The sequence below is a fragment of the Ponticoccus sp. (in: a-proteobacteria) genome, from assembly GCF_048381735.1.
Map to the genome: position 1 here is coordinate 1 of NZ_JBLXGL010000012.1, position 57,671 is coordinate 57,671.

At 66.7% G+C, this 57,671-nt stretch carries 47 protein-coding genes (1 of these 47 running past the window's edge); 17 read left to right on the forward strand and 30 right to left on the reverse strand.

The window, feature by feature from the left end:
* The 5 genes from ACN5KJ_RS17350 to ACN5KJ_RS17370 all read left to right on the forward strand — a co-directional run.
* Window positions 1-9,013, forward strand: a 9,013-nt coding sequence (locus tag ACN5KJ_RS17350; protein WP_418595188.1) for a VCBS domain-containing protein, incomplete at its 5' end; no start/stop codon positions are given.
* A gap of 4 nt (window positions 9,014-9,017) precedes the next feature.
* On the forward strand, window positions 9,018-11,156 hold the full coding sequence (locus tag ACN5KJ_RS17355) for a type I secretion system permease/ATPase (protein WP_418595189.1): 2,139 nt from the start codon (window positions 9,018-9,020) through the stop codon (window positions 11,154-11,156).
* On the forward strand, window positions 11,153-12,328 hold the full coding sequence (locus ACN5KJ_RS17360; RefSeq protein WP_418595190.1) for an HlyD family efflux transporter periplasmic adaptor subunit: 1,176 nt from the start codon (window positions 11,153-11,155) through the stop codon (window positions 12,326-12,328). Before ACN5KJ_RS17355 ends, ACN5KJ_RS17360 begins: the two co-directional genes overlap by 4 nt.
* Window positions 12,329-12,388: 60 nt before the next feature.
* On the forward strand, window positions 12,389-12,814 hold the full coding sequence (bamE, locus tag ACN5KJ_RS17365; RefSeq protein WP_418595191.1) for an outer membrane protein assembly factor BamE domain-containing protein: 426 nt from the start codon (window positions 12,389-12,391) through the stop codon (window positions 12,812-12,814).
* A 13-nt stretch (window positions 12,815-12,827) separates the two neighbouring features.
* Entirely contained in the window at window positions 12,828-14,180 is a 1,353-nt protein-coding gene (locus ACN5KJ_RS17370; protein WP_418595192.1) for a TolC family protein, read from the forward strand.
* A gap of 84 nt (window positions 14,181-14,264) precedes the next feature.
* Here the strand turns inward: ACN5KJ_RS17370 and ACN5KJ_RS17375 are convergent, their stop codons facing one another.
* Window positions 14,265-15,080, reverse strand: coding sequence for an IclR family transcriptional regulator (locus tag ACN5KJ_RS17375; protein ID WP_418595193.1), 816 nt, complete (start codon window positions 15,078-15,080; stop codon window positions 14,265-14,267).
* Window positions 15,081-15,234: 154 nt separating this feature from the next.
* Between ACN5KJ_RS17375 and ACN5KJ_RS17380 the strand changes: the two genes are divergently transcribed.
* Window positions 15,235-16,374 carry a carbohydrate ABC transporter substrate-binding protein gene (locus ACN5KJ_RS17380; RefSeq protein ID WP_418595194.1) on the forward strand — a complete coding sequence of 380 codons (1,140 nt, stop codon included), beginning with the start codon at window positions 15,235-15,237 and terminating at the stop codon, window positions 16,372-16,374.
* Entirely contained in the window at window positions 16,371-17,504 is a 1,134-nt protein-coding gene (locus tag ACN5KJ_RS17385) for a CaiB/BaiF CoA transferase family protein (protein ID WP_418595195.1), read from the forward strand. Before ACN5KJ_RS17380 ends, ACN5KJ_RS17385 begins: the two co-directional genes overlap by 4 nt.
* Before the next feature lie 557 nt (window positions 17,505-18,061).
* On the opposite strand, the gene ACN5KJ_RS17390 is transcribed toward ACN5KJ_RS17385, so the two are convergent.
* Window positions 18,062-19,039 (reverse strand): nucleoside recognition domain-containing protein, encoded by a 978-nt coding sequence (locus tag ACN5KJ_RS17390; RefSeq protein WP_418595196.1) that lies wholly within the window; start codon window positions 19,037-19,039, stop codon window positions 18,062-18,064.
* Between the two features lie 118 nt (window positions 19,040-19,157).
* Between ACN5KJ_RS17390 and ACN5KJ_RS17395 the strand changes: the two genes are divergently transcribed.
* Complete coding sequence (locus tag ACN5KJ_RS17395) at window positions 19,158-19,610, forward strand: Lrp/AsnC family transcriptional regulator (protein ID WP_347168335.1); 453 nt, start codon at window positions 19,158-19,160, stop codon at window positions 19,608-19,610.
* A gap of 150 nt (window positions 19,611-19,760) precedes the next feature.
* Here the strand turns inward: ACN5KJ_RS17395 and ACN5KJ_RS17400 are convergent, their stop codons facing one another.
* Genes ACN5KJ_RS17400 through ACN5KJ_RS17455 form a run of 12 tightly spaced genes read right to left on the reverse strand, consistent with a single transcriptional unit; the run spans window position 19,761 to window position 30,024 of the window.
* Entirely contained in the window at window positions 19,761-20,600 is an 840-nt protein-coding gene (locus ACN5KJ_RS17400) for a fumarylacetoacetate hydrolase family protein (RefSeq protein ID WP_418595197.1), read from the reverse strand.
* Window positions 20,601-20,617: 17 nt separating this feature from the next.
* Complete coding sequence (locus tag ACN5KJ_RS17405; protein ID WP_418595198.1) at window positions 20,618-21,355, reverse strand: SDR family oxidoreductase; 738 nt, start codon at window positions 21,353-21,355, stop codon at window positions 20,618-20,620.
* 14 nt (window positions 21,356-21,369) lie between these two features.
* Window positions 21,370-22,566, reverse strand: a complete 1,197-nt coding sequence (locus ACN5KJ_RS17410) for a UxaA family hydrolase (protein WP_418595199.1) — start codon at window positions 22,564-22,566, stop codon at window positions 21,370-21,372.
* Window positions 22,563-22,877 (reverse strand): UxaA family hydrolase, encoded by a 315-nt coding sequence (locus ACN5KJ_RS17415; protein WP_418595200.1) that lies wholly within the window; start codon window positions 22,875-22,877, stop codon window positions 22,563-22,565. The genes ACN5KJ_RS17410 and ACN5KJ_RS17415 overlap by 4 nt, the downstream gene beginning before the upstream one ends.
* The gene (locus tag ACN5KJ_RS17420; protein ID WP_418595201.1) at window positions 22,874-23,320 is read right to left on the reverse strand and encodes a MaoC family dehydratase; all 447 of its coding nucleotides are present in this window, start codon (window positions 23,318-23,320) and stop codon (window positions 22,874-22,876) included. Before ACN5KJ_RS17420 ends, ACN5KJ_RS17415 begins: the two co-directional genes overlap by 4 nt.
* On the reverse strand, window positions 23,313-24,371 hold the full coding sequence (locus ACN5KJ_RS17425; protein WP_418595202.1) for a Gfo/Idh/MocA family protein: 1,059 nt from the start codon (window positions 24,369-24,371) through the stop codon (window positions 23,313-23,315). Before ACN5KJ_RS17425 ends, ACN5KJ_RS17420 begins: the two co-directional genes overlap by 8 nt.
* The gene (locus tag ACN5KJ_RS17430) at window positions 24,364-24,693 is read right to left on the reverse strand and encodes an L-rhamnose mutarotase (protein WP_347168342.1); all 330 of its coding nucleotides are present in this window, start codon (window positions 24,691-24,693) and stop codon (window positions 24,364-24,366) included. Before ACN5KJ_RS17430 ends, ACN5KJ_RS17425 begins: the two co-directional genes overlap by 8 nt.
* A complete protein-coding gene (locus ACN5KJ_RS17435; protein WP_418595203.1) occupies window positions 24,694-25,806 on the reverse strand; it encodes a mandelate racemase/muconate lactonizing enzyme family protein in 1,113 nt (370 codons plus the stop codon).
* Window positions 25,807-25,809: 3 nt separating this feature from the next.
* Window positions 25,810-26,895: an ABC transporter ATP-binding protein gene (locus ACN5KJ_RS17440; RefSeq protein ID WP_418595204.1), complete on the reverse strand. Its 1,086-nt coding sequence runs from the start codon at window positions 26,893-26,895 to the stop codon at window positions 25,810-25,812.
* Window positions 26,896-26,898: 3 nt separating this feature from the next.
* Window positions 26,899-27,765, reverse strand: coding sequence for a carbohydrate ABC transporter permease (locus ACN5KJ_RS17445; protein WP_418595205.1), 867 nt, complete (start codon window positions 27,763-27,765; stop codon window positions 26,899-26,901).
* A 4-nt stretch (window positions 27,766-27,769) separates the two neighbouring features.
* Window positions 27,770-28,666 (reverse strand): carbohydrate ABC transporter permease, encoded by an 897-nt coding sequence (locus ACN5KJ_RS17450; protein ID WP_418595206.1) that lies wholly within the window; start codon window positions 28,664-28,666, stop codon window positions 27,770-27,772.
* Between the two features lie 53 nt (window positions 28,667-28,719).
* Window positions 28,720-30,024 (reverse strand): ABC transporter substrate-binding protein, encoded by a 1,305-nt coding sequence (locus ACN5KJ_RS17455; RefSeq protein WP_418595207.1) that lies wholly within the window; start codon window positions 30,022-30,024, stop codon window positions 28,720-28,722.
* Between the two features lie 201 nt (window positions 30,025-30,225).
* On the opposite strand from ACN5KJ_RS17455, the gene ACN5KJ_RS17460 reads away from it, so the two are divergent.
* Window positions 30,226-31,062, forward strand: a complete 837-nt coding sequence (locus ACN5KJ_RS17460) for an amidohydrolase family protein (protein ID WP_418595208.1) — start codon at window positions 30,226-30,228, stop codon at window positions 31,060-31,062.
* A 101-nt stretch (window positions 31,063-31,163) separates the two neighbouring features.
* On the opposite strand, the gene ACN5KJ_RS17465 is transcribed toward ACN5KJ_RS17460, so the two are convergent.
* The 4 genes from ACN5KJ_RS17465 to ACN5KJ_RS17480 form a co-directional block, all read right to left on the reverse strand.
* Window positions 31,164-31,970 carry a shikimate dehydrogenase family protein gene (locus ACN5KJ_RS17465; RefSeq protein ID WP_418595209.1) on the reverse strand — a complete coding sequence of 269 codons (807 nt, stop codon included), beginning with the start codon at window positions 31,968-31,970 and terminating at the stop codon, window positions 31,164-31,166.
* 213 nt (window positions 31,971-32,183) lie between these two features.
* Window positions 32,184-33,698 (reverse strand): tripartite tricarboxylate transporter permease, encoded by a 1,515-nt coding sequence (locus ACN5KJ_RS17470; RefSeq protein WP_206563496.1) that lies wholly within the window; start codon window positions 33,696-33,698, stop codon window positions 32,184-32,186.
* A gap of 97 nt (window positions 33,699-33,795) precedes the next feature.
* Window positions 33,796-34,227, reverse strand: coding sequence for a tripartite tricarboxylate transporter TctB family protein (locus tag ACN5KJ_RS17475; protein WP_418595210.1), 432 nt, complete (start codon window positions 34,225-34,227; stop codon window positions 33,796-33,798).
* Entirely contained in the window at window positions 34,224-35,195 is a 972-nt protein-coding gene (locus ACN5KJ_RS17480) for a Bug family tripartite tricarboxylate transporter substrate binding protein (protein WP_418595211.1), read from the reverse strand. Before ACN5KJ_RS17480 ends, ACN5KJ_RS17475 begins: the two co-directional genes overlap by 4 nt.
* Before the next feature lie 306 nt (window positions 35,196-35,501).
* Between ACN5KJ_RS17480 and ACN5KJ_RS17485 the strand changes: the two genes are divergently transcribed.
* Together ACN5KJ_RS17485 and ACN5KJ_RS17490 are read left to right on the forward strand one after the other, a co-directional pair.
* Entirely contained in the window at window positions 35,502-36,458 is a 957-nt protein-coding gene (locus tag ACN5KJ_RS17485) for a hydroxymethylglutaryl-CoA lyase (RefSeq protein ID WP_347168351.1), read from the forward strand.
* A complete protein-coding gene (locus ACN5KJ_RS17490) occupies window positions 36,455-37,663 on the forward strand; it encodes a CaiB/BaiF CoA transferase family protein (protein ID WP_418595212.1) in 1,209 nt (402 codons plus the stop codon). Before ACN5KJ_RS17485 ends, ACN5KJ_RS17490 begins: the two co-directional genes overlap by 4 nt.
* Before the next feature lie 28 nt (window positions 37,664-37,691).
* On the opposite strand, the gene htpX is transcribed toward ACN5KJ_RS17490, so the two are convergent.
* A complete protein-coding gene (gene htpX, locus ACN5KJ_RS17495) occupies window positions 37,692-38,612 on the reverse strand; it encodes a zinc metalloprotease HtpX (RefSeq protein ID WP_418595213.1) in 921 nt (306 codons plus the stop codon).
* A 250-nt stretch (window positions 38,613-38,862) separates the two neighbouring features.
* Between htpX and ACN5KJ_RS17500 the strand changes: the two genes are divergently transcribed.
* The 3 genes from ACN5KJ_RS17500 to ACN5KJ_RS17510 all read left to right on the forward strand — a co-directional run bounded on the left by ACN5KJ_RS17500 (window position 38,863) and on the right by ACN5KJ_RS17510 (window position 40,944).
* Complete coding sequence (locus tag ACN5KJ_RS17500; RefSeq protein ID WP_418595214.1) at window positions 38,863-39,243, forward strand: helix-turn-helix domain-containing protein; 381 nt, start codon at window positions 38,863-38,865, stop codon at window positions 39,241-39,243.
* Window positions 39,244-39,283: 40 nt separating this feature from the next.
* Window positions 39,284-39,985, forward strand: coding sequence for an autoinducer binding domain-containing protein (locus ACN5KJ_RS17505; protein ID WP_347168354.1), 702 nt, complete (start codon window positions 39,284-39,286; stop codon window positions 39,983-39,985).
* A 107-nt stretch (window positions 39,986-40,092) separates the two neighbouring features.
* Window positions 40,093-40,944, forward strand: coding sequence for an acyl-homoserine-lactone synthase (locus ACN5KJ_RS17510; protein WP_418595215.1), 852 nt, complete (start codon window positions 40,093-40,095; stop codon window positions 40,942-40,944).
* Between the two features lie 766 nt (window positions 40,945-41,710).
* Here the strand turns inward: ACN5KJ_RS17510 and ACN5KJ_RS17515 are convergent.
* The 6 genes from ACN5KJ_RS17515 to ACN5KJ_RS17540 are packed head-to-tail and all read right to left on the reverse strand — an operon-like array spanning window position 41,711 to window position 48,593.
* Window positions 41,711-43,462, reverse strand: coding sequence for a thiamine pyrophosphate-requiring protein (locus ACN5KJ_RS17515; protein ID WP_418595216.1), 1,752 nt, complete (start codon window positions 43,460-43,462; stop codon window positions 41,711-41,713).
* The gene (locus ACN5KJ_RS17520; RefSeq protein ID WP_206563487.1) at window positions 43,462-44,916 is read right to left on the reverse strand and encodes an aldehyde dehydrogenase; all 1,455 of its coding nucleotides are present in this window, start codon (window positions 44,914-44,916) and stop codon (window positions 43,462-43,464) included. The genes ACN5KJ_RS17515 and ACN5KJ_RS17520 overlap by 1 nt, the downstream gene beginning before the upstream one ends.
* Before the next feature lie 14 nt (window positions 44,917-44,930).
* The gene (locus ACN5KJ_RS17525; RefSeq protein WP_418595217.1) at window positions 44,931-45,653 is read right to left on the reverse strand and encodes an aspartate/glutamate racemase family protein; all 723 of its coding nucleotides are present in this window, start codon (window positions 45,651-45,653) and stop codon (window positions 44,931-44,933) included.
* Entirely contained in the window at window positions 45,650-47,122 is a 1,473-nt protein-coding gene (locus ACN5KJ_RS17530) for a tripartite tricarboxylate transporter permease (RefSeq protein ID WP_418595218.1), read from the reverse strand. The genes ACN5KJ_RS17525 and ACN5KJ_RS17530 overlap by 4 nt, the downstream gene beginning before the upstream one ends.
* 12 nt (window positions 47,123-47,134) lie before the next feature.
* Entirely contained in the window at window positions 47,135-47,599 is a 465-nt protein-coding gene (locus tag ACN5KJ_RS17535; protein WP_418595219.1) for a tripartite tricarboxylate transporter TctB family protein, read from the reverse strand.
* A gap of 37 nt (window positions 47,600-47,636) precedes the next feature.
* Window positions 47,637-48,593, reverse strand: a complete 957-nt coding sequence (locus ACN5KJ_RS17540) for a tripartite tricarboxylate transporter substrate binding protein (protein WP_418595220.1) — start codon at window positions 48,591-48,593, stop codon at window positions 47,637-47,639.
* A 122-nt stretch (window positions 48,594-48,715) separates the two neighbouring features.
* On the opposite strand from ACN5KJ_RS17540, the gene ACN5KJ_RS17545 reads away from it, so the two are divergent.
* The 3 genes from ACN5KJ_RS17545 to ACN5KJ_RS17555 are packed head-to-tail and all read left to right on the forward strand — an operon-like array spanning window position 48,716 to window position 51,545.
* Window positions 48,716-49,873 (forward strand): mandelate racemase/muconate lactonizing enzyme family protein, encoded by a 1,158-nt coding sequence (locus ACN5KJ_RS17545; protein WP_418595221.1) that lies wholly within the window; start codon window positions 48,716-48,718, stop codon window positions 49,871-49,873.
* Window positions 49,873-51,003 (forward strand): alpha-hydroxy acid oxidase, encoded by a 1,131-nt coding sequence (locus tag ACN5KJ_RS17550; protein ID WP_418595222.1) that lies wholly within the window; start codon window positions 49,873-49,875, stop codon window positions 51,001-51,003. Before ACN5KJ_RS17545 ends, ACN5KJ_RS17550 begins: the two co-directional genes overlap by 1 nt.
* A 38-nt stretch (window positions 51,004-51,041) precedes the next feature.
* Window positions 51,042-51,545 (forward strand): MarR family transcriptional regulator, encoded by a 504-nt coding sequence (locus ACN5KJ_RS17555; protein ID WP_347168359.1) that lies wholly within the window; start codon window positions 51,042-51,044, stop codon window positions 51,543-51,545.
* Between the two features lie 347 nt (window positions 51,546-51,892).
* On the opposite strand, the gene ACN5KJ_RS17560 is transcribed toward ACN5KJ_RS17555, so the two are convergent.
* The 5 genes in view from ACN5KJ_RS17560 to ACN5KJ_RS17580 are tightly spaced (at most 28 nt apart) and all read right to left on the reverse strand, a layout consistent with a single transcriptional unit that may run on beyond the window.
* Complete coding sequence (locus ACN5KJ_RS17560) at window positions 51,893-52,903, reverse strand: hypothetical protein (protein ID WP_418595223.1); 1,011 nt, start codon at window positions 52,901-52,903, stop codon at window positions 51,893-51,895.
* Window positions 52,904-52,931: 28 nt separating this feature from the next.
* Entirely contained in the window at window positions 52,932-54,065 is a 1,134-nt protein-coding gene (locus ACN5KJ_RS17565; protein ID WP_418595224.1) for a RuBisCO large subunit C-terminal-like domain-containing protein, read from the reverse strand.
* Entirely contained in the window at window positions 54,065-55,069 is a 1,005-nt protein-coding gene (locus ACN5KJ_RS17570) for a transketolase family protein (protein ID WP_418595225.1), read from the reverse strand. The genes ACN5KJ_RS17565 and ACN5KJ_RS17570 overlap by 1 nt, the downstream gene beginning before the upstream one ends.
* Before the next feature lie 12 nt (window positions 55,070-55,081).
* Window positions 55,082-56,008 carry a transketolase gene (locus ACN5KJ_RS17575; protein ID WP_418595226.1) on the reverse strand — a complete coding sequence of 309 codons (927 nt, stop codon included), beginning with the start codon at window positions 56,006-56,008 and terminating at the stop codon, window positions 55,082-55,084.
* A protein-coding gene (locus ACN5KJ_RS17580; RefSeq protein WP_418595227.1) for a molybdopterin-dependent oxidoreductase crosses the window boundary here: on the reverse strand, window positions 56,005-57,671 show its 3' portion. 610 nt of this gene lie beyond the right edge of the window; the window shows 1,667 of its 2,277 coding nt (coding positions 611-2,277); its start codon lies beyond the right edge, outside the window — the gene reads right to left on this strand; it ends in the stop codon at window positions 56,005-56,007. Before ACN5KJ_RS17580 ends, ACN5KJ_RS17575 begins: the two co-directional genes overlap by 4 nt.

The window sequence follows — 57,671 nt, forward strand, 5'->3', positions numbered from 1 at the left end:
CACCGTAAGGGTCACCGACAACGACGGCGGCTTCGACGAGCAGGTGGTCACGATCACCATCAACGGCACCAACGACGATCCGGTGATCACGGGCGTCGCCACGGGCGCCGTCACCGAGGATCTCGCCCTGTCCGCGACGGGCCAGCTGTCGCAGGATGACATCGACACCGGCAACACCCATGTCTGGACCGTGGAAGGGAGCACCGGCGATTACGGCACCCTGACCGTCGACAGCACCGGCCAGTGGCACTATGCGCTGGACAACACCCACCCCGATGTGCAGGCGCTGCCCCTCGGAGGCACCCTGACCGAAGAGATCACCGTAAGGGTCACCGACAACGACGGCGGCTTCGACGAGCAGGTGGTCACGATCACCATCAACGGCACCAACGACGTGCCCGAGATCTCGGCCGGGTCGGACCTTTCGGCGACGATCACGGAACTGGCCGACGGCGATCCGGCGGAAAACACGCTGGACCACGTCGAGACCGGGACGCTTCAGGTCTCGGGTCTGGACGCGACGGACACCCACACGGTCACCGCCGCGCCGCAGGGCGCGGGCTACCTGGGCACCTTCACACCGGGCGGGCTCGACCCTGTCACCGGAGAGGTCACCTGGACCTTCACGGTGAACGATGCCGATCTCGATACGCTGCCCGCCGGCACGGTCCTGACGCAGGACTACGAGGTCACGGTCGAGGATTCGCTGGGCGCCTCTCACACCGTGACGGTCACCGTCACGATCAACGGCAGCAACGACCGGCCGGATGCGCAGGACGACGCGACGCTGGTCGTCGCGGGCGCCGATGCGGTGCTGGACGTCGTGGCCAATGACAGCGACGTCGACAGCGGCGAAACCGCCACCCTGACCGTGACCGAGGTGGACGGCCAGGCCATCACCGCCGGCGGCAGCATCACCCTCAGCGGTGGCCGCGGGACGGTCTCGATGGCGGCGGACGGCACGCTGACCTTCGTGCCGGGCCCCAATGCGCCAGCCGAACTGATCCTGCCCTACACCGTCGACGATGGCAGCGGCACCGCCAATGCCACCACAACCGCGGACTGGGTGATCAACAGCGCCAGCGTCGACATCACCGACGATGCCAGCCCCGCCGGTGCCACACTTCCCGACAACGTGCTGTCCTCGGTGGACGATCTGACCCAGGTTGCGATCGACGGACAGGCGGCGGTCGGCGGACAGATCACCGGCCTGACCATCTCTGACGGCACGAACAGCGTGACCGTTCCCGTGGGCAGCATCGTGGTGCAGCCCGATGGCTCTTATTCCGTGACCGCCGATCTGAGCGGGCTGGACGACGGCACGCTGACCGTGACCGCCGATGTCGAGGACGCCGCCGGCAATACCGTGACGACGACCGACAGCATCCTGAAGGACACCGTCACGACCGTGACCATCGATCCGGTCCTGGTGGAAGACGGCGTCGCGCCGGTGATCACCGGCACCGGTGAGCCGGGCGCAAGCGTCACGCTGGACGTGGACGGCACGCCGTATTCCGCGACGGTCCAGCCCGACGGCACCTGGAGCGTGCCCCTGCCCGGGCCGCTGGCCACGGGTGAAACGGTGCTGTCCGCCAGCGCGGTCGATGCCTATGGCAACACCGACACGGACGGTCGCACCGTGACCGGGCTGGAGATCTCCGATACGGTCCCCGGACAACCCGAGGATATCCTCGTCGCGGAATCCGGCCTGACCGGCGGCACCGCCGAGGGGACAGGCACCGACACCACCAGCGCGACCTTCGTTCTGGGCACAAGCGCATCGCCGCTTGCCTCGATCGTGATCGGCGGCACGGTTTCGGGCGGCGCCCTGAGCGGCGGCACGACCGTGACGCTGGCCGAGCTGCAGAATGCGGCGACCACGCCGGTCGATGTGGCGACGCAATACGGCACGCTCAGCATCACCGGGTACGATGCGGCAACCGGCGAGATCAGCTACAGCTACACGCTGTCCGGCAACACCGGGGATCACAGCGACAGCGCCGCCAATGACATCCTGCGCGAGACGATCCAGATTGCCGCCGTCGAAAGCGATGGCGACATCCGGGTCGATCGCATTGTCGCCGGTATCGAGGACGATGCCCCCGCTGCACCCCAGGCGGATACAGCGGTCACCGTGGTCGAAGGCGGTTCCCGTGTCGGCTCTGCGAATGGTGGCGACAACCTGCTGGCCAACGACACGCTGGGCGCCGATGGCGGCCGGGTGCACGAGATCACCTATACCGACGCCGGCGGCAATTCCGCGTCGGTCCTGATCCCCCAGGGCGGCACGGAACTCGTCATCACGCAATACGGCTCTCTGACCGTCTCCAGCGATGGCTCCTGGTCCTACGCGCCCGATAGCAGCGCCGATCACGTCAAGCCGACAAACGACACCGAGCTGCGGGACGATTTCAGCTATACCACCATCGATGCCGATGGCGACGTCTCGCCGGGCTCTGCGACCCAGGAGATCACCGTGACCGATACGGTTCCGGTTCTGGGGGTGCCGCAGGACGTAAACATCGACGAAGCCAACCTGGCCAGCGGCAGCGCCCCGGATGCGGCTCTGCGCGAGGTCAGCGGCACGCTTAACCTGACCCCCGGGCAGGACGACGTGACCGTGACTTTCGGCACCGTCGGGCTGCCCGGCGGGCTGAGCTCGGGCGGCGTGCCCCTTGTCTTGATGCTTTCCGCCGACGACCAGACCCTGATCGCGACCAAGGGGAACGGAGGGGAGCCCGTCTTTGTCGTGACCCTGACGGACCCGACTTCGGCAGCAGCAGGATATACCTTCGAACTGCTGCGTCCGCTTGATCACAACGGCGATGCAGAAATCGAGCTGACCTTCGGCGTCCGGGCCCGGGACAGCGATGGCGACACCGCAAACTCCGCTATCACGATCACCGTGGCAGACGATGCACCCGTCGCAACGCTGGTGGTGGACGTTGTCGAGGACAGCCAGGCAGGCGATACCGACAACAGCTTTACCCTGTCGGCGGATATGACAGCGACGAACACGATCGTGACCCACGGCGGCCTCGAGGCCACCCCCGTGACCCATAACGCCGACGGCAGCAGGGACCACCCCTTCGCCAACGGCACGGTGACGGTCAGTGCCACGGGTGTGATCACCTTTGTTCCTGCACCGAACTTCAGCGGCACCCAGGAGTTTGTCTTCGAGACCACCGACGATGGCGTCACGGCCTCGACGACCGTGACGATCAATGTCGCGCCGATATCCGATGCGCCGGCGCTGTCGGTTGACGCCGAGAGCATCAATGTGGCGGAGGACACCGCCGTGCCGCTGGGGCTGAACGCCCCTGTCATCACCGATAACGGCATGGGAGCCGGCAACAACCTGGAAACCGAGGGGATTGGCCTGATCACCCTGTCCGGCTTTCCCGAAGGCACAATCCTGTCTTGGGGGGGCGGCAGCCTGACCGTCGACGCCAGTGGCTCTGTGAGCATCGCTTTGAGCGATGTGTATCCCGTCACCGGGACGTCGGCGGCTGCCGATCAGGTCATGACCAGCGCCGAGTTCGAGGCCTTGACGGTCACACCGCCCGAGCACGCCTCGGAGAACTTCGAGGTATCCTACGAAGTGACCAGCTACGAGCTGGACAGCAGTGGCGGGATTATGCCCGGCGTGCCCGGGGCCACCAGCACGGAAACCGTGACGGTCTATGTCGAGGCGGTGACCGATCCGGTTACCCTTGAATTCAACGCCGCCGATCCCGCGACCGTCGACAAGGCCGACGCCATTGTCTATACTGGCACCGACCAGGCCGAGCTGACCCTGAAAGAGGACACCACGGTCGACATTTCGGCCATCCTCGCCTCCAGCTTCGCCGATCTCGACGGCAGCGAGGTCCGGTCCTTCACCATCACCAACGGCTCGGACAAGGACATCGTCGTCAACGGCACCACGGTCGCGGCGGGCGGCAGCATCGACATTCCCGCCCCGGGTCTGTCGACCGATCCGACCGCCCTGCCGACCATCGAGATCGGCGGAAGCCCCGACTTCAGCGGTGAGATCAACGGGATCACGGTCACCCTGAACGGGCAGGACACCGATGCCGACGGCCACTGGAATGGCAGCGCACCTGAGGATGGCACCACCAGCGGACCGGTAAGCGACAGCGTCACCCTGGACCTGAACGTGACGCCGGTCGCGGGCGACGTGGAGATCCCGGACGCAGAAGGCGACGAGGACAGCCCCATCGCCTTCCTTGCCGGGCTCACCCTGACGGACACAAGCCCCTTGACACAGGCCGGAGGACAGGAGTTCATCCGCGAGGTGTCCTTCGACATTCCCCCGGGTTGGGACCTGGGGCCACTGCCGGCGCTGCCGCCCGGACTTACCTTCGATCAGTCCGGCGCGACGATAACAATCGGCGTGATGCCGGGTCTGCCGAATGTACTCGAAACCTATCTCGATTCCTTCACCCTTGTGGCGCCTGCCCATGACAGCAGCGATGTGACCATTCCTGTCACCGTCACGAGCCAGGACAGAGCCTGGATCGACGGTGCGACGGTCCAGGATGACCAAACCGTCGTTCACAACGTAACCGTCACGGTGAACCCGGTGGCCGAGACCGTCGGCACCGACACCGATGGTGACGGTGTGGATGACCTGACCATGAACGGTGACTTCAACTACACCACCCCGGGCGAAGAGGATGTCTGGTTCGATCTGAACAGCGACGGGTTCGACCTCGGCGCCGATTGGAGCAATCAGGACAGCGGCGAGCAGACCTTCGCCCGGCTGACGCCCGAGCTGATCCATGGCGACGGGTCGCAGGCCGATGCCATCGGCTCTCAGTTCCAGTGGTTCGACGGATCGACGTGGCATCAGGCCGTCTTCGACGGCACGCCGGTCGATGTGCCGATGGAATACCTCGACACCCTGCAGTTCCGCGCCGCCGAGAACTTCTCGGGGCAGTTCCAGATCGGGGTGCAGGCCTATACCGTCGACCCCGACGACGATGGCACCGGCTCGACGGTCGAGGCGACCAGCGGTCAGTCCTACCTGACCAATATCCTGATCTCGCCTGCCGCCGATGAGGTGACGATGTCGCTGACGGCGCGCGCCCAGGGCTACGAGGATACCGATATCCCGCTGGTGATCCGCCCGCGCAGTTCGGATCCCTCCGAGACCTTCAACGTCACAATCGCGGATATCCCCGCAGGGGCGACGCTGACCTATGACGGCCAGCCCGTGACGGTGACCGGAGGCGTCGCGACTTTCGTCGACTTCGATCCCGCGCTGCCGCTCATTCTGACGCCGCCGCCGCACAGCAACGTCGACTTCACGCTCAACATCAGCGCGCAGAGCGTCGACCGGCTGGATGTCGGCGGAACCATTCACGAGGACGTTTCGGCGCCGATCACGCTGCCGATGGAAATCCACATGAAGGGCGTCGCGGACGAAGCCGACGTGACCTTGACCTCGCAGAGCTATGTCGAGGCGGAACTGGACAGCGAGACCGATACCGTCATGCTGGGCGACATGGTTTCCGTCAGCTCGCCGGACACCGACGGATCCGAGAGGCTGACCCTTCAGGTCACCGGGCTGCCCGAAGGTTTCGACCTGAGCCAGGGCACCCTGCTGACCGGCCCGGACAAGACCGGTGCAGACCGGGTTTGGATCCTGCAGGAAAGCCAGATCGGCAGCACCGAGATCACCGTTCCGAAGAACTTCTCGGGACTGGTCGAGTTTGCCGTGGTGCCCGTCACGACAGAAAACGACGGGGATTCCCGAACCGGCTCGCCGACCCCGATCCGCTTCGTGGTAAGCCCCTCGCCCGAGGCGACGATCACCACACAGACCGAGATCGTCGAGGATGTCCGGCAGCCTCTCGACCTTGGGATCGTGCATCAGAACGGCGATACCGATGAGATGATCAGCGGCCTGCGGATCAACATTGACCACGTCGAGAGCGGCGATTTCACGCTGTATCTGGGTGCGCCCGGTTCCGAGGTGCCGCTTTTGATGGCCGGTCTTCCGGTCGTCTCCATTGGCGGCGTCGAGTACTACGAACTGAACGGCACCCAGGTGGGTCAGCTTTCGGTACAGGGTGGCGCGCATCTGGATGGATCGCTTGGCGGTTTCGACCTGCAGTACCAGATCACCGATCCGGGCGACGGAAACGTTCTGCCGGTCACCGGCGACTGGACCGACGGACGGTTCGAGCTGACCGCCACGCCGGTCAGCGACGCGCCTGCGCTGACAATCGACAGCATCGACTCGGTGCCGGGCGACCGCGTGACCGTTGACACCAGCGGCGAGCAGGTGACCGTCACCCTGAACATCGCCAACCCCGATCATGACGGCAGCGAGCACCTCGTGCGCGTGATCCTGGAGGACGTGCCCGAGGGCGTATCCGTCGAGGGCGGCCAACTGCTTGGCGGCGGAACATGGCTGCTGACCTACGAGGGCACCGACGCACTGCCGATCAACGCGGCGGGCGGGCTCGACCTGGATGTCACCTTCACCGTGGGCTATGGCGCAGTCGGGCTGACCGACGCGCCGATCTCGGTCACGGTGCAGACCCAGGATCGCGGCGACCTCGCGGGATCGGCGACCGATGTCCTGTCCGATACGGCGCAGTGGTTCCTGACCACCACCTTCCCGCCGGGCACCGTGGCACCGCCTGCCACGATCGAGACCTGGGAATACACCGGTGCAGAGGCAACCGAGGACGTCAGCTTTGTGCTGTCCGACATGGTCAATGCAGAGGTCACGGCCTGGACCACCAGCCCGAACATCCTGACGGTCACCATCGTCGACCTGCCCGCGGGAACGCAGGTGGAAGGCATGGTGCGCTCGGTGATCGATGGCCAGGAGGTCTGGACCGCATCGGTGACGACCGCATCGGGCGACGACGCTGCCACCGTCCAGGCAAAGCTGGATGCGCTTATGGACAGCATCGAGATCACGACGCCGCAGGATGGCAACGGCAACAACCTTGCCGAGCCCTTCGAACTCAACGCCACGCTGACCACCGCCGTGGCCGGTGGTGGCCGGTCCGAGACCGCGACCATCGTGCCCCCGGTTCCGGTGAACCCGGTGACCGACAAGGCCGTGATCGACATCGTGCTCGACCCGTCGGATCCTGACGGCAAGGTGACCGAAAGCGATACCGAGATCCCGCTGACGATCACCGTCACGAACCCGGCCGATGGCAGTGCGGGATCCACCGTCACCGGCGATCTCTATCTGCAGATCGGCGGGACGAGCGGACTGGAAAACGGCACGCTGACGCAGGGTGGCACGGTTCTGGTTCCGCAAACCGTCACCGGCGTCGATGGCATCCCCGACGGCACCTATTACGTCGTCCCGGGCGTTGCGATGAACGGGCCGCAGGATCTGGTGTTCACGCCCGACAGCATGGTCACCGGGGATCTCACCGTCGACGCCTGGATCAGCAACATCGAGACCGGCAGCGTCCCGACGATCTCGACCGGCACGGCAACCCTGCCTGTCGAGCTGAGCAACGATGGCGTCACGCTTGCCCCGACCGGCCCGCTGGGCGGTGACGAGGCGGCAGAGCCCAGCACCAGTGCGCTGATCGACCTCGACCTGACGCTTGCCCTGAACGACGCGGACGGGTCCGAGCAGATCTTCACGGTTCTGTTGTCGAGCCTGCCCGACGGGTTCCTGCTGTATACCGGCAGCAGCGCGAGCGATGCGAGCCTTGCCGACATGGCGGTCAACGCCGGCGGTTCGGGCGGTGTCAACACCTGGGTTCTGGCCAGCGGCGGCTCCGCTCTTCCGCCCTATGTCGGCATCCTGCCGCCGCAGAACTGGAGTGGCACACTGGAAGACCTCGCACTTGTGGTGAAGTCGGGCGAAACCACGCTGTCCGAGTCCCGCGTGGATATCCTGCCGATCGGCGATATCACGGTCGCCCCGGTGGCCAACGGCCTGACGATGACGGGGACGAATTCCTTCGGTCAGGAAGGGACCATCGTGTCGCTGAACCTCAACGCCTCCATGGTCGATTCCGAGGATGCCTCGGTGACCGCGGCAGCGGATGAAAGCATCGAGACGACGACGCTTGAAATCAAGGGTCTGGGCGAGTTCGCGTCCTTCTACACGGGCACGACACCGCTGGTCTCGGGCATCAGCTACGATGCCGCCAGCGACACCTATACCCTGACCGGGCTGAGCCAGACCGATCTGGACAACCTCGGGTTCGTTCAGGCGCGCGACGCACTGACCGATCAGGACAGCGGCACAGCCGGCGTTCAGATCGACGTGACCGCGCATACGGTGGAAAGCGGCGATGCAGGTGCGGTTTCGGCCGACACAGGCACCACCCTTACGGTGAACCTGGGTCAGCAGTTGCCGACCACGGGCGACAACAGCCTGATCTGGACCGGCTCTGCCATCAACGGCAAGGCGGGCGAGGACACGGTGCATCTGCGTGGCGGCGAAAGCCTGACCGGGGCGGAGCTCGGCACACAGCTGAGCAATGTCGAAACGCTCGACCTTGGCGTCGCGGGGTCCAACGCGATCACCGATCTGACGCCCGAGCAGGTGCGCGCCATGACCGATGGCGACAACCTGCTGACGGTGCGGGGATCGGCAGAGGACACGCTGTCGCTGTCCGGCGACTGGACCGACAATGGCGACGGGACCTTCACCGGCACCAGCGCGGGCGAACCGGACGTGACGCTCACCGTCGAGGACGTGACGGTCTCGCCGCTGCCCAGCTCCTTCGCCGCGGCGTCGATGATGTCCTTCGGGTTCGGTGGCGGCGCGGAAGGCTTCGGCCTTGCCTCGCTCGACGAGGGCAAGCTGGCCGACCGGCCCGACGAAGAGCCCGAGACGCTGCGCCTTGACGATCTGATGGCACCGGTGCGGGAGGAAGAAGACCTGACCGCCGGTCTGCCCGAAGAGAGATCGGATGACGGCGCGCAGCCGCAAGGCGACGATGTCCTGATCGGACAGCCGGTGCCGGGCCGCGTTCTGGAGGACGAGCTTCAGTCCGGCGCCTACGAGGTGTGACGCCGTGACCGTCGAAAGGCGCATAACCCGCCCGGAAACGGGCGGGTCCACCGCGCACAGGGGGTGGACGGAGGCCGTATTGCGCATCGCCGCGCATTACGGCATTGCCGTCTCTCCCGAACGTGTCCGGCTGGACCTTGCCTGGTCCGCGGATGCGGACCGGCTGCGGGTTCTGGCACGCTCTGCGGGGCTTTCGATCCGCGCACCCGACATTCGGCCCGAGGCGATCTCGACCCTGCGCCTGCCCCTGCTGGTCGAGTTCGACAATGGCGAGATCGGCGTCGTCGAACGGGAAACCGCCGATGGCTTCGGGATTGCGCTCGCAGGCGAGAAAGGACTGGAAACGCCGGTTTCCCGCGCGGAGCTGACAGGGCGACTGCGGCGCCTCTTCGTGCTGCGCCCGCTTTCGGCCCGGCCCGACCGGCGCATCGACGACTATATCGCGCCCTGGCGTCCCGACTGGCTGCGCAGCATCGCCCTGGCCGACCTTGCGCCCTACCGGGCGGTCATGGTCGCCTCGCTGGTCACCAACGTGCTGGCGCTGGCCGGGATCATCTTTTCGATGCAGGTCTACGACCGCGTCATTCCCAGCCAGTCGATGAATACGCTCTGGGTGCTGTTTGCCGGGGTCATGCTGGCCTCGTTCTTCGGCCTGTTGATGCGCCTTGCGCGCGGACGCATCACCGACGAGGCGGGCAAGGCCGCCGACCTGCGCATCTCGGACAGGGTGTTCGGCCATGCGCTGCGGGTGCGCAATTCCGCCCGCCCCCGGTCGACCGGGACGTTCATCTCGCAGGTCCGCGAACTGGAACACGTGCGCGAGATGATGACCTCGACCACCGTATCGGCGGTGGCCGATGTGCCGTTCTTCCTGCTGTTCTGCGCGCTGTTCTATGCCATCGTCGGCGGGCTTGTCTGGATTCCGCTGGCCGCCGTGGTCCTGATGGTGGCGCCCGGGCTTCTGGCCCAGAAGCGCCTGCGCCGCCTGGCCGAGGCCAATACCCGCGAAAGCGCGCTGCGCAGCGCCATGCTGGTCGAGGCGATCCAGGGGATCGACGACATCAAGTCGCTGCAGGCCGAAACCCGGTTCCAGAACCTGTGGAACCACTACAACGAGACCACCGCCGGGTCGTCGATGCAACTGCGCGACCTTGTGAACAGCCTGTCGTCCTGGGCGCAGGCGGTGCAGGGCGCGGTCTTCGCGGTGGTGGTCTTCTTCGGGGCGCCAATGGTCATGGCGGGCGATCTGAGCACCGGCGCGCTGGTCGCGGCCTCGATCCTGTCGTCGCGGATGCTGGCGCCGCTGACCTCTGTCACCCAGATCCTGAACCGCTGGCAACAGGCCCGGGTCGCCCGCCAGGCGCTGGATCAGCTGATGGCCCTGCCGGTCGATACCGCCCCGCAGGAACAGCGCATCCACAAGCCGGTGATCCAGGGCGATTTTGCCCTGAAGGACGCGGTCTTCGGCCATGATCCGCAGACCCCGATCCTGAAGGTCGAGCGGATACGGATCGCACCCGGCGAGCGCATCGCCATTCTGGGGCGCAACGGCGCCGGCAAATCGACGCTGCTGTCGGGGCTCGCCGGGCTGCTCGAACCCATGGCTGGTGAAATCCGCGTCGACGACGTGGTGATGGGATTGATCGATCCCAACGACCTGCGCCGCGACGTTGCGCTGCTGGCTCAGGGCGCGCGGCTGTTCCATGGCACGCTGCGCGAGAACCTGACGCTGGGAGCGCCGGATGCCACCGACGCGGCAATCATGGACATGCTGCGCCGCATGAGCCTTGTCGATTTCGTCGAGCGGCTGCCCGACGGGCTGGACCATCTGGTGCAGGAAGGCGGCCTTGGCCTGTCCGGCGGCCAGAAGCAGGGCCTGCTCATGGCGCGCATCCTGCTGCGCGATCCCAACGTCCTGCTGCTGGACGAACCCACCGCCGCCTTCGACGAGGTGTCCGAGGCCGCGATGATCGACATGCTGGGGCGGCTGGGGCCCGAGAAATCGGTGATCGTCGCCACCCACCGCCCGGCCATCCTGCGGATCGTCGACCGCCTGATCGTGGTCAGCAACGGGCGCATCGCCATGGACGGCCCGAAGGACAAGGTGCTGGCGCAATTGCGCGGCGGCGAGGCCGCGGCATGACGGATCTGTCCTTCATCGAGGAACGCCCCACGGCCCGGGCCGAACGCCGGCTGGTCTGGCTGGTCTTCGTCATGCTGGCGCTGTTCCTGGGCTGGGCCTGGTATTTTCCGCTGGTCGAGGTCTCGCGCGGTCAGGGCACGGTTGTGCCCTCGTCGCGCGAACAGGTGATCCAGTCGCTGGAAGGGGGCATCGTCACGGCGATCTCTGTCAGAGAGGGCGATATGGTCGAGAAGGGCCAGACCATCGCCCGGCTCGACGCCACGCGTTCGGCCTCCAACGTCGAGGAAGCGGCGGCCAAGTACCACGCCGCCATCGCGGCGGCGGCGCGGCTGCGCGCAGAGCTTGACGGTCGCGAGACGGTGGATTTTCCGGTCGAACTCTCGGGGGACGACTTCGACCAGCTGCGCCGCAACGAACTGGCCCTGTTCCGTTCTCGTCGCAACAGCCTGCAAGAGGCGCTGTCGGGCCTGACCGAGGGTCTGGAACTGACCCGGCAAGAGCTTGATATCGCGGAGACCCTGCAAAAGAACGGCGCGGCCAGCCGGGTCGAGGTGATCCGCCTGCGCCGCGAGGCCGCCCAGACCGAGCTGGAGATCGCGCGCCTGCAGGCCGATGCGCGGGTTCAGGCGGGCGAGGAACTGCAGCGCGTCAACGCCGAGGCCGAGGTGCAGGCCTCGGTCATGCGCGGCCGGTCCGACCAGCTTGCACGGCTGGTGTTCCAGGCGCCGATGCGCGGCATCGTCAAGGACATCGCGGTGACGACCATCGGCGGCGTCGTTCCGCCCGGCGGCAACCTGATGACCATCGTTCCGATGGATGACAAATTGCTGATCGAGGCCCGGATTTCCCCCCGCGACATCGCCTTCATCCACCCCGGACAAGAGGCGCAGGTCAAGCTGTCGGCCTATGACTACGCGATCTTCGGCGGGCTCTCGGGCGAGGTGGTGACGATCTCGCCCAACACCGTGCGGGACGAGGTCAATCCCGATCAGGTCTATTACCGCGCCTACATCCGCACCCAAGAGGATTTCCTGACCAACGAGATCGGCACGCGCTTCCCCATCGTGCCGGGCATGATCGCCACGGTCGACATTCGCACCGGGGAAAAGACCGTCTGGCAGTATCTCGTCAAACCGTTCAACCGGGCACAGGAGGCGCTTCGTGAAAGATGAGACCGCGGGTCGCTTCGGCCCATTTCCAACACCTGACATGACCGCGAAGAGGTTCACGACATGACACGATTCGGCGGCGCGCATCGCGCCCTTCTGGCCACGGCCCTCCTGCTTGTTCTGCCCCTGGGCACCGCAACCGCACAGACGGCGAACCCGGCCCATCAGCTCGATCCGAAGGCGGGGTTCTCGTCCGAGTCCCGTCGCTACCCGGATATGAACGCGACCTATGCCCGCGAAGGCCACGAAGAGCGGATCGCGCGGATCCGCAGCGTGCAGCCGGGCATGTCGCGGCTGGACCTGCAACGGACACTTGGGCGTCCGGCGATCGGCTATCGCGACGGCTCGCTGGAGTACCACCTGTCGCTGTCCCTGACCGGGCGCGACAGGCTGATCTGCCAATACCGGGTTTTCTTCGACGATGACGGAGCGGTAGAACGCGCTGCATGGCGCCGCCCGCAATGCGCAAATCTGATCTGGGCAAGGTAAGGATACTCTCTGCATGATCCGCAATCGACGTTCTGGACAGGGAAACGCAGGACGCAGGGGTCTGGCGCTGGCCTTGTTGAGCCTGTCGCTTGCGGGCTGTGCGGCGCTGCCCGCGCCCGATGGCATGGAGGCGGCGCTGATCGAGCGCGCCGAAGGGCTTGCGCCGCTGGCTCCGGCGGAGGGCCGCGATGCCAAGAGCGCGGCGCGCAACGGGCTGTTGCTCAACCCCGCCGTTCGCGAGGCCGCCAGCCGGGTTTCCGCCAGCGCCGACGAGGTGCGGGTGCAGCGCGCGGTGCTCTTTCCGGCGCTTGGCCTGACGGCGGGCGGCGGGATCGGTGCCGCAGGCAAGGGCAAACCCGTTGCCGAGCTGACCGGGTCGCAACTGCTGTTTGACGGCGGCAAGAGCAAACGGGCCGTCAGGATTGCCGATTTCGACATGCAGATCAGCTATGTCGGCTTCCAGAAAGAGGTCGACGAGGCGCTGATCGCGCTTCTTGAAACCTATGACGACGTGCAGACGCAATCCGATCTTCTGGGCGTCTACCGCAAGCAGTTCGAGGCGCTGCAGGCGCTGGAACAGCGTGTCGCCGCCCGCGCGGCCAGCGGCGCCGTCTCTTCGACCGACGTTCTGGAAACCCGGCGGCGCCTGCAATCGGCGGCCTTTCTGGTCAACGACACCGAACTGGCGCTGGCCGAGACGCGCGACCGCCTGACCCTGCTGAGCGGTCAATCGCGCGGCGGCAGCATCGACATCGCCGCGCCCTCCTGCAAGCCGGCCGGGGCAACCGACGACGTCCTTCTGGCCCGGCTTGAACTGGGGCGCGCGCAGCTGGCACAGGAACAGGCGCAGAATGCCATGACCCCGCGTGTCGTTCTCAAACCCGTGGTGCGCGGAGAGATCGGCACCGATACGCTGCCGGTCGGCCTGAACCTCGATGTGCAGTCGGACTTGCTGAAGGGCGGTGCGCTGGGGGCCCGGGTCCGGGCGGCGGGCAATACGCTTGCGGCGGCCCGGGCGCGGGTCGAGGCGGCAGACCTCGAAGGCAGCATCGAGGAGCGCGCGCTGCTGCGGTCGCTGGCTGCCGGAAAACAGAAGCGCGCCCTGCTGCACCGCCAGATCGCGCTTTTGTCCGAAACCCGCGATCTGTACCGCAGCCAGTATCTGGATCTTGGCACGCGGCAGCTGTCCGAGCTTCTGGACAACGAAGAGGAATACTATACCCGCAAGGCGGAACTGGTGCAGTTGCGCTCCGAACTCGCCAGAAGCCAGCTGCAATGCGCGAGGCGCAGCGGGCATCTGCGTAGCACCCTCGGGCTGGAGGGCACGCGCCTCTACGGCTATCCGCTTGGGGATACTCGGTTCTGACCGTGGCCCACCCGGCAAAAGGGGGCAGTCGCCGCTGCGCGTCGGCCCGGTGACCGGGCCGATGATCCCCCGCTCCGCCCCCGGTCAGCCCAACGGCGCGGGATCGTCCAGCGCCGCCCCGGCCCCCAGCCTGCGCGAGATGTCGGCAGCCATCGCCACAAGGCGGGCGCGGCAATCCTCTGCCGAGGCGGCGGAGGTTCCCGTCAGGCGGTGCACGAAGGGGATCGTGACCGCGGCAATCACCCCGCCACGGAAATCGAAGATCGGGGCAGAGATGTTCTGCACCCCCTCGATGGTCAGCGAGGGCTGGGCGCAGTAGCCCGCCGCCCGCACGGCGGGCAGGTCATCGATGAAGGCCTTGTACTTGTCGCGCGGCTCCTGCCCGGCATCCCCGACCAGCCTTGCCAGCCTGTCCTCTTCCATCCAGGCGGCCAGCACCCGGCCCGAGGCGGTCTCGAAGATCGGGATATGCGCCCCCAGACGCACCGAGGTCACATTGTTGTCCTGACAATCCACCTGCGCAATGACCAGCACGCGGCCCGAGTGGATGATGCCGAGATGCATGGACTGGTTGACCTGATCGGCCAGCCTTTGCATGGCCTCGCCGGCGATCGAGGTCAGCCGCCGGGTCGGCGGATGCCGGTGCGCCAGCTCGAACATCCGCGTTGTCAGGTGATAGCGGTCGTCGTCCGCATAGAGATCCACGTAGCCGCGCTGCCGCAGCACCATCAGCATGCGAAAGATCTCTGACGTCGTTCGGCCCAGCTGCTTCGCGATCTCGATCTGGGTCAGCCCCTCGGCGCTGGAGGCCAGCAGTTCGAGAATATCCAGCCCCTTGGACAGGGCGGGCGCGCGGTACTTGTCGTCATCCTGCCGGACATCGGCGGTCTTGGTTTTCATTGTGCTCCTGCCCGCGAAATCGCGGCCTCTGGTCGGCGTATCTTATCTGCCTGCGCGTCGGGCTGACAACTGCCGACCCTGCCTTCTCTAAATATAAAATTTGCTTTTACTTGTGAAGCCGCGGCGCTATCCTGCCGGAAAGAGGAGGACAACCGTGGCCGAAAAACGCACGCTCAGGGGCATGACCTGGTCCGACCCGCGGGGCTACGACCCGCTGGTGGCCGCCAGCGCGGCCTTCCGGGACCGCCATCCGAATGTTCGGATCGACTGGGACAAACGCTCGCTTCAGGGGTTCGAAAGCACGCCGGTGGACGAACTGGCCGCGACCTACGATCTGATGATCATCGACCACCCGCACGTCGGCGAGGTCGTGGCCCAGAACTGCCTGCTGCCTATCGACCGCCACGGCGACCTGGCCCTGCTGGAGCAACTGGCCTCGGAGACCGTGGGCAAGAGCTTCCACAGCTATTTCTACGGCGGCCACCAGTGGGCGCTGCCGGTGGATGCCGCCTGTCAGGTGCAGGCGATCCGCCCGGACCTGTGCGACGCCCCCCTGACAGAGCTCTCCGCCGTGATCGCAGAGGCCCGCGCGGGCCGCGTGCTGCTGCCGCTGCGCCCGCCGCATGTGCTGATGTGCTTCTTCACCCTGATGGCCAACCTCGGCACGCCCTTCCCGGTCAGCCGCGAAATCGCCCTCGACCCCGCGAACGGGCGCCGCACGATGGAGGCCCTGCAGGCGCTGTCCGACGCCGTGGACCCCGCCTGCCACGGCATGGACCCGATCGCCGCGCTGGATGCGCTGGCCGATGGCGCGCGCGCCGCGATGATCCCCTTCACCTACCTCTATGCGCCCTACGCGCAGGAGAGCTATCGCCCGAACCGCCTGTCCTTCCACGACATCCCTGCGGCCGGCCTGTCGGGCCCGCTGGGCTCGGCGCTTGGCGGCACGGGGCTGGCGGTCTCGGCGCGCACGGCGCATCCCGAGCTCTGCACCGAATTCGCGCTGTGGGTCGCCTCTGCCGGGGTGCAATCGGGTCTTTACACCGCCAACAACGGCCAGCCGGGCAACGCGCTGGCCTGGGCCGACGCGGCGGTGAACGCCCGCACCGGCAATGCCTACCACCAGACCCGCATGAGCCACGAGGCCGCCTGGCTGCGGCCCCGCCACGCCGGATACATGGGGTTTCAGGAAGAGGCCTCTCACATCCTGCTCGACGCCCTGACCGGCAAGACCACGCATGACAGCGCGCTGAGCGCCCTGCATGCCCGTTTCCTCGAAAGCTTTCCCGCATGACGCTCGATCTGCCGCTCGCAGGGCTGAAGGTCCTCGATTTCTCGCAATTCCTCGCCGGTCCCTACTGCGCGCTGAAACTGGCCGACCTGGGCGCCGAGGTGGTCAAGGTGGAACGCGCCGGACAGGGCGACCTGTCGCGCTACCTCTATCTGACCGACACGAAGATCGGCGGCGAAAGCACGATCTTCCACGCCATCAACCGCAACAAGCGCTCTGTCGCGGTGGACCTGAAGTCCGGGGCCGACCGCGACCGCCTGAGCGGGCTGGTCGAGGGCGCCGACGTCATCCTGCAGAACTTCCGCCCCGGGGTCATGGACCGGCTGGGCTTTGGTTACGAGGCCGTCAAGGCGATGAACCCAAAGGTGGTCTACGGCACGGTGACCGGCTACGGCGCCACCGGGCCATGGGTCGACCTGCCGGGCCAGGATCTGCTGGCGCAGGCGCGGTCCGGCGTGATGTGGCTGTCGGGCGGGCGCGACGACGGGCCGGTGGCCATGGGCCTGCCCATCGCCGACGTGCTGGCGGGCGCGGCGCTGGCGCAGGGCGTTCTGGCGCTTCTGTACCGGCGGGCGGTGAAGGGCATCGGCGGCTATGTCGAGACCTCGCTGATCGAGGTGCTGGCCGACCTGCAATTCGAGCTTCTGACCACATGGCTGAACGATGGCCGCCGCACGCCGCTGCGCTCTGCCAACAACCCCGCACATGCCTATCTGGCCGCGCCCTACGGCGTCTACCAGACCGCCGACGGTCATGTGGCCATCGCCATGGGCAAGCTGGAGCTGCTGGCGCGGATCACCGGCCTGCCCGAGGAGATCGCCACCAGGGACGCCTTCGCCGCCCGGGACGAGATCAAGGCAGGCCTTGCCGAGCGCCTGCTGACCCGGCCCACCGAGCATTGGATGCGGGCCTTCATAGAGGCCGACATCTGGGCCGCGCCGGTGATGGACTGGGACGGCGTTCTGGACAGCGGCGTCCTGCAGACGCTTGAAATGACGCAGGAAATCGCCCGCGACGCGGTTCGGATGCAGACCACCCGTCTGCCCCTGCGCATCGACGGGCAGCGCCCGTCCTCCAGCACCGCAGCCCCGACGCTTGGCGACGCCAACGCGCTGCTGGATACCGGCTGGTAAGGAAGCCAAGGCGCCCGCAGACAGGCCCCAATAGGGCCGTCTGCGCCCGGCTCGCCTGTTCTTCAATACAGGTCAGAAACCTTGCTGGCCCTGCACAGGACGCACTGCAAGGCACCACGGGCGCAGCCCGCGAAGGCAGGCGGGTTGCTGGGCGTAGATTTGCGCATCCAGAACTCATGTATCGCCACAAGAACGACTCACAACCTATTTTAATTATTATATTTTTCTTATTTTCCGGTAAGTCTCAATGGTCGCTGGATTCCACCAGAACCAGCAAAGAAGATCTCGCCGGAACTGGTTCACACAAGGGCCGAAAAGGCCGTCGGATCGCGCCTCGCGGATCAACAGGCCTCCACCGCAGGACATACCAGGGAACAGGCCGACCACATCCAAGCGACCGACGCCGCTCCTGACAACCGCAAGACACGGAACACCGCGCAACGCACCAAAGGCGCGGTGCGCGAAGGCAGGCCGCTTGCCGGGAAAGGCCCGGATCACCCTCATGTGATGCTGTAGATAAACTCAGCAACCAACTATTATAAAAGTATAATCCCAGATCACCTCTGAGGCGCGACTGTCTCTGCCTTCCAAAAGCACCAGGAAAAGAAGGTCTCGTCGGACATTGCGCGCACAAGGGCCGCAATGGCGGCGGTTGCGGCCAGGGCAAAGGCGATCCGCCCGATGAGAACCCCGCCGATGTCAGCCCCCAGCGCCAGGACAATCATCGTGTCCTCGATGACGCTATGGGCAAACCCCATGAAGACGCAGGACACGAAAACCTGGCGGGGAGACACGGCGCCGGATCGCGCCTCGCGGATCAACAGGCCGCCGCCGTAGGAAATGCCAAGGAACAGGCCGACGGCGGTCAGGTGGCCCGCTTCGCGCCGGACCCCGGCGAGGCGCAGCACCGGCGCCAACACCCACATCATCAAGTCCAGCACCCCTGTGTATTTCAGCAGATCCAGCGCCCAGGTGAGCCCCACAAGAATGACAAGCATGGAGATCATGGTCTCTGTCAGGCCGATGAAGAACGCCGCCCAGTCGTCCGGGGCGCTCATCGGAATCCAGAGCGGCTCTGCAGGTGCCGCAAGCCAGCCCGTGGCCGCCAGAACCCGGTGCAGAAGATAGGCGTAGAGCAGGCCACCGGCAACGCGCAACAGCGTCGTGGCAGCCATGCCGGGACCGGCCTTCTGGACGATCTTCTGCTCGATCGGCAGGGCGTGCGCGAAGAGCAGAAGCGCCGAGAAGACCGTGATATCCGCCGTACTCAGGGACGACACCGGAACAAGCGTAAAAACCAGCGGAACCGCACCCCAGATCCCGACCACCATGCCGGTCAGCCAGGCCAGCCCCAGCTCTGGCGGAAGCCCCACAAGGCTCATGACCGGCGCAAATGCGGGGGCGACGGCCTCGATGACGCCCATGCGCGAAAGCAGCTCTGCCGCGATGGTCACCGGGATCGTGATCCGGGCAAGAACATAGTAAAGTCCAAGCGTTTCCCGCGTCTTATGCAGGACAGTTGAGAGAAACGACATCCGGGCACTCCTTTGCGATGGCTCTGGTCTGATACCTCAGACCACTGGCATTTGCGGTCAAAGATTGCATGAATATGCAATTTTATTGCACAGTGCCGCCAACAGCGGGGATGCACATATGGACCGGATCGACAGAAAGCTTCTGAACCTTCTTCAACGGGATGCCTCGCGAACGAATGTGGAGATTGCCGAAGAGGTCGGCTTGTCGCCGTCCAGCTGCCTGCGCCGGGTGCGGCGGCTGCGCAAGACGGGGATCATTGACCGCGTGGTGGCAATTCTGAACCCCGCCAAGACCGGGCGCGGCCTGAAAGCGCTGGTGACAGTCGAGCTAAAATTGCACGGAGAGCAGCACATGCGGCGCTTTCTTAATCTAGCGGTTGAAGAAGAGGCCGTGTCCCAGGCCTATGCCGTGACCGGCGATACGGATGTGGTCCTGATGCTGGGCCTGCGTGACATGGAAGAGTTCGACGCGCTCTGCGACCGGCTTTTCCGCGATCAGACCAATGTTGCGCGCTTCTTTACCATGATGGTCATTCGCACAGCAAAACTTGAGACGGCAGTTGAACTATGATGCGCAATCATATGAAAATAAACGAATAATCAACATATGCCAGAGGAACTCTATTAAGGCACCGGGCCACCTGCACCCTTGGCGAAGGCGGCCCGACACATCAAAGGCGCGGCCTGCACAGGCCGCGCCTTTCCGATGCCCGCGGGGGGCTCAGGTGTCGTTCTGGCAGACCTGCTTCTGCGTGCCGAGACCTTCGATGCCCAGTTCCACCACGTCGCCCGCCTTCAGGTAGCGCGGCGGGTTGAAGCCCAGTCCGACGCCCGGGGGCGTGCCGGTCGAGACGATATCGCCCGGTTCCAGCGTGAAGAACTGCGACAGGTAGGACAGCAGGAAGGGCACCCGGTAGACCATCGTCGCGGTCGATCCGTCCTGCACCCGCTCGCCGTTCACGTCGAGCCACATGTGCAGCGCGTCGAAGTCGCCGACCTCGTCCGGCGTCACCAGCCAGGGGCCGGTGGGGCCGAAGTTGTCCGAGGACTTGCCCTTGGACCACTGGCCCGAGCGCTCGATCTGGTAGGCGCGTTCGGACACGTCGTTGACCACGCAGAAGCCCGCCACGTGGTCCATGGCATCGGCCTCGGAGACATATTTGGCCTTCTTGCCCACGACGAAGGCCAGCTCGACCTCCCAGTCGGTCTTGTCCGAGCCGCGCGGGATCAGGATCGGGTCGTTCGGCCCGCAGATGGCCGAGGTATACTTGGCGAAGATCACCGGCTCCGGCGGCACTTCCAGCCCGCTTTCGGCGGCGTGGTCGGCGTAGTTCAGGCCGATACAGATGAACTTGCCGGTGCGGCCCACGCAGGCGCCCAGACGGGGCGTGCCCTCGACCACGGGCAGGCTGGCCGGGTCGATGTCGCGCAGGGCATCCAGCCGCGTCAGCACATCGCCCGCGATATCGTCCACATGGTCCGAGAGGTCGCGCAGCGTGCCGTCGGCCTCGACCAGGGCGGGTTTCTCGGCGCCGCGTGCGCCGTAACGTGCGAATTTCATGTCTGTTTTCCTTCCTGTCAGGCGGTCCAGCCGCCGTCGATCACATGCACCTGTCCGGTGGTGAAGCCGCTTTCGTCGGCGGCCAGATAGGCCACCAGCGCGGCGACCTCTTCGGGCTTGCCGATGCGGCCCATGGGCTGGCGCCCGATGAAGGCCTTCAGCGCGCCGTCATAATCGCCCGTGGCGCGCAGGCGCTCGTGCAGCGAGGGGCTGTCGACCGTGCCGGGCGCGATGGCGTTGCAGCGGATGCCCTGCGTCACGTAATCATTGGCCACCGCCAGCGTCATGCCCGCCACCGCCGCCTTGGAGGCTGAATAGACCAGCCGGTTGACCGGCCCGGTCACCGGCCCCGCGACCGAGGACATGTTGATGATCGAGCCAGCCCCCCGCGCCAGCATCCCCGGCAGCAGGGCGCGGATCATGCGAAACTGTGCCTTGGCGTTGAGGTTAAAGGCAAAGTCCCACTCGTCCTCGCTGGCCTCCAGAATGGTGCCGTTGTGCACGACGCCCGCGCAGTTGAAGAGCACGTCCACCGGGCCGACCGCCTCGGCGAAAGCGGTGATCGCCGCGCCGTCCAGCACGTCCAGCCGCTGCGCCTCGATCCCTTCGATGACGTTCAGCTCTGCCAGCGCCGCCTCGTTGATGTCGGTGGCGATGACGCGCGCGCCCTCTGCCGCCAGCCGCTCTGCCGCGGCGCGTCCGATGCCCTGTCCCGCCGCCGTCACGACGCAGGTCTTGCCGTCCAGTCTTTTCACGTCTGTCTCCTTGGTTACGCCGCGGGCAGGCAGGCCGGCCCGATCGGCGCGAAAGTCTTGTAGGTCAGGATGAATTCCCGGTGCCCCATGGCCTCGGACCGGGTCTGCTGCCCGCCCGCCACCGCCAGCACCAGGTCGCGGATCTCTTCGCCGACGGCGTCGATGCTGCGCAGGCCTTCGATGATGTCGCCCGCGTTGACGTCCATGTCGTCGGCCAGCGCGCGGAAGGTGTCGGGATTGGCGCAGATCTTCACGACCGGCGAGATGGCCGAGCCCACAACAGAGCCTCGCCCCGTCACAAACAGCGACAAATGCGCGCCACTGGCGATCATCTCGACGATCTCGGCATTGTCCGAGATATTGGGAAAGCCGAAGCGCACGTCGCCGTCCGGCACCACGTCCATCAGGTAGAGCCCGCCGCGCGGAGGGATGTCGCCGGGCTTGATCAGCCCGCTGATGGGCGACTCGCCGGATTTGACATAGGCGCCGAGGCTTTTCTCCTCGATGGTCGACAGGCCCCCGGCGGCATTGCCCGCCGCGAAGGATCCGTAACCCAGGGTCGCGTAGTAGCGTTCCGCCTTCTGCACCGCCGCGCGCAACGCCTGCCCCAGTTCCGGGGTCACGGCGCGCTCGGCCATGATCTCTTCGCAGCCGATCAGCTCTCCGGTTTCCTCGAAGATGCAGGCCGCGCCCGCGCCCACCAGCAGGTCGAAGGCCCGCCCAGCCGCCGGGTTGCCCGAGATGCCCGAGGTCCCGTCAGAGCCGCCGCAGACCGTGCCGACGATCAATTCGCTGAGATCCATGGGCACGCGGCTCTGCGTGCCGATTTCGGCCAGCGCGCCGCGCACCCAGTCGCGGCCCGCCTCGACGGTGGACATGGTGCCGCCCGCCTTCTGGATCACCAGCGTCTTCACCGGGCGGCCCGATGCGGCAACCGCGTTCGAGGCGCGCACCTTGTCGAAGCTCTCGCAGCCCAGCGAGACAAAGAGCACCGCGCCGACGTTGGGATGGGTGCAGAGCCGCTCCATCATCCGGGCGGCGTATTCGTTGGGAAAGCAGCCGGGAAAGCCGATCAGCTGCACGTCGTCGTCGGGGAAGCCCGCGACGACCTTAGAGGCGACGAAATGCGCGCATTCCACAAGGTAGGCCACGACGACCGTGTTGCGGATGCCCTTGCGCCCGTCCGCGCGGGGATAGCCGGTCAGGGTCATTGCGCCACCCCGGCGCTGACCCCGTCCGCGTCCTGAAGCGCATGGGTCGGCGTGTAGTTCGAGCGGATGTTGTGCACGTGGACGTGATCGCCCGGCGCGATGGCCTCTGTCGCGGTGCCGATGGGCAGGCCGTATTTCAGGATCGTGTCGCCCGGCGCGATGGCGTGCCGCGCGATCTTGTGCGCCAGCGGGACCGGGCGCGTCAGCCGCACCGCACCGCTGTCCAGCGCGACCTCCGTTCCCTCGGGCGCGGCCCGGCGCGCCACGAGCACGTTGTCCGCCGCGTGCAGCAGAAGGAAAGGCCCGGTCATCCGCGCATCTCCACCATGTAGATGTGATCGGCGACCAGCGCCGTCTCGCCGCCCTGCTTGGTCACGGTCAGCCGTTCGGTCACGCGGCCGAAACCGGGACGCTTGGGCATCTCTTCCTTGGCCGTGATCTCGACCCGGCTCTTGATCGTGTCGCCGATGAAGACCGGCGCGACAAAGCGCAGCCGGTCATAGCCGTAGGAGAAGGCGACCGGGTTGATGATCGTCGCGGTCAGCCCGACGCCGATGGTAAAGACCATGGTGCCATGGGCGATGCGCTGCCCGAAAGACAGCGTCTTGCAGAACTCGGCGTCGAGGTGATGCGGAAAGAAGTCGCCGGAATGGCCCGCGTGCACGACGAAATCGGTCTCGGTGATGGTGCGGCCCACGGTCTCGCGGCCCTCGCCGATCTGGTAATCCTCGTAATATTTGACCTGTTCAAGCATCGGGGGCCTCCTTGATCGGATGCATGGGGGTGGCAGAGCTGTCGTAGGCGGCCTCGACCAGCGCCATGGTGTGCCAGGCGTCCTCGGCAGAGCCCTCCAGCGCCTCGTCCAGCCCGGCGGCGAAGCGCTGGACCTGCGCAAAGCGGCCATGGAAGGCGGCGATGAACCAGTTGCCCTGCAGCGGCACCTCTTGCCAGCCGTCGCCGGTGTTCAGCCACAGCTCGTCCGGTTCGCCCTTGGGGTAGTCGAGGTTCACGCCCAGCTTCATGTAGGCCGCGCCCTTGGTGCCGCAGATGCGGAACTCGCAGGCCTGGAACTGCCGCCCGAAGGCGTGGTTGTGGTTGATCGACAGCGCGCAGCGGGCCCGCTCGCCATAGTCCAGCATCATGGTCGAACGGGTGTTCGACACGGTCGAGGACGGATGCCCCACCGTGCGCGCATGGATGCCCTGCGGGTTGCCCATCAGGTCGCGCACGAAATCGAGGTAATGGATCGAGTGCAGCAGGATCTCGACCCGGGGCAGCTTCAGCAGGAACTCCCAGAGGTGCCAGGGCGTGTCCAGCGCCAGCCAGGCGTCGAAATCCACGATCTCGCCCAGAAGGCCCCTGGCGACCGCATCCTTCAGGGCAAGGCTCATGGGGGCGAAGCGCAGCTGAAAGTTCACGGCGGCGCGGATGTTCTTGCGGCGCAGGATCCGGATGATCGCGTCGGCCTCGGCCAGATCGGCGCCCAGCGGTTTCTGGATGATCGCGATGGCGCCCTCTGGCAGCGCCTCGAGGATGCCGGGGATCGCGGCGGGCGGCACGGCGAGGTCGTAGATCACGCGGCCCTGCCCCGTCGCGTCCGCCATCGTGCTCAGCGCGCGGGTGTCCCACTGGCCCGCGACCTCCGCCGCCTTGGCGTGGTCCGGGTCGTAGATCCCCGCCACCGGCACGCCAAGGTCGCGATAGGCGGGCAGATGCGCGTCGGTCACGATGGAGCCGGAGCCGAAGATCACCACGGGCGTGACGGTTTCGGGCATCTCGACGCTTTGTCTCAGGGTCTCAGTCATGATGAAAAACCTCGTTCAGTTCGGCCCACCATGCGCCGTCGGCCCGCGTGTCCAGCGGGCGTTGCAGTGGCTTGCAGCGGTCCCACCACTGCTGCGTCACCGGGTCGGCGGCCATGCGGGCCATATCAGCGTCGAAATCCTCGCCCACATATTCGAAATAGGCAAAGAGCAGGTTCTCGGGCTCTTTCAGGAAGATCGAGTAGTTGCGGATGTTGCAGGCGGTGATCGTCTCCAGCACCTGCGGCCATGCGGCGGCGTGCAGCGCCTTGTACTCGGCGATGGCCTCGGCCCCGATGCCGATGAGTTGTCCGTGTCGTTGCATCTATCCCTCCCGTATCTCGAAGGCGCTGCCTTCGGTGGTCAGCGCCGCCAGCCTGTCGCGGTCCCAGTCGATGCCCAGCCCCGGTGTCACGGGCGCCAGCGCCTCGCCGCCCTCGCGGGCCATGGGGGCGGCGATGTCGTCAAGCTGCGGGATGTATTCCAGCCAGGGCGCATTGGGCACGGCGCAGACGAGGCTGACGTGCAGCTCCATCAGGAAATGCGGACAGATGGCGAGGTTATGCGCCTCGGCCAGATGCGCGACCTTCAGCCATGGCGTGATGCCGCCCACCCGCGCAACATCGGCCTGCACGATGCCGCAGGCCCCGGCGGCGATGTAGTCGGCAAACTGGCCGGGGGAATAAAGGCTTTCGCCCACCGCCACCGGCACCCGTGACCCGGCCTGAAGGCGCGCGTGGCCCGCGATGTCGTCCGAGGGCAGCGGTTCCTCGAACCAGCCGATGTTCAGCGCCTCCAGCATGGGCACCCGGCGCAGCGCCTCGGGCGCGGTCATCGACTGGTTGGCGTCGGTCATGATCTCGTAGTCGTCGCCCACCGCCTTGCGCACCGCCTGCAACCGCGCGGCGTCGCCCGCGACCGAGGGCTTGCCGATCTTGACCTTCGACCCCCGGAAACCCTGCGCCTGCGCCGAGAGCGCGTCCTCGGCCAGCGCCTCGGGGGCGATGTGCAGCCAGCCGCCCTCGGTGGTGTACATGGGCACGCGGGACTTGGCCCCGCCCGCCAGCCGGTGCAGCGGCAGGCCGGTGCGGTGCCCGCGCAGGTCCCAGAGCGCCGTGTCCACCGCCGCCAAGGCCAGCGCCATGATCGGCCCGACCGCCGTCGCGTGGCTGAAGAACAGGAGGTCGCGCCAGATCGCCTCGATCGCCTCGCCCTCCTGCCCCATCAGGCGCGGCAGAAGCGTGTGCTGCAGGAGCGCCAGCACCGAGGGGCCGCCGTCGCCGATGGTATAGCTGTAGCCCATGCCGGTCGCGCCGTCGGCGTCGGCAAGCTCGACGAAAATGGTTTCCTGCGCCTTGAAGGACTGGATGGCGTCGGTGCGCAGAACCTTGGGTTCCAGCACCACCATGAAGGCGCGCGCCTTTGTGATCCGGGCCATGACCTACCCCCTCAGCGCGGCGCCAGAGGCCGCGTCGAAGAGGTGGCACTTGTCCAGCATGATCTGGAAGCGCATCCGCTCGCCCGCCTGCACAGGGCGCGGGTTCAGCATCTTGGCCTGCACCTCGACCCCGGCGAGTTCGGCAAACAGCAGCGTCTCCGTGCCCAGCGGTTCGGTCAGCGTCACAGCCATGTCGATCTCTGCCACCGGCCCGGTGGCGGGCAGCGCATGGCCGACCGGCATGATGTTGTCGGCCCGCATGCCCAGCTGCACCGCCTGCCCCTCGGTGACGCGGTGGCCGGGCGGCAGGGGCACCGCCGTGCCGTCCGCCAGCACCACGGTGTCCCCCTGAACGCGGCCTTCCAGCAGGTTCATCGGCGGCGAGCCAATGAAGGTCGCCACGAAGGTGTTGACCGGCGCCTCGAAGACCTCCAGCGGGCTGCCGATCTGTTCGATATGGCCGTCGCGCATGATCACGATGCGGTCGGCCAGCGTCATCGCCTCGACCTGATCGTGGGTCACGTAGACGATGGTGGAGCGGACCTTCTGGTGCAGCTTCTTGATCTCGACCCGCATCTGCGTGCGCAGCTTGGCGTCGAGGTTGGACAGTGGCTCGTCGAAGAGGAAGACCTCGGGGTGGCGCACGATGGCGCGGCCCATGGCGACCCGCTGGCGCTGCCCGCCAGACAGCGCGCCGGGTTTGCGATCCAAGAGCGGCACCAGCGACAGGATGCCCGCCGCCTCGTCGACCGCGCGGTCGATCTCTGCCTGCGGGCGCTTGGCGATCTTCAGCGAGAAGCCGAGGTTCTCGCGCACCGTCATATGCGGGTAGAGCGCGTAGTTCTGGAAGACCATCGAGATATTGCGGTCGCGCGGCGGCAGGTCGTTCACCACCCGGTCGCCGATGGCGATCTCCCCGCCCGAGATGTCCTCGAGCCCCGCGACCATCCGCAGCGTCGTCGACTTGCCGCAGCCGGACGGCCCGACCAGCACCACGAACTCTCCGTCCTCGATGTCGAGATTGATGGCATGGACGACCTCTAGGGTGCCATACCGTTTGACCACGTCACGCAGGTGAACCTGAGCCATGTCTTATCCTTTCACGCCGCCGAAGGTCAGGCCGGCAATGAGGTGTTTCTGTACGAGGAAGGTCAGGATGAGCGCGGGGATGATCATCAGCACCGCCAGCGCGCACATGCCGCCCCAGTTGAGGGTGAACTCCGCCTGAAAATCCAGCAGGCCCACGGGCATCGTCTTGGAGGTGACCGAGCGGGTCAGCTGCGCCGCCAGCGCGTATTCGTTCCACGAGGTGAGGAAGGCGAAGATGCCGGCGCTGGCGATGCCCGCCTTGGCGACCGGGAATTCCACCTGCCAGAAGGCCTGCCAGCGCGTGCATCCGTCGATCTGCGCGGCCTCGGCCAACGAGGGCGGCACCTGCCGGAAGAAGCCGTCGATCAACCAGATCGTGAAGGGCACGTTCATCGCCACATAGGCGAGGATTACCCCGAAATGCGTGTCGATGATGCCGATCCGCGCGAAGAGGATGAACAGCGGCAGCGACAGCGCCACCCCCGGCACGGCGCGGGTGCACATCAGGCCGACGAAGATCCAGGCCTTGCCCTTGAAGCGGTAGCGCGCGAAGGCATAGCCCCCCGCCATGCCGACCAAGAGCGCGATGGCCGTCGAGGTGACCGAGATGATCAGCGAGTTGCGGAAATAGGTCAGCACCGGCACGCCGCCCTCTCCGACCCCGCCGAACATGGCGCGGTAATGGTCGAGGTTCAGCTCGTTCGGGATCCAGACCGGCGGCTTGGCCATGATCTCGACCGTGGGCCGGAACGAGTTCAGCACGATCCAGAGCCCCGGCACGCAGAGCACCAGCATGGCAAGGAACAGGCCGAAGAGGTGCAGCGCCTTCAGCGCGCGGCGGCGATTGCGGTGGGTTGTATTGCTGGCCATGATCTCAGCTCCCCATGCCCAGCTCTGCCCGCGCCGCGGTCAGCTTGCGGAAGAAGAAGACGGTGAAGAAGATCGCGAGGAAGATCGAGATATACCCCATCGCATTCGCATAGCCCATTCGGGCGTCGACGTAGCCGGTGCGTCCTATGAGCGTCCACAGCAGTTCCGTCCGCCGGGCGGGGCCGCCGTTGGTCATGATCTGCACGATGTCATAGGCCCGCGCCACGTCCAGCGACCGGATCGCCATGGCGATGTAGATGAAGGGCATCAGGAAGGGCAGCGTCACGAAGCGAAAGCTTTGCCACGGGGTGCAGCCGTCGACCTTGGCCGCCTCCAGCGGGTCCTGCGGGATGGCGTAGAGCCCGGCAAGGATCAGGATGGCGAAGACCGAGGTGGCGGTCCAGACCTCTGCGAAGATGATCGAGAACATCGCGAGGTTGCCGTCCACCAGCCACGGGATGGCGATGTCGGTGATCCCCAGCGACTGCAGCGCGTTGTTCACCAGCCCGACGTTGTCGTTGAAGATGAACTTGAACTGAAAGCCCACGAGGATCGGCGAGAACATCATCGGGAACATCATCATGGTGCGCAGCGCGCGCTGGCCGCGCGTCACCTTGGACACCATCAGCGCAAGCCCCAGCCCGAACAGCATTTCAAGGTTCAGCGCCACGGTCAGCAGCAGCACCGTGCGCCCAAAGGCCGCCCAGAACTTGGCGTCCGTCAGCGCCTTTTCGTAGTTGAAGGTTCCGATCCACTTGTACAGGCTGTCGGGCCGCGTCAGCTTGTAGGGCGTGAAGCTGGAGTAGAGCGACAGCAGCAGCGGTATCATTACGACGGCCGCAAGGATCACGATGGCTGGCAGCAGAAGCACCAGCCACGGGGGCAGTTTCAGACGTGTCATGGGGGCTGGTCCTTGGATTGGCGGGGGCGATGGATGCCGCCCCCGCGCGGGCGTCAGTAGACGCCTTCTTCCTGCATCAGTTCGTCGACCGCGTCAGAGGCATCGGACAGCGCCTCGTCCACCGTCTTGTCGCCGAGGATCGCGGCCTGAAGTTCCGGGTAGATCAGGTTCGTCGCCTCGATCCAGTATTCCGTCGGCGGTACCGCAAAGGCGGTCGCGGCGGTTTCCTGGAAGGCGGCGAGGACCTCGGCGCGGTAGGGATCGTCCTTGGCCTCTTCGGCCACCCATTCCCAGACCGCCGTGCGCGAGGGCAAGGGCCCGGCGCTGCTTTCCAGCTTCTGGCTGTCCTCGTTGGTCAGGAAGTCCACCAGCGAGGCCGCCGCCTCCTTGTTGGCGCAGTCCTCGGTGACCGAGAAGCCGTGGAAGCCCGACCAGCCGCTGCGCACACCCGCCGAGCCCTTGGGCGCCGGGGCCATGCCGACATTGCCCGCGACCTTCGAGGACGAAGCGTCGTTGAAGAAGGCCGCCCAGCCCGGCCAGTCGAGGTTCAGCGCGATGGTGCCCGAGGCGAAGCCGTTGCCGAGGTCGTCCCAGAGGTAGTTGGTGGTGCCCGCCGGAACCGCGCCGGATTCGTAGAGATCCACGAACCATTGCAGCGCCTCTTTCCCGGCGTCCGAATTGAACGCGGGCGAGAAGTCGTCGTTGAAAAGCGCGCCGCCATTGGCCACCACAAGCTCGTAGAAGCGACCGACGATGGCCTCGTCCTTGCCGGCGTATTGCGTGCCGTAGAAGTTCGGCGGATCGGCGAAGAAGATCGCCTGATCCTTCACCTGGTCCCATGTCTCGGGCACCGCCAGCGGGTAGCCGTATTCCTCTTCGAAGGCCGCGGCCCGGTCGGCATCCTCGTAGAGGTCCTTCTGGTAGTACAGCGCCGAGACGTCGAACTGCGCGCGCGGCAGCATCACCAGCTTGCCGCCCAGTGTGGCCGCCGCGATATTGGCCTGCACGAAGCCGTCCACGGTTTCCTGCGGCACCAGCGCCGAAAGGTCGGTGTAAAGCGAGGGATACTGCGAGGCGAAGGACGAGTGGTTCGAGCCCACGCACCAGTCGGTGGTGCCCGCCGCGATGTCGGACTTGAATTCCTTGTCCAGCTCGAAGTGGTTCTTCTTCGAGATCACGTTGACCGTGGCGCCGGTCATCTCTTCCCACGCGCTGATGCGCGCGTAAAGCGCCTCGTACTGCTGGCCGCCGATCAGCTTGGCGTCGATGGTCACGCCGTCGAACTCTGCCGCCTGCGCGCCCGTGGCAAGAACCGTCGTCAGCGCGATCAGCGATGCGCCCGTCATTCTGGCTGTCATGGTCTTCCTCCCGTTTCGATCCGTCTCGCGTCCCGAACATCCCGCGACCCCGGACCTTCGACCGGCGGGACTTTCATATCCAGAAGCTACTTTTATATCTAAACTTGACTTTCACTTGTGAGTCAAGCTGAACTCGGGGAAAGCGCTTGCGGGTGCGGAACCCTACGCCCGCCCGCAAGCGCGACACCAAGGAGGAACACCATGATTGCCCTGTTCGACACCCACCTGCATCTCGTCGACCGGGAGCGCATTCATTACCCTTGGCTGAAAGAGGTGCCCGCGCTGGACCGCGACTGGACGCTGGCCGACTACCAGACCACCGCCCGCCGCATCGGCATCGAAGGCGCCCTGCACATGGAGGTCGATTGCGACCCCGCCGACATCGCCAAAGAAAACGCATGGGTCGCGGATATGATGGCGCAGGACGGCAGCCTGATCCGGGGCGCCATTTCCTCGGCGCGGCCCGAGGACGACGGCTTCGAGGCCTTCCTCGACACCCTCGACCGGAGTGTGGTGAAGGGTATCCGCCGCGTGCTGCATGTGGTGCCGGACGAGGTTTCCACCTCGAACCGCTTCCGCGCCAATGTGGGACGGATGGGCGCGCATGGCCTGCCCTTCGACATCTGCATGCTGGCCCGGCAGCTGGATCTGGCCGCCGCGCTGGTGGACGCCTGCCCCGACACCACCTTCGTCATGGACCACTGCGGCGTTCCCGACATCGCAGCCGGTGCCTTCGACGACTGGGCCGCCGCGGTGTCACGGCTGGCGGAACGCCCGAACGTGAACGCCAAGATATCCGGCATCACCGCCTACGCGGCGCCGGACTGGACGCTGGACAGCCTGCGCCCCTACGCCGAACACGTCATCGGGTGCTTCGGCTGGGACCGCGTGGTCTGGGGCTCTGACAGCCCGGTCTGCACGCTGAATTCCTCGCTCGACCAATGGGTCGCCGTCACCCGCGCCCTGCTGTCCGAGGTCTCGGAGACCGAGGCCCGCGCGCTGGCGTCCGGCAACGCCCGCCGCATCTGGGGGCTGTGACCCCGGGCGCGCCGACCGCTGTTGCAGGCAAGGGGAAAGCCGGGGCAGCCTGATCCCGCCAGACTGCGATCAAGTCCCTGACCGCAGCCCGGCGCGGGCCTTCAGCCCTCGGCGCCGTCGCGATGCGCCATCAGGATATCGACGATGGCCGGCATCTGCCCGGCCACCATCTCGGGGCCGGTCTGAACCCGGTGCCCCCGGGCGCGCGCCGCGACGATCCACGGCGTCTCGGCCGGTTCGGGCACGATATCCGCCACGAAACAGTCCCGGGGCAGATCCTCCAGCGGCCAGGGATGGGCGGTGTCGCCGTTCATCCCGACCGGCGTGGCGTTGCAGACCAGCGCGGCGGAAAAATCCTCCGGTGGCGCGGACAGGACCTGTCCCTGCGCCGCCAGCCGGTCGAGCAGGGTGGCCTGCCGGGCCCTGTCGCGGTCGATGATCACCAGCCGCGCGCCGTTCTCTGCCAGCGCCAGGGCAATCGCCGCGCCCGCGCCGCCCGCCCCCACAAGCTGCACGTCGCGACCCGCCGGATCGAACCCGTTGGCCCGCAAGGCCGCGACGAAGCCCAGCCCGTCGGTCATCTCTCCGTGCAACTGTCCGTCCGCCGTGCGCCGCACCACGTTGCAGGCGCCGGTCAGCCCCACCGCCGGGGAAACGCTGTCGACCAGCCGGGCCACCGCCTGCTTGTGCGGGCAGGTGACCACCGCGCCCAGACAATTGCGCCAGCCGCGCAGGGCCTCCAGCGTCGCGGGCAGCGCCGCCTCGGGCACAGCGACCGGCAACATGACCGCATCGGTCCCCGTGTCCCGCGCCCATGCCGCGAAGCCCGCGGGCGCCTTCACCTGCACGATGGGATCGCCCAGCATCAGGACAAAGCGGGTCTTGCCGCTGATTGCCATGCCGGTCATCGAAGCCACCGCGCCCGCTGCTCGGCCCCGTATCCTGTCCATGTCCCCACGCCCTGCACCCCCGAAACGCCCATTCAACCAACGGCCCCCTTTCCCGCACCCCTGCGGCAGGCGCAAGCCCCGCCAGCCCCCAAGGCGAAGGCTCCGGCGCATCCGGCCGACAGTCCGGACGTCCGCCATCGCGCCGGGACAGGTTCTTGCCCGGCCCGGTCCTCAGTCCCCGCCGACCCGTGCCAGCAGGCGGCGGCGCTCGCGCAGCGCGAACCAGACCGACAGGCCGAGGAACATCGCCGTCAGCAGGTACAGCGTGATCGAGATCGGGCTGGCGATCAGGATGCCCCAGTCGCCGTCCGAGATCGACATGGCGCGGCGCAGGTTGCGCTCCATGTCGCCGCCCAGAAGCAGGCCCAGCACCAGCGGCACAAGACTGACGTCCAGCTTGCGCAGGAGGTAGCCCAGCACGCCGAAGATGATCATCAGTTCCAGGTCGAAGGTCGAGTTCGAGATCGAGAAGACGCCGACAAAGCTGACCGCCGCGACGATGGGCATCAGCGCCCATGTCGGCACCATCATCAACCGGCTGAACAGCCCGATCATCGGCAGGTTCAGGATCAAGAGCGCCACGTTGCCAAGGTAGAGCGAGGCCACCAGCCCCCAGACCAGATCCGGCTGGCGCTCGAACAGCAGCGGGCCGGGCTGGACGTTCAGGCTGATCAGCATGGCCAGCATGACCGCCGTGGTGCCCGACCCGGGCACCCCCAGCGACAGCATCGGGATCAGCGCCCCGCCAGAGGCCGCGTTGTTGCCCGCCTCGGGCGCCGCGACGCCGCGCGGATCGCCCTTGCCGAAGGTGCCGTCCTTGTCGCTGGCCTGCTTTTCCATCGAGTAGGACATGACCGACCCCAGCGAAGCCCCTGCCCCCGGCAGCACCCCCGCGATAAAGCCCACGACAGAGCCGCGCAGGATCGCCCAGCGGGTTCGCCAGATAGTGCGGACATCGGGAATCCAGCTGTCGATGCCGATCGGCTTGGCCCGGTCCCGCACCGCCTTTTCGAGGATCATCAGGATTTCCGAGATCGCGAACAGCCCCACCAGCGCGACGATCGCGTCGATGCCGTCATACAGGTGGTAATTGTTGAAGGTATAGCGCGGGATGCCCGAGATCGGGTCCAGCCCCGCCGTGGCGATCATCAGGCCCAGCAGCGCCGACAGCAGCGTCTTGCGGGGGTCGACCCCGGCGATGCCCCCGATGGTGACGAAGGCAAGGATATAGAGCGCGAAGTAATCCGCCGGGCCAAAGTAGATCGCCATGCGCGCAAGCATCGGCGCGAACAGCGTCAGGCCGATCACCGCGACCGTGGCTCCGACAAAGCTGGCGACGCCGGATATCGCAAGGGCATCCGCCGCCCGGCCCTGCTGCGCCATGGGATAGCCGTCCAGCGTGGTCATCACGGCGGGCTCGTCGCCGGGGATGTTCAGCAGAATCGAGGAAATCCGCCCGCCGTACATGCAGCCGAAGTAGACCGAGGACAGCAGGATCAGCGACGAGGTGGCGTCGAAGCCGAAGGCGAAGGTCAGCGGGATCAGGATCGCCACCCCGTTGACCGGGCCCAGCCCCGGCAGCGCGCCGATCAGCGTGCCGGCGAAGCAGCCCAGCAACAAAAGCGCGATGTTCAGCGGTGTCAGCGCAACGGCAAAGCCGTGGGCGAGCAGAGAAAAGGTTTCCATCGTGGCGCGGTGTCCTGCGTTCTAGGGCGTGTCGCCTTTGGTGTGGTGGTCCGTGGGTCTGCTACGGGGCCGGAACGCCCCGTCCCGGGCGGCGGTTCTAGCCGAACCAGCGCCCGAGAAAGGCCAGCGGCAGACCAAGGACCTGATCGAAAAGCGCCCAGAGGCCCGGCGCGATCACCGCCCCCAGCAGCGCGGCTTTCAGCGGTGCGCCGCCCAGCACGATCCCCAGCCCGGCGATCAGAAGGAAGGTCGCCAGCGGAAAGCCCAGCGGCAGCAGCAGAAAGGCATATCCCACGAGGATCACCAGGGCCGCCGCCTGCCGCGCCATGTGGCTGCGGTCGGGCCAGTCGACCTGTCCCGAGGGAAAGACCACCAGCGAGGCCGACAGGATCATCGCCGGGATGCCCACGATCACCGGAAAGACCGAAGGCCCCAGCACATCGCCGAAATTCGCCGTGTAGCCCTGCCCGTACCAGGTATAGAGCGCCGCGATCACAAAGATCGCGACGCCGGCTATCCTGACGGTCATTCAATCACGCCGATATCGCGCGAGATGTCCGCCATGACCTTTTCCTGTTCCATGACGTAGGCTTCGAACTCTTCGCCGCCGCGCCAGATCGGGACCAGGCCGAACTCGACCGCCGCGCTCTGCCAGTTCTCAGAGTTGTAGAGCGTTTCGAGGTTCGCGACCCATGTGGCGTAGTCCTCGTCCGAGACCTCGCCGCCGGTGTAGAGGCCGCGCCAGTTGTAGCCGGTGACGTCGATCCCCTGCGAGGCGGCGGTCGGGATGTCCGGGAAGGCCGGGATCGGCTCGTCCGAGAGCGCGGCGAGGATGCGGATATCGCCGGATTCGACGAAGCCCGCGATCTCGCCCAGGTCGGTCGACACCACGCTGATCTGGCCGCCCATCATCTGCGTCACCGCATCGGTGCCGCCGTCGAACTGCACCCAGCGCAGGTCGCCAAGGCTTTCAAGGCCACCTTCGCGGGCCACCATCAGCAGGCGGATATGGTCCCAGCCACCGGCCCCCGACGAACCCGCCGTCACGATGGAACCGGGATCGTTGGCCATGATTTCTGTCAGCTCGGCCAGCGACTGGATCGGGCTTTCGTCGTCCACCGCGATCACGCCCACATCGGCGCCCAGCATCGCAAGGTAGCGGACCGCGTCCACCGGCGCCGGATAGCGGCCCTGCGCGATCTGCGTGATGCCCACGGTCGAGGTCGCGACGATCAGCTCGGCATCCGCCGGGCGCTCGTTCACGACCATGGCATAGGTCACCGCGCCGACGCCGCCGGGCATGTTGGTGACCTGCACGTTGCCGTCGACAAGGTCGAGTTCCGTCAGGATGCGGCCGATGGTGCGGCAGGTGAAATCCCAGCCGCCGCCGGGGTTGGACGGGGCAATGCACTCCGCCGCCTGTGCCGGGGCGCCTGCCGACAGGCCAAGCGAAAGCGCAAGGCCGAAAGCGGCCGAGGTGATCGTAAGGTTTTTCATGTGTTACTCCTCCCAGAGATAAAAGGGAGGAAAGGGCATGTTACGTTCGTTTGCAAGCGTTCCGGTCTCTTGTCCTGCAGGAAAGTGGCCGGCTCCGGCTGCGGGCGGTCCCGCCGGAGCGGGCCGGCCTGCCTTTTCGCCCCCCCCGCAAACCGGACCGGGCCTTCCCGGGGTCGGCGCGCGCGCCGCAGGGGCCGGGGCGCCACCGCGCTCCTTGACACCGCTGGTGAACCCTGTGCGTGATTTGCCAACAATGGCGCGACATGTCACCGGCGGCCCACCGCCCAGACCGAAAGGACCAGCCCCATGGCCAGCACCGCTTCCGTTCCTGAAGGCAGCCGGATCACCGTCTGCGAGGTCGGTCCCCGCGACGGGTTCCAGAACGAAAAGACCTTCATCCCGACCGCGAAGAAGATCGAGATCGCCAACGCGCTTTTCGCCAGCGGCCTGCGGCACATGCAGGTGACATCCTTCGTCAGCCCGCGCGCCGTGCCGCAGCTGGCGGATGCCGAAGAGGTGCTGGCCGGGATCGACCGGCCCGAGGGCGCATGGGTCACCGCGCTGGTGCCCAACCTGCGCGGTGCGGAACGGGCCGCCACCTGCAAGCTGGACGCGGTGCACACGGTCGTCTCGGCCTCCGAGACGCACAACCTGAAGAACGTGAACCGCCCGGTCGACCAGTCGCTGGACGAGTTCGGCGCGGTCTTCGAGGTGCTCAAGGCGGCGGGCATCGGGGTCGAGGGCGGCATGGCCACGGCCTTCGGCTGCCCCTTCGAGGGTGTCGTCCCGCCCGAGCAGGTGGCCCGCATCGCCCGCCGCTACCAGGAGCTTGGCGCCGACAGCGTGTCGCTGGGCGACACCACCGGCATGGCCACCCCGCAGACCGTGCGCGCCGCGATCCGGGCCATCCGCGAGGCGGCACCGGGGCTGGAGATCCACCTGCATTTCCACAACACCCGTGGCGTCGGCCTTGCCTGCGTCATGACCGGCCTTGCCGAGGGCGTGACCCATTACGACGCCGCCGTGGGCGGGCTTGGCGGCTGCCCCTTCGCCGCCGGGGCGACCGGCAATATCTGCACCGAAGACCTCGTCTACCTGCTTCAGGAAAGCGGCTACGAGACCGGCGTCGACCTTGATGCGCTGATCGGGGCGGCCCTGCTGACCCAGGACCAGATCGGCCGCCCCCTGCCCGGTCAGGTGCTCAAGGCCGGTCCGCGGCTGAAGCGCCACGACCCGAAGCTGACCGTGACGGCCGCCGGATGAGCGCGCCCGCCCCCCTGCCGCTGTCCGGTGTGCGCGTCATCGACCTGACGCGCATCCTTTCGGGCCCCTTCTGTTCGATGATCCTTGGCGATCTGGGCGCCGAGGTCGTCAAGGTCGAGACGCCCGGCGGCGATCCGGTGCGCAAGCAGGGCCACAGGGTCGAAGGCCTGTCGTGGTACTTCGCCGGGTTCAACCGCAACAAGACCTCGGTCGAGCTGGACCTGCGCAACCCCGAAGGCGTCGCCGTGCTGGAGCGTCTGCTGGCGGGCGCCGATATCCTGACAGAGAACTTCCGCCCCGGTATCCTCGACCGCATGGGCCTGACCGAAGAGCGCCTGCGCCAGATCAACCCGGACCTTATCGTCGTCAGCGTCAACGGCTACGGCAGCGACGGGCCCTATGCCGACCGCCCGGCCTTCGATTTCATCGCGCAGGCCATGTCGGGCTACATGGCCACCAATGGCACCCCCGACACCGGCCCGCTGCGCACCGCGCCGCCGATCACCGATGTCGTCGCCGGGCTATATGCCGCGCTTGGCGCCGTGGCGGCGCTGCGCGGGCGCGAAAACGGCGGACCGGCGCAACGGGTCGAGGCCTCGATGATGATGTCGATGATGTCGATGCTGGCCTATCTGACCTCGAACGCTCTGGCCACGGGCCGCGACCCGGTGCCCACCGGCAACGACCATCCGATCGCCTCGCCCTACGGGTTGTTCCGGGCCTCGGACGGCGACATCGCCGTGGCGCCCTCGACCGACCGGATCGTCGAGAAGTTCCTTGGCGAGCTGGGCCTTGGCCACCTGCTGACCGACCCGCGCTTTGCCTCGAACGAGGTGCGGCTGCGGCACCGGGCCGAGCTGAACGCGCTGATCAACGAAGCGCTCGCCCACGACACGCAAGAGGGCTGGATCACGCGGCTGAACGCGGCGGGTGTACCCTCGGGCCGGGTGCAATCGGTCACCGAGGCGCTGGCCGATCCGCAGGTCGCCGCACAGGACATGGTACTGCGGGTGCCGCACGAGAAGCGCGGCGAGGTCGGCATGATCGGCTTTCCGGTCAAGTTCTCGAAGACGCCCCTGCAGGTCCGCCACCCGACGCCCGAGCTGGGCGCCGGGGGCCGCGACGCGCTGCGCACCGCCGGTTTCGACGAGGCCGAGATCGACGCGCTGGTCGCGGCCGGCGTGCTGGGCGCCGGAACCACCTGAGGCCCTGCCGGAACCGCGCCCCGCGGCCTTAACCCCAGGGGCCGCCCTGTCCGCGGTTGCGCGGGGCGGCGCCCCGGTCCGCCACGGCGCGGCGCGGGGCCGGGGCAGCACGCCCGCCATGCCCCGCCATCTGCCGCAGGGCCGCGATGCGGTTCTCGGTCGCCGGGTGGGTGGCGAAGAGATTGTCGTGTTTGTAGGCATGCAGCGGGTTGATGATGAACATATGCGCGGTCGCCGGGTTGCGCTCTGCCGCGTGGTTGTCGATCCGCGCGGCGCCCATGGCGATCTTTTCCAGCGCCGAGGCCAGCCACAGCGGCTGCCCGCAGATCTCGGCACCGGCCTTGTCGGCGGCATATTCCCGCGTGCGGCTGATCGCCATCTGCACCAGCCCCGCCGCGATGGGTGCAAGGACCATCATCAGCAGCGTCCCCACCAGACCCAGCCTTTCGCGCGAGCCGCCGAAGAACAGCGCAAAGTTCGCAAGCATCGAGATCGCCCCGGCGAAGGTCGCGGTGACGGTCATGATCGCGGTGTCGTGGTTGCGGATATGGGCCAGCTCGTGGGCGATGACACCGGCCAGCTCTTCGCGGCTGAGGCTGCGCAGAAGGCCCGTGGTCACCGCAACGGCGGCGTTCTGCGGGTTGCGCCCGGTGGCAAAGGCATTGGGTTGCGGCGTGTCGATCAGATAGACCGCCGGCACCGGCATCCCCGCATTCCGCGCAAGCTCTGCCGTCAGCGCGTGCAGGCCCAGGCGGTCGCGCGGCGGCACCGGCTCTGCGTTGTGCATGCGCAGGACCATGCGATCCGAGTTCCACCAGGTGAAGGCATTCATTGCCGCCGCAACGACCAGCGCGATCAGGGCGCCCCCCGACCCGCCGATCAGGTAACCCACGCCCATGAAAAGCGCGGTCATCGCGGCCATCAGTATCGCTGTCTTGACGTAGCCCATCTTCAGCTTCCCGATCCAGTCATCAAACGCGGTCCGCAAGATATGGGAGGCGTCCCGCCCGGTACAAGCACTGGTCCGGACCGCGACTGCCCCGGCGCGCATCGGGCGCGCGGCCCCTATCCGGCGCGCTCAGGCACCGCGATCCTGCGCCCGGGCAATGTGACCCAACGTCATCTTTGCCTTCGCGGGCCTTCTGGTCAACCAATGGGTGTACGCACAGACCGTTTACATCCAAAAATTTAAGCATTTTATGACCGAAATAGACCGCTTGCTGGGAAAAAGTATCGAGGCGCGCAGATCCTTGCTTGGGCTGGGGCGGAGGGCGCTTGCGGCGCGGGTCGGCCTGGCCGAAGCGGCGATCGGGGACATCGAGGCAGGCAAACGGCGCCCGACAGCACGGCAACTGTTTGACATCGCAGAGGCATTGGACCTGCCTGTCCCGAAGGTCTTCCCCTCGATCGCCGCCGAAGCCGCCGCGACAACCGAAGCCAAGACCCCATCCCTGCCCGGATTTTCCGACGCCCGGGCGGCTGCCGCGCATTATCATGCCCTGTCGAAACCCTGCCGTTCCGCAACGTTTTCGTTTTTGGTTGCGTTGCAACTAGTTCCCGATCAGGCTTATGAGGAATGATCCCGCATCATCGGGAGTGAACCGATACCGCGAGCGTCCTGTGGCCGTCATAGACCTAAGTAAAGGCAATTCGCCGAAGAATGACTTTCGGCAGTTCCTGGACACCGTGTGCGAGACGCACGAAGTCGATTACGCGGCATATGCCGGGATCGACCCGATTGCGCAGACCGTCCATGGATTTGTAAACTACCCTGACGAATGGCAGAAGACCTACGTCGAGCAGAACTTCCAGTACAAGGACCCGACGCTGCTGATGGCCAGTCGCAGCATCGCTCCGGTGGATTGGAAACGGCTGCACGGTGAAACGAACTTCGACACCATCTTCCAGACCGCCCGGGATTTCGGAATCTCGAAACAGGGGCTGACGATCCCGGTGCGCGGCCCCTACGGCGACATGGGGCTGTTCAGCGTCACCCGGGATTGTTCGGAACGGGAATGGCAGTTGCTGAAGTCCAGCATCCTGTCGGAATTGCAGACCGCCGCCGTGCATATCCACGACCACGTCATCCGGTCCCACGCGCTGGGGGCCACGCTGACGCACCCGACCCTGTCGCAGCGGGAAGTCGATGTATTACAATGGATTGCTGCCGGAAAGACCCAGCAGGACGTCGGTGATATCCTGTCGATTTCCAGCCGCACGGTCGAGGTTCACCTGCGGTCCAGCCGGACCAAGCTGGGGGCCCTGACCACGGCACAGGCGGTCGGTCGCGCCATCGGGCTGGGCCTTATCCACCCCCTCTGACCAAGGGCCCGGATAGGCTCGAAAAAGTCGACTAAGGGGTTTCCCTAATAGTAGGAACCCGCCTGTCACTCTATTCCATACTCAGGGGAATGAATGGAGTGCTCAAAATGATCCTGATTATCGACGGTCTCAACAGACATCGCTATACAAAACTGCTTGACGAGATGTTCGAGCTGCGCGCCCGGGTCTTCCGGGACCGCCTTGGCTGGGACGTCGAAGTCACGGACGGCAAGGAAATCGACGAGTTCGACGCGTTGGACCCGGCCTATGTTCTTGGGATCGACGACGAGGGCCACGTGGTGGCCTGTGTCCGCGCACTGCAGACGACCGGGCCGCACATGCTGGCCGATGTCTTCTCGGCCATCCTCGACGGCGAGCCGCCCCTGCGCAGCGCGACGATGTGGGAATCGACTCGGTTCTGCGTCGACACCGATCGGCTGAGCGGCGGAAAATCGCGCAACTCTGTCAGCTATGCCACCTGCGAACTGATGACCGGCGCGCTGGAATACGCGAAGGAATCGGGGATCCAGGACATCGTGACGGTCATCGACCCGATCATGAACCGCGTGCTGAAGCGCTCGGATTGCGCGCCCTACGACTATGTCGGCTCGACCAAGCCGATGGGCAAGACCTCGGCCATGGCGGCGCTTCTCGACTGCTCCGACGAGCGTATCGACCGCATCCGGGCCTTCGCCGGCATCGAGGGCGACGTCTTCATGGACAGCCAGTCCGCCAAGGCGCTGGAAGATGACGCCGCGCCCACCGCGCTGGACCAGCAGCGCGCCGGCAAAGCGGTCGCGAAGCCCGCGATCTCTGCGGCGATGCTGCGGGACTGGTGCCGCGAGCAGCTGGAAGAGGCGGACACCGCGCAGGACAAGGAAGCCGCAAAAGAGCTGATGTCGACGCTCGAAGCCGCAGGCATGATCCCGGGCAACGGGGTGAAGCCCAAGCGGGCCTGAGTTGCGAACTTCGGCAGCGGTGTGAAAAGGCACCGCTGCCGAAGCGCTTGCGGCCAGAACGATGCCGCCACGACCCTGAACACTGACCGGCCGCGAAAGCGGCTGTTCCTTTTTGATCGCGGTGGACGACCGGGGCACCCGGTGCACGCGGCGCGCTGCCTGCGCCCGGCCCCGCCTCAACCCACGCTGCCGGTCAGCCCTGCCGGTGCCCCGACCGCGACGGCCCTGCGACGGCAGTGGAAAAGCACCACCGGCCCCGGCATCCCAGCGGCCAACAGGCCTGTCAACAGGCCGGACGCGACGGGCAGCACCCGATCCCGAAGCCGCAGGGTCATTGGCACCCGCAGGCTGTTCTGGACCGCAATGCGAGATTGGCCAGTCACGGCAGGGTTGCCACCTTTTCCCGACGATTTACCCGGAACGGCACGCCGCGACACATGCACTGCCGCCTTTGCGCGATTGCCCCGGTTTTCCGATGAAATCGAGCCGGATCACCGGAGCGCGGCGCCCGACCGAGCCGAGGCGGTCCAATGCGTTCTGTCGGACGCTCCCGATCACCCTATCGGCAGCCCCGAAGCAAAGGCCCCTTCGGTGAAAGCCCCGGCACGCTTGCGGGCGACGGCCAGATGCCGCCAATCCTGAAAAGCGGCGGGGCGGAAGCGGTTCACCGGAACCCCGCTGCCGCCCCACCCTGCAACGCCCTCGCCGCCATGCCGCTTTCGGGCGACATGGCGGTCATACCGGTGCGGCGCGCCGGGCGCGGCCCTCAATCGGGCAGGATGCGGATATCCAGCAGCGCGCAGCGCCGCTCGGTCCGCACGACCTCCAGGGCTTCGGCAATCGCCTCGTCCAGCTCCGCCGCCAGTGCGACGCGCCGGGAATAGGCGCGGCTGGCCCGGGCCGTCAGGCTGAAGTCCGGGCTGGGCTGCAAGGCCGTCAGCGGCATCCGGTTGGCCCGCGACGCCTCGCCCTTCGGATAGAGCCCGGTCACCGATGCCCGGACGGCGCCCCACTCCTCGTTGTTCAGGACCAGCACCAGAACCGGCAGCTCCAGCGCCTCTGCGATCTGGTGGCAGACCGTCGGGTTGGAGAACATGTAGGACCCGTCCCCCATGGTCGCCACGACCACCCGGTCGGGATCCGCCAGCTGCGCGCCAAGCGCCGCCGGAAAGCCCCATCCAAGACCGCCCGAATGCGGTTCCTGGAACCAGGAATTGCGGTCCTGCCGCTCGAGCGGGCCCAGCGGGCAACCCAGTTCGGAAAACACGCTGCTTTTCAGGCCTTTGAGCGCATTGCTGAGGGCACGGCCCACATGCGCCTTGGTCAGCCCCTCGTGCATCGCGTGCGTCGACAGATCGTCGATCCCGCGCCGCACCGCCGCCGAGGCCTCGGTCAGCCTGGCGCGGCGCTGCTCCAGCCTCTGCTGATCGCGCGGCAGCGCTTCCATGGCGGCAATCAGCGCCGGGATGGTTGTCGCGCTTTCCCCGACGATGGACAGGTCCGAGCGGAAGTTGCGCACCGGGTAACGCGAGAACAGCGGATCGGGGCCGATATGGATGATCCGGGCATCGGGGTTGGGCGGATGATTGTCCGGCCACCACGGCGCGAGGCAATCCAGCACCACCACCACATCCGCCTCTGCAAGCCAGGGACCGGGGTTCGCCCCGACGTGGCAGGGGTGATCGGTGGGGATGGCCAGGTGGGTCGCCCACCAGGAACTGACGGCAATGCCCCAGTCCTCGGCCCAGCGGGAAAAGGCGGCAAAGCTCGCCTCGTCGCCGGCGCCGCGCTGTGCGATGACAAGCGGCGCCTTGGCCTCGGCCAGCATCCGCGCCGCTTCAGACAGCGCCGTCGCATCGTGGGCCGCAATCGCCGGGGCCATGGAACAGGGTGCCTCGAGACCCTCGGCCTTCGTCTTTTCGCACAGCACCTCGCGCGGGATCGACAGGTAGACCGGTCCCCGGGGGGTCGAGTTCGAGATCGCATAGGCCCGGTCGAGCAGGCCGCCGATCTGCTCGGGGTACTTCAGCTCGTAGTCCCATTTGCAGGACTCGCGCACCAGGGCGGTCTGGTCGCGCATTTCCTGCCCCCAGCCGATCGGCACCGTCCGCGCCCCGAACCGGTCCCCCTCTGTCACCGGGGTGCGACCCGACATCAGGATCATCGGCACATGTTCGCAGGCGGCGTTGATTGCGCCCGTGGCGCCGTTCGACAGGCCCACATTGGTGTGCAGCATCACCGATTGCGCCTTGCCCGACACCAGCCAGTAGCCATGCGCCATGCTGACAGCCGCATGTTCGTGGGGAATGACCAGCGCCTTCGGCAGGTCGACGCCGCTGGCCTCGGCCTCTGCCAGCCCCTCGATGATCGGCGGAAAGTCGGTGCCGGAATTGGCAAAGACATAGTCGATGCCAAGCGCCTTCAGCCGGGGAAAGATCGCCCCGCCCGCATTGATGACCGGCGCCTCGTCGCGCCGGTCGGTGTCGGGATTCTGGGTCCCGGTTTCTTTTTCAGACATCAGAACGGATATCCCTGCTGTGGATCTTCCATCGTAACCCAGCGCAGTTCGGTAAACGACTCGATCCCCGCCTTGCCGCCGAACCGGCCATAGCCGGAATCGCCGACACCACCGAAAGGCATCTGCGCCTCGTCCTGAACGGTTGCGCCGTTGATATGGCAGATCCCGGCCCGGATGCGCCGGGCAACCGACATCGCGCGGGTCATCTCTGTGCCGAAGACCGAAGAGGACAGCCCGTAAGCCGTGTCGTTCGCCAGTTCGACCGCATGGTCGGTATCGCGCGCCCGGACGACGCAGACCACGGGGCCGAAGCTTTCTTCGCGGAACAGGTCCATCTGCGGGGTGACGCCATCCACCACGGTTGCGGGCATGACGGTGCCCTCTGCCGGGGCGCCGCCCGCGCGCACCGTCGCGCCCTTGGCGACGGCGTCATCGATCAGCGCCGAGACACGGTCGACGGTCGAGCGGTCGATCACCGACCCAAGCACCACCTGTCCGCGCGGGTCGCCATGGGGCAGAGCAGCGGCCCGTTCGGCGAAGCGCGCGGCAAAGGCCTCGGCGATCTTCTCATCGACGATGACGCGTTCGGTCGACATGCAGATCTGGCCCTGGTTCATGAAGGCGCCGAAGATAGCGGCGTTGACCGCGCCTTCGATATCCGCGTCATCCAGCACGACGAAGGGGGCCTTGCCGCCCAGTTCCAGCAGCACCGGCTTCAGGTGGCGCGCCGCGGTTTCGGCGATGATCCGGCCAACCCGGGTGGAGCCGGTGAAGTTGATGTGCCGGACGCTGGGATGCTCGACCAGCGCGGTGACAACCTCGGGGGCGTCTTCCTTGGCATGAGAGACGATGTTCAGGACACCTTTGGGCAGCCCGGCCTCGCTCAGCACCTCGCCGATGGCGGCGTGCAGATGCGGACACATTTCCGAGGCCTTGAGCACCACCGTGTTGCCGCAGGCAATCGGCATCGCGACCGCACGCACGCCAAGGATCATCGGGGCGTTCCAGGGCGCCATGCCGACAACCACGCCGATCGGCTCGCGCATGCCCATGGCAAGGTTCTTGGGCTTGTCCGAGGGGATGATTTCGCCGGTCAGGAAGGTGGTCGAGGATGCCGCCTCGCGCAGCACCTTGGCGGCGAACATCATGTTGAAGCCAAGCCAGCCCCCGGTCGCGCCGGTTTCCGCGATGCCGATGCCGACCAGCTCTTCGGACCGCGCCTCGAGCAGTTCCGCCGCTTTCCACAGGATGGCGCGCCGGGCCGAGGGGCCGGTTGCCGACCAGCCGGGAAAGGCGGCGGCGGCGGCTTCGACGGCCAGATCGACATCGGCCTTCCGACCGGCTGCCGCAACGGTGGCAACCGCACCGGTGAAGGGGTCGCGGCGCTCGAAGGTTGCGCCGTCTACGGCTGCGCGCCGCTCGCCATTGATGAAGATACCGTAAGGATCAGACATGTTTTTGCCTCCTGTCATTTGTGAAGATCCGGCCCCTTGGGGGCCTTGAAAACCGTTTCCGCGGGCCCGGCCAGATCCGGGTCCAGCAGGCGCACCGCGCCCCAGATGCCCGCCTCGGCGCTGCTGACCACCGGCACACCCGTGCGGCGGCGCAGTGGATCGCCGACGCCCGCCATCCGCAGGCCGCCGCAGGAAATCAGGATGCCGTCCGCATCCCCCGCCTCCTGCCACAGCGCCCCGGCCTCGGCCAGCAAGCGTTCGGGGCCAAGATCCTTGACCTCGGCGATCCGGCGGATGCCCAGGGAACGCAGGCCGACAACCGCGACACCCGCGCTGCTCAGGTAGTCCTCGAGCATCCGGTTGACGTCGTCGCGATAGGCGGTGAGCACCGCAACCCGCGCCATGCCAAGCGCTTGCAGCGCGTCGATCACCGATTGGGTCATGGTCGTGACCGGCACCCCGCTGCGGGCGGCAATCGTCTCGATCAGGCGCGCGTTGAACTCCGGCCCGCGAAAGAAGCTGAGCGACGTTCCCATCAGCGAAACCGCCCCGGCCCCGGCTGCGGCAAGCGTCGCGGCGCGTTCCGCGACCGCGTCGATCACGCCGGAATAACCTGCATCCGACATCTCGCGCAGCCCCAGACCGGCGGCGGTGAACCGGCAGTCCGGGAACATCTGCGCGGCCTCCGGCGGCACCGCCCCCTCTGCCGGGGGCACGACAAGTCCAAGATGGCTCATGGCGCCGGGGCCTTGCGGGCCTTTGCCTCGCTTGTCAGGGCCCAGATGATCGAGACCGCCGCGATGGCAAGGAAGGCCGCCGGAACCGGCCGGGTCAGCAGGGGCAGGAAGCTGCCGTCGTAGATCACAAGGCCGGACCGCAGGTTCTCTTCCGCCATCGGCGTCAGGATATAGGCGATGATGAAGGGCCCCGTCGGGATCCGCGCCCGGTTCATCAGAAAGCCGACAAGCGCAAAGGCCAGCATCACCCCGACGTCGAAGTAGCGGCTGGAGACCGAGAAGGCTCCGATCACGCAGAACACCACGATCGGCGGCAGAAGCCAGGCCTTGTTCACATACATGAGCTTGGCCAGCATGGGCGTCGCGACCCGCATGACCACCAGCATCACCACGTTGGCCGCAAGGGCGCCACCGATCACCGTATAGGCGATAAAGGCGTTCTGCGAGAACAGCAGGGGGCCGGGGCTGAGATTGTGGATGACCATCGCACCCAGCAACACGGCGGTGATCACGGACCCCGGAATCCCCAGGGTGATCAGCGGCACAAGAGAGCCCACGGTGCCCGCGTTATTGGCGGATTCCGCCGCGATGATTCCCTCTTCGGCGCCGGTACCGAAGCGTTCGGGCTGCTTCGAGACGGCCTTTTCCACGGAATAGGCGGCGATAGAGGCGGTGGTCCCGCCGACGCCCGGCAGGATGCCGATCCACGTCCCGATCAGCGAGGACCGGACATAGGTCCAGCCATAGTGAAACACGTCACGCAGCCGGATCGAGACGGCGGTGCCCTCGACCGAGGTCTTGCGTACCGGTTTCGGGCTGCCGCTGTCCTCCAGCAGCTGGCTGAGCACCAGCGTGCCCAGGATGACCGGCAGCAGGGTCAGGCCGTTGTCGAGCGCGGGCCAGCCGAAGGTCATGCGCAGCGAGCCCGACACCGGATCGATACCCGGCAACGAGACCAGCGCCCCGAACGCCGCCGCCAGCAGGCCGTTCAGCAGGCTGCCCCGGGATACGGCGGCAATCAGGCTGAGCGCCACGACCACCATGGCGAAAATCTCGTAGGGGCCGAACTTGACCGCCACATGCGACAGCGGCGGGGACAGTACGGCAAGCACGACCCAGGCGAACATGCCGCCGACAAATGAGGCCGAGATGCCCAGCCCCAGCGCGCGCGCCGGATGGCCGCCCGCCGCCATGGGATAGCCGTCCAGCGTGGTCATGATGGCCGCTTCGGTGCCCGGCATGCGCATCAGGGTTGCGCTGATCAGCCCACCGGTGGTCGCGCCGATATACATCGCGACAAGCAGCAGAAGCGCGTCCGCCCCGTCCATGAAATAGGTCATCGGCAGGGCCAGCGCGATGATCATTGCCCCCGACAGGCCGGGGATCGACCCGATGAAGATGCCCACCATGGTCCCAAGCACGACCCAAGGCATCCCGGCTGTCAGGACATGCAGAAAAGCGTCAGTCATTGCCGCCCCGTATTAGAGATTGATGAAGAAGAAGCGCGTGAAGATGGCAAACACCGCGGCGGCATAGCCTGCCGACAACAGGGCGAGGCCCGTCACCGCCTTCATGTCGCGCACCGGCGCCAGCAGCAGGAAGAACAGGAAGCAGAAAAGCGCCGTCGAGGCGACGTAATGCACGCCCCCCGAGGCAAGGACCGCCACATAGCCCGCCATCAGCACAAAGGTGGCCGGGATCCGCCAGGACAGGCCCGGCGCGCCCGCCCCGGCCCCATCGCCCCGCAGCAGCATCTCGATGGTCTTGAGCGCACCGAGGCCAAGGGCGAGCCCCCCCAACACTGTGGGGAAGGCGCCTTTGCCAATGGCTTCCCAGGGTGAGGAGGGCATGGCGAGGCCCGCTTTCAGACTGGCCGCTCCGGCCAGCAAAACAAGCAGAAGAAAGGTCAGTTCAAACCCGTTGTTCCGCAATGACGATCCCGCCATGTCAATCCCTCTCCGATCCTAGTGATTAAGGGCAGCCTCAGCCGCCGGAGGTTTCGCGAACCACGTCGGCCACATCAAGGAACGACTGGTATTCCCTGGCGACCGCATCCCGCAGCTCTTCGCCCCGCAGGATCGCGCGCTCTTCGCCCGAAGACTCGATATGCGCCTGCACCTCGTCAGAGTTCAATGCCGCCTCGATCGCGTCCGCCAGCACCGCGATCACATCCTCGGGCGTGCCCTTGGGGGCCCAGTAGCGGCGGATGAGGCAGGCCTCGACGTCATGCCCCAGCTCTTTCAGCGTCGGCACATCCGGCAGGCTTTCGTACCGGTCGGGACCGGCGACGGCCAGCGCTCGCAGATCCTCTGCACCCCGCTCGACCCAGGGCGGCGACAGCAGTGCGAAATCGCTGAACCCACCCTTCAGTGCCGCGAAACGCTTGGAGGTGCCGCCCGTCGGGACAATCGTCCAGCGCGTATCGGTGGACTGCATCAGCTGGGCAGAGGGGAAATGCGTCGCGCTGCCGATGGCATCCGCCTGCTTCAGGCCGCGTCCGCGCTCTTCGGCGGCGGCAATCAGGTCTTCCATCGACTGGAATTCCGACTCTTTCGGCACGGCGACGAACATGCAGGCCCGCGTCGCCTGGATCACCGGCTCGAAGTCCTCCGGCGAATATTCCACCCGCCCGATGGCCGAGACAGAGAACATCTCCTGGTGGATTTGCAGAATCGTGTGGCCGTCCGGCTCTGCCGACAGCACCGAACGCGAGCCGACCGTTCCGGCCGCGCCATCGGCATTCACGACGGCCACGGGCACCGGCAACAGGTCGTTCTTCTCGATCGAGGCCTGCACCGCGCGCGCCAGGGCATCGGTGCCGCCGCCTGCGGAAAAGGGAACGATCAACTGGACAGGCTTCTCCGGGAACTCCGCGAGGGCCGGCGTTGCCGCGGCCGCAAGCGCCAGTGCGGCGGTCGCCAGTCGTGTTTTCATGAGCATGAACTTTCCTCCTCATAGTCGGCGGACACAGGTCCGCGCCTCCGTAAAATGAGCATGGTTAGAGACCTTCTTGATGTCAACGGTTTTATGTGCCACCAATTTGAGACCATCAGGAGACGACCATGAATCTGACCATTTCCGAGATCAACGCGTACCCCGCATACATCCCGACCAAGCTGGACATCGGCCCCGCGCAGGCCGCCGCCTCATTGTCCTGCTGCGTGATCGAGGTGAAGACCGCAGACGGGGTGACCGGGTACGGCTACACCGCCATTACCGACGAAGAAGTGATCGTCTCGATCATCGACAACCTGCTGGCCCCCGACCTCAAGGGCATGTCCGCGCTCGACCGCGAAGCCATCGCCGAGCGAATCTACTGGATGGTCTCGCCGCGCGGACAGACCGGCTATGGCAGCCACGCGGCCTCGGGGATCGACCTGGCGCTCTGGGACATTCTGGGCAAGGTCACCGGGCAACCCTGCTGGCGGCTGCTGGGCGGGGCCCGGTCCGAAGTGCCGCTTTACGTGACCTTCGGCTTCGGCTCTTTCGACCGCGAACAGCTGGCCGATGCCGCCCGCCACCTGCGCTCGGACGGGGTGCGCCGCCTGAAGATGGTCGTGGGCCATCACGCCCTGAAGCGGGTGGCGGCGGGCGCCAGCATGTCCGACATCCTGAAGGAAGACATCGAGCGGGTGCGGGTCGTGCGCGAGGCAGCGGGTGACGATGCCGAGATCTACATCGACGCCAATTGCAGCCTCGACCCCGCCTCGGCGCAATGGCTGGACGACCGCCTGAAGGACTTCGACATCGCCTTCTTCGAAGAGCCCCTGCGCGGCAACGACACCCGCCAGCTTGCCAATCTGCGGGCGCGGGGCACCCGCATTGCCGCCGGGCAGAACGAGGGGCAGCTGTTCCGCTTCCGGGATCTGCTGACGTCCGGCGCCGTGGACGTGATCCAGCCCAACGTCGTGATCTGCGGCGGCCTGACCGTCGGGCAGAAGGTGGCGGCCATGGCCGACGCGCATCAGGTTCAGCTTGCGAACGGCGGGGCCTTCCCCTTCCACAACATGCACCTGCATGGCGGTCTGGCCAATGGCGGGCTTGTCGAATGGCACCTGATCTCGGTCGAGATGGGCCGGTCGCTCTTCACCGACCTGCCGGATCGCGACGGCGACGTCCTGCGCCTGCCCGAAACGCCGGGCCTGGGCTTCGGCGCGAATCTGGACGCGCTGCGCGAGTTTGCGGCGGGGCCGCTGTCCAAGGGCCGGGGCAAGGGCTGATGGCCCCGGTCGTATCCTACCGGGACCTGCGAAAGCAGGCCCGGCGCAAGCTTCCGCGATTCGCCTTCGACTTCGTCGATGGCGGGGCGGGGGACGAGGCCGGTCTCGATCGCAACGAGGCCGCCTACCGCGCCCGGTGCCTTCAACCGCGCGTGTTGATCAACAGCGACCGCGCCCTGCCCCTGAAGCGGCGCTTTCTGGGCCGCGACTGGGCCCTGCCCTTCGGGATTCCCCCCATCGGGCTGGCGGGCATCGCCTGGCCCGAGATCGACCTGCTGCTGGCCGAAGCCGCCGAGCAAGCGGGCATTCCCTACGTCGCCTCGACACCGGCCACCGTCGCGCTGGAACGCCTCCGGCAGCGGGCGCCCGAGTCCGCATGGTTCCAGCTTTATGTCGGGAAATCCGAGGAGATCACCGCCGATCTGCTTGCCCGGGCCAAGGCCGCGGGCTACCGGACGCTTGTGGTGACGGCGGATGTGCCGCGCCCCGGTCGCAGGCTGCGCGATCTCAGGAACGGCTTCGCGCTGCCCCTGAAACCCGGACCGCGCCTTGCCTTCGACCTGATGCGCCATCCCGGCTGGGCCCTGCGGACCGCCCGCCACGGCGCCCCCCGGTTCGCCAACCTCGAACCCTATGCGGAACGCGGCAGCAGCACGCAGTCGCTGGCGCAGCTTATGGCCGGGCAAAGCTCGGGCCGTCTGGACTGGGCGCTACTGCGCGAGATCCGCGACGGCTGGTCCGGTCAGGTCATTCTCAAGGGTGTCAGCGCGCCGCAGGATGCGGTGAAGGCCGCCGAGACCGGCGTCGACGCCGTCTGGGTGTCCAACCATGGCGGGCGGCAGCTTTCCTCGGCGCCCGCCCCGCTGGACGCGCTGCCTGAGATCAGGCGCGCCCTGCCCGCAGGCTTCCCGCTGGCGCTGGACGGGGGCATCCGCAGCGGCGAGGACATGATCAAGGCCCTGGCCGCAGGGGCGGATTTCGTCTTTGCCGGGCGTCCGTTCCTCTATGCCATAGCCGCGCTTGGCCCGCGTGGCGCGTCGCGGCTGATCGCGCAATTCGCCAGCGAGCTGGAAAACACCATGGCCCAAATCGGGTGGAGCGATCTCGACCTGCAGGATGGCGCAGGCTAGGACTGGACATGACTTTTGCGAAATCGGAATTTTCGACCATGACAACATCAGAGCAGACCGATCCGGCGCCCCGGAAGGCCCGCGAGGGCGACCGCGAGCTGAACTACGGCTTTCTCCAGAATTTTGTCGGTCATTACCTGCGGCTGGCCTACGAGGCATCCTACGACGATTTCGCAAAGCGGTTGGGCGAGGATCAGCTGAAGCCCGGCTATTTCAGCATGCTTGTCATCATCCGCAACAATCGCGGCATCACCCAGCGCGAACTGGGCGAGAGCATCGGCAGGGACAAGTCCAGCGTCGCCAAGGCGCTGCGCACCCTGGAGGATCGCGGCCTGATCTACCGCGAGCGGGTCGAGAACGACCGACGGAACTACGCCAGCTTCCTGACCGACAAGGGGCTTGAGACCTACGAGCGCATGGAGGTCAAAGCGCAGGAACACACCAAGCATCTGGACGCGGTCATCGGGCCGGAACGCCGCGACGCGGTCTTCGGCGCCCTGCGCGACCTCATCGACCTGCGACACGGCTCCTCCGACAGCTAGGCCAGCGGGCCGGGTCACCGCCAGCCGGTGATCCCGGCGCCGTCATCGGGGCGCTGGTGATGCGGCTGGCCCGGGGATCGGCCCGGAAGCCGCCGCTTGGCAGGGCGCTCTTGATGGTCGCGACAGCCGGGAAGGTGCCGCTCCAGACCCTTCCCCGGCCGATCACCCGGCGACCCTGGCGGTCACGGTGCCTGTCTGCGCCCGCCCGATCCGGGCGATGGGCCGGACCGGGCAATGGGTTGTCCGCACCGATGAAGACTGACCAGCGCGGCGCAGGAGCCACTCCCTGCGCCCGCCAACCCGGCCCCGCAAAAGACGGGGCCGGGTCTTGTTTCAAAGCCGGGTTCTTATTCGGCCTCGCCCAGCAGGTAGCGGTGGAAGGCCGGGTTGACCCAGACGTCGATGGTCTCGACACCGAAATCCGAACCTGCGGACCGGATCTGCTCTGCCTGGGTCGCGGCATTTTCCGGCAGGGAGGCCAGATCCGCCTGATAGCCGTCGATCGTCACGACGTTCTCGCTGATCCGCACGTAATCGTCATTCTCGACATAGGACCGGTAGAAGGGCTGCCACCAGGAGGCGTGGATCAGCCCGGGCTCGTCCTGCGCGTCCTTCTTCGCGTATGTGGTGATCAGCTCCATGAAGGCGTCGCGGCGTTCGGCATTCCGGAACTCGAGGTCCAGATTGTACTCTTTCACGACCGAGACCATCTTGCCGCTGTCGAAGGTGACGACGCTGGGGCCGGGCTCACCCCATTCCGGCAGGAAGACAAAGGCCGAGGATTTCGGAATGAACTGGACCTTGGGGTCGAAGCCCTCGCTCTTCATCAGGTAGATCAGCTGAACTGCATGCTGGATGTCGCTATGCCCGTAGCGCAGCATCAGATCGGGGTCGAAATTGGACGCATCCCCGGTGCTGACGACGTTGTAGCCGGTGGTATAGCCCTTATCGATCAGGCCGTTCAGGAAGGTCAGGACTTCGTCGTTCTGGATGACGGTCGCCGCTTCCCAGCTGTGGACCAGCCGCTCTGCGATGTTCCGGTCAGAGACGTTTCCGATGTAGCTTTCGGACACGTCCTGCTGGTCGACGACAAAGGCGCCCAGCTTTTCCGAGACGGTGCCGGGATCGCCCAGGTCCGCCGCAGAGAGGACGCCCATGTCGATCAGCAGGGCATCGGCCTGCGACTGGCTGGCGCCCCCGGTCGCCCGTTCGACCTTTTCCGCGCTATAGGTGGCGGCCAGTTCGGCCAGCTTCAGGGCCTCAACCGCCTGCTCGGTGGACATATCGGCCGCGAAGGCCTGGCCCGCGATGGGCAAAAGCGCGGCGGCCAGCGCCCTGCGGATGATGGTGGTGGTCATGTATCCTCTCCTTGCGTGGTGTCGTGTGTCAGTCGTCGCCGTCAAGCGCCGCGCGGCAGGCCCGGATCGCGGCGCCGACCTCTTCCCCTTCGCGCAGCAAACTTCCGCCCAGCAGGTAGACGCAGTCAGACCCGTATTGCGCCCGCATGTCGGGCAGGCGGTCGGGTGACATGCCGCCGCCGGGGCTGGGCAGGATCGCGCGACCGATACCCGCCCCGGACCGGCAGGCCGAGGCGATTTCGGCGCATTCCTCCGGCGAGAAGCCGAACCGCCCGCCGTGATTGGGGAAGACCGAGATATCGGCGCCCGCAAGCCGCATCATCTGACCGAAGAGCATCCCGTGCCCATAGCCCTGATCGGGCGACAGCACATAGGGGCCAAGGTGGCTGGGATGGGCCATGACCGGCAGATCGAACTCGGCATCCTGTGCCAGACGGTTCATCGCATCGAAACCGAAGAGGCCCGGCATCAGCAGGACACCCCCGGCCCCGGCATCGCGGGCGTAGCAGGCCAGATCGCGGACCTGATCGCCATGCCCCCCAATGCTGGCGAAATAGAGCGCCCGCGTGCTGTCGCCCGCATCGGCACGTTCGGCATTGGCGCGCGCCACCGCCGCGGCGGCAATCGCCACCCGCTCTCGGAAGGGCGCGGCGTCCTGATTGGCCAGCCCGTGGTCTTCCTTGACGATATCCGCGCCCGCGCGGGCGGTGAGATAACAGAAGCGGGCCAGCGTTTCCGAGGACGACCCCTGCGGTTTGACCACCGGGCAGAGGTAGCCGCCGGTCTTGCGGCCGGTCAGGGCGCGCAGGCCCTCTGCGCCGAAGCGGGCGCCGGGGAAGCGCGCCCGCAGCTCCGCATCCGGCGCAAGGTCGATGGCCCTGACCCCCCGAAGGATCGAGGCATTGCCGAGGATCACATTGACCAGCTGCGGCAGTTCCCTGCCAACCGCGTCGACATGGTAGCCGATCCGGGCATGCCAAACGCCGTCACCCACCTGCTCCAGCCCCTGCACACGGCCCAGAACCACGTCCTCGACATAGCCTGTCGGGACCACATCCCGGGGGATCTCGACCGTGTCTTCCAGCGCGATGGCCGCGGCCAGTTCTTCGGCCTCGGCGGGCGCGCCCGCGGCCAGCCGGTAGGTGACGGCGAAGCGGTCCATCACAGCGCCTCGGCCTTCACCAGCGAATGCACCTCGTCGACCCGGGCGGCGGCCAGATCGTCTTCGGTGATGTCGAACTGCGCCCCCATCAGCTTTTCGATCCCGCCGACCAGCGCCAGCGCGTCCAGACCGTAGTGCCGCATCAGATACCCCCGCGAGCCGCCATGGGCGTAGGTGTCCTTCAGCCCCAGCCGGACAAGGCGCTTGCCCACGCCCGCATCGGCCATGGTTTCTGCCACCAGACTGCCGATGCCGCCCTCGGTCACGTGGTTTTCAAGTGTGACGACGCCATGGCGGACACTGCCGATATGATCCAGAAGCGCCTGCGCGTCGAAGGGCTTGATAGTGTGCAGGTGGAGGTGGCGGAAGCTGACCCCGACGCGCGACAGCGCCGCGCGCGCGCGCATGGCCTCTTCGGTGCTGATGCCAGAGGTGACGATCAGCACATCCTCGCCGCTGGCAAGCTCGCGCATCTCGCCCACCTTGATCGGCGTGTCGAACAGGCGCGGCACCGATCCGCGCAGGACGCGGCACCAGACCGGCCCGTCGATGCTGTCTGCCGCCTCGCAGATGCTTTCCACCTCGGTCGCATCGCCGGTTTCCAGGATGGTCATGTTGGGGATCGACCGCATGACAGAGACATCCTCGATGGCCTGATGCGTCATCCCGCCCGGCGTGGTGACGCCGGGAAGAAAGCCCATCATCCGCACCTTGCGGCGGGGATAGGCGATCGAGGCCATCAGCTGGTCGTAGGGGCGCCGGTACATGAAGACTCCGAAGGTATGGATGAAGGGGCGGAACCCGGCCAGCGCAAGACCGCCGGCAAAGCTCATCATGTTCTGCTCGGCCATGCCCAGCGACAGGAACTGGTCCGGGTGGCGGTCGCGGAACCCGTCGATCTCGCAGGACGAGGTCAGATCGGCGCTCAGGCAGAGGATGTCGGGATTTCCGGCGGCAAAGGACTCGAAGGCCTTGGCGTAGGGGCGGCTCACCATCTCAATCATGGTCTGAACTCCTCAATGGCTGTAGTCGATGGGCTCGACGCCAAGGTCGGCCGCAATCGAGTGGTTGAAGCGGGCGCGCTCGTCCTCGGATTTGAACCGGACGTAGTGCAGCCTCGGAAACCGCTCTTCGAGCACAGGCATCGTGTGGAACGGGTTGGTATGGGCGAGGATGATCAGGGGTTTTCCGTCATGCGGCTCGCGGACCGCATCGCGGATCGCCCCAAGATCGTGGCCATCGACATCAACGCAGGCGGCGCCGAACTCGATGAATTTCCGGCGGATGTCGCCGACCTCCATCACGCTGGACATGGCGCCGTCGCATTGCTGGTTGTTGACGTCCATGATCGCGCAGACGTTGTCGATGCCGTGATGGGCGCAGGCCTGCACCGCTTCCCAGGTCTGGCCTTCCTGCACCTCGCCATCGGACATGAACACCCAGGTCCGGCCGGTGTCGCCGCGCAGCCTGCGCCCGTAGGCAAGACCCGCCGCGGTGGACAGGCCGATGCCAAGGGTGCCGTTGTGCACTTCCATGCCGGGGCTGTGCTCGGCCCCGATCATCTCGACCGAAGAGCCGTCCTTGTTGAACATCTCCAGCCCCTCGGGCGCCATGCGGCCCACCTCGATCAGCGTGGCATAGGCGACCAGCGCATAATGCGCCGGAGCGATGAACAGGCGGTCGAACTGCGGCTCGAACGGGCCGTTGTAGCCCGCGCCGGTGTGATACTCGGGGTTGGAGGCCGAGGGCACGCCCGCAAAGGGCTTGGGGATCATCGGCAGGGTCGGCTCGCCCAGGTTCAGCTCTTCATTGTAAAGCCAGGCCAGCTGCTCGGCGGCGGAACAGGCCTGCGAGAGGTAGCCGCCATTGTTGCGCATGGCGTGTTCGAACACGCGACGGCGGATGCCAAGGGCCACGTCTTCGGTGGGTTTTCGATTGTTCACGACACTTTTCCTTCGGACTGGAATTTTCGGATACGGACCAGGCATGTGTGCGCCGAACAGCCCTGCGACAGCCGCGAGGTTCCCTTGTCACGGGTCAGGACGTTCGGATTGCCGTTCCTGCACAGGTCCGGTGCATGCGGGTCGGGCGCGTACCAGGCCCCGGTGCTGACCTGAACGACACCCGGGCGCAGCCGGTCGTCGAGGACCGCGGCACAAAGGCAGCGGCCCCGCGCGTTGTAGAGCTCTACGAGGGCGCCATCGACAATCCCGCGCTCTGCGGCATCATCCGGGCTGATCCGCACCGGCTCGTATCCGTTGACCTTGGCGGACTGGCTGAACACCCCCTGATCCAGCTGCGAGTGCAGCTTGGTCGTCGGCTGGTTCGAGATCAGGTGCAGCTCGTCCGGCTGGCACTTGCCCAGCCACTCGAAGGGCTCCAGCCACGACGGATGCGGCGGGCAATCCTCGTAAGCGAAGGACGCGATCCGGTCGGACCATATCTCGATCCGGCCACTGGGCGTGGGCAGCGGGTTGGCCTCCGGGTCTTCCCGGAAGGCCTGCAAGAGAACCTGCGGTTTCTCCGGGGGCTCGACCCGGTGCCAGCCCTGTTCGCGCAAGGAGTCGTAGTCCGGCAGGTCGATGCCCCGTTGCCCGGCCGCCTCGCGCCCGGCCTCGTACATCCAGCGCTGCCAGTCCCCGGCGCTGCGGCCCTCGGTGAAGGCGGCCTCAAGACCCATGGCCCGGGCCATCCCCGCGAAGATGTCATAGTCGTCGCGCACGCCTTCGGGCGGCTGTGCCACCTGCTCCATGGCGATGACAAAGGGATCGCGTCCGCCCATGCAAAGGTCGCGGCGTTCCAGCGGCGTGGTGCAGGGCAGCACGATATCGGCATGCTGCGCCGTGGCCGTCCAGCACCAGTCGTTCACGATGACGGTGTCGGGCCTGCGCCATGCCGCGCGCAACCGCCCGAGGTCCTGGTGGTGGTGGAAGGGGTTGCCCCCGGCCCACCACACCAGCCTTGCGTCGGGGTAGGTCCGCGTTTCGCCGTCGTAGTCATAGGTCTCGCCCGGGCGCTCCAGCATCTCGGCGACGCGCGCGACGGGAATGAAATCCGTGACCGGATTCCGGCCCTGCGGCAAGGGCGGGAAATGCAGCCCGGTGTTTTCCAGCCCCATCGAGTTCACTGCCGAATAGCCCAGCCCGAAGCCGCCGCCGGGCAGGCCGATCTGCCCCAGCATCGAGGCCAGCGCGATCACCGCCCAGAACGGCTGTTCGCCGTGGTCCTGCCGGGTCAGCGACCAGCTGGCCGAGATCATCGTCCGGGTCATGGCCATGCGGCGCGCCAGTTCCACGATGCGCTCCGCCGCGATATCGCAGATCCCCGAGGCCCAGTCTGCGGATTTCACGACACCGTCGGCCCTGCCCGTCAGATAGTCGGCGAACCTGTCGAACCCGACCGTGTAGCGGTCGAGGAAGGCGCCATCGTGCAGCCCGTCCTGCAAGAGCGTGTGACAAAGCCCCAGCACCAGCGCCGTATCCGTCGAGGGCCGGATCGGTAGCCAGTCGGCGGAAAGCTCCGCCAGCATATCGTCCCGCAGCGGCGACACGTTCACGAAATTCACGCCCTGGGCATGGGCCTGCTGCATGGCCTCGCGCTGGCGAT

Excerpts from the sequence above, each read along its gene's own strand:
- ACN5KJ_RS17360 (WP_418595190.1), top strand. The coding sequence starts at position 11,153 with ATGACGGATCTGTCCTTCATCGAGGAACGCCCCACGGCCCGGGCCGAA.
- bamE (WP_418595191.1), top strand. The coding sequence starts at position 12,389 with ATGACACGATTCGGCGGCGCGCATCGCGCCCTTCTGGCCACGGCCCTC.
- ACN5KJ_RS17370 (WP_418595192.1), top strand. The coding sequence starts at position 12,828 with ATGATCCGCAATCGACGTTCTGGACAGGGAAACGCAGGACGCAGGGGT.
- ACN5KJ_RS17375 (WP_418595193.1), bottom strand. The coding sequence starts at position 15,080 with ATGAAAACCAAGACCGCCGATGTCCGGCAGGATGACGACAAGTACCGC.
- ACN5KJ_RS17385 (WP_418595195.1), top strand. The coding sequence starts at position 16,371 with ATGACGCTCGATCTGCCGCTCGCAGGGCTGAAGGTCCTCGATTTCTCG.
- ACN5KJ_RS17390 (WP_418595196.1), bottom strand. The coding sequence starts at position 19,039 with ATGTCGTTTCTCTCAACTGTCCTGCATAAGACGCGGGAAACGCTTGGA.
- ACN5KJ_RS17395 (WP_347168335.1), top strand. The coding sequence starts at position 19,158 with ATGGACCGGATCGACAGAAAGCTTCTGAACCTTCTTCAACGGGATGCC.
- ACN5KJ_RS17400 (WP_418595197.1), bottom strand. The coding sequence starts at position 20,600 with ATGAAATTCGCACGTTACGGCGCACGCGGCGCCGAGAAACCCGCCCTG.
- ACN5KJ_RS17410 (WP_418595199.1), bottom strand. The coding sequence starts at position 22,566 with ATGACCCTGACCGGCTATCCCCGCGCGGACGGGCGCAAGGGCATCCGC.
- ACN5KJ_RS17415 (WP_418595200.1), bottom strand. The coding sequence starts at position 22,877 with ATGACCGGGCCTTTCCTTCTGCTGCACGCGGCGGACAACGTGCTCGTG.
- ACN5KJ_RS17420 (WP_418595201.1), bottom strand. The coding sequence starts at position 23,320 with ATGCTTGAACAGGTCAAATATTACGAGGATTACCAGATCGGCGAGGGC.
- ACN5KJ_RS17425 (WP_418595202.1), bottom strand. The coding sequence starts at position 24,371 with ATGACTGAGACCCTGAGACAAAGCGTCGAGATGCCCGAAACCGTCACG.
- ACN5KJ_RS17430 (WP_347168342.1), bottom strand. The coding sequence starts at position 24,693 with ATGCAACGACACGGACAACTCATCGGCATCGGGGCCGAGGCCATCGCC.
- ACN5KJ_RS17435 (WP_418595203.1), bottom strand. The coding sequence starts at position 25,806 with ATGGCCCGGATCACAAAGGCGCGCGCCTTCATGGTGGTGCTGGAACCC.
- ACN5KJ_RS17440 (WP_418595204.1), bottom strand. The coding sequence starts at position 26,895 with ATGGCTCAGGTTCACCTGCGTGACGTGGTCAAACGGTATGGCACCCTA.
- ACN5KJ_RS17445 (WP_418595205.1), bottom strand. The coding sequence starts at position 27,765 with ATGGCCAGCAATACAACCCACCGCAATCGCCGCCGCGCGCTGAAGGCG.
- ACN5KJ_RS17450 (WP_418595206.1), bottom strand. The coding sequence starts at position 28,666 with ATGACACGTCTGAAACTGCCCCCGTGGCTGGTGCTTCTGCTGCCAGCC.
- ACN5KJ_RS17455 (WP_418595207.1), bottom strand. The coding sequence starts at position 30,024 with ATGACAGCCAGAATGACGGGCGCATCGCTGATCGCGCTGACGACGGTT.
- ACN5KJ_RS17460 (WP_418595208.1), top strand. The coding sequence starts at position 30,226 with ATGATTGCCCTGTTCGACACCCACCTGCATCTCGTCGACCGGGAGCGC.
- ACN5KJ_RS17465 (WP_418595209.1), bottom strand. The coding sequence starts at position 31,970 with ATGACCGGCATGGCAATCAGCGGCAAGACCCGCTTTGTCCTGATGCTG.
- ACN5KJ_RS17470 (WP_206563496.1), bottom strand. The coding sequence starts at position 33,698 with ATGGAAACCTTTTCTCTGCTCGCCCACGGCTTTGCCGTTGCGCTGACA.
- ACN5KJ_RS17475 (WP_418595210.1), bottom strand. The coding sequence starts at position 34,227 with ATGACCGTCAGGATAGCCGGCGTCGCGATCTTTGTGATCGCGGCGCTC.
- ACN5KJ_RS17480 (WP_418595211.1), bottom strand. The coding sequence starts at position 35,195 with ATGAAAAACCTTACGATCACCTCGGCCGCTTTCGGCCTTGCGCTTTCG.
- ACN5KJ_RS17485 (WP_347168351.1), top strand. The coding sequence starts at position 35,502 with ATGGCCAGCACCGCTTCCGTTCCTGAAGGCAGCCGGATCACCGTCTGC.
- ACN5KJ_RS17490 (WP_418595212.1), top strand. The coding sequence starts at position 36,455 with ATGAGCGCGCCCGCCCCCCTGCCGCTGTCCGGTGTGCGCGTCATCGAC.
- htpX (WP_418595213.1), bottom strand. The coding sequence starts at position 38,612 with ATGGGCTACGTCAAGACAGCGATACTGATGGCCGCGATGACCGCGCTT.
- ACN5KJ_RS17500 (WP_418595214.1), top strand. The coding sequence starts at position 38,863 with ATGACCGAAATAGACCGCTTGCTGGGAAAAAGTATCGAGGCGCGCAGA.
- ACN5KJ_RS17510 (WP_418595215.1), top strand. The coding sequence starts at position 40,093 with ATGATCCTGATTATCGACGGTCTCAACAGACATCGCTATACAAAACTG.
- ACN5KJ_RS17515 (WP_418595216.1), bottom strand. The coding sequence starts at position 43,462 with ATGTCTGAAAAAGAAACCGGGACCCAGAATCCCGACACCGACCGGCGC.
- ACN5KJ_RS17520 (WP_206563487.1), bottom strand. The coding sequence starts at position 44,916 with ATGTCTGATCCTTACGGTATCTTCATCAATGGCGAGCGGCGCGCAGCC.
- ACN5KJ_RS17525 (WP_418595217.1), bottom strand. The coding sequence starts at position 45,653 with ATGAGCCATCTTGGACTTGTCGTGCCCCCGGCAGAGGGGGCGGTGCCG.
- ACN5KJ_RS17530 (WP_418595218.1), bottom strand. The coding sequence starts at position 47,122 with ATGACTGACGCTTTTCTGCATGTCCTGACAGCCGGGATGCCTTGGGTC.
- ACN5KJ_RS17535 (WP_418595219.1), bottom strand. The coding sequence starts at position 47,599 with ATGGCGGGATCGTCATTGCGGAACAACGGGTTTGAACTGACCTTTCTT.
- ACN5KJ_RS17540 (WP_418595220.1), bottom strand. The coding sequence starts at position 48,593 with ATGCTCATGAAAACACGACTGGCGACCGCCGCACTGGCGCTTGCGGCC.
- ACN5KJ_RS17545 (WP_418595221.1), top strand. The coding sequence starts at position 48,716 with ATGAATCTGACCATTTCCGAGATCAACGCGTACCCCGCATACATCCCG.
- ACN5KJ_RS17550 (WP_418595222.1), top strand. The coding sequence starts at position 49,873 with ATGGCCCCGGTCGTATCCTACCGGGACCTGCGAAAGCAGGCCCGGCGC.
- ACN5KJ_RS17555 (WP_347168359.1), top strand. The coding sequence starts at position 51,042 with ATGACAACATCAGAGCAGACCGATCCGGCGCCCCGGAAGGCCCGCGAG.
- ACN5KJ_RS17560 (WP_418595223.1), bottom strand. The coding sequence starts at position 52,903 with ATGACCACCACCATCATCCGCAGGGCGCTGGCCGCCGCGCTTTTGCCC.
- ACN5KJ_RS17565 (WP_418595224.1), bottom strand. The coding sequence starts at position 54,065 with ATGGACCGCTTCGCCGTCACCTACCGGCTGGCCGCGGGCGCGCCCGCC.
- ACN5KJ_RS17570 (WP_418595225.1), bottom strand. The coding sequence starts at position 55,069 with ATGATTGAGATGGTGAGCCGCCCCTACGCCAAGGCCTTCGAGTCCTTT.